At 64.6% G+C, this 50,106-nt stretch carries 54 protein-coding genes, 1 tRNA gene and 1 pseudogene; 24 read left to right on the top strand and 32 right to left on the bottom strand.

What is annotated here, in order from left to right:
- The 5 genes and pseudogenes from RT551_RS12120 to RT551_RS12100 form a co-directional block, all read left to right on the top strand.
- Positions 1 to 283, top strand: a pseudogene (locus RT551_RS12120) (DNA polymerase III subunit delta'); the annotation flags it as partial.
- Complete coding sequence (locus RT551_RS12115; RefSeq protein ID WP_311190376.1) at positions 284 to 637, top strand: PilZ domain-containing protein; 354 nt, start codon at positions 284 to 286, stop codon at positions 635 to 637.
- 67 nt (positions 638 to 704) lie between these two features.
- A tRNA-Val gene (locus tag RT551_RS12110) sits at positions 705 to 779 on the top strand.
- A gap of 757 nt (positions 780 to 1,536) precedes the next feature.
- Positions 1,537 to 2,496 carry a hypothetical protein gene (locus RT551_RS12105; protein WP_313458960.1) on the top strand — a complete coding sequence of 320 codons (960 nt, stop codon included), beginning with the start codon at positions 1,537 to 1,539 and terminating at the stop codon, positions 2,494 to 2,496.
- Positions 2,497 to 2,617: 121 nt separating this feature from the next.
- Positions 2,618 to 3,469 (top strand): serine protease, encoded by an 852-nt coding sequence (locus RT551_RS12100; protein WP_313458958.1) that lies wholly within the window; start codon positions 2,618 to 2,620, stop codon positions 3,467 to 3,469.
- Between the two features lie 180 nt (positions 3,470 to 3,649).
- Here RT551_RS12100 and RT551_RS12095 read toward each other — a convergent pair whose 3' ends face one another.
- A complete protein-coding gene (locus RT551_RS12095; RefSeq protein WP_313458955.1) occupies positions 3,650 to 3,907 on the bottom strand; it encodes a hypothetical protein in 258 nt (85 codons plus the stop codon).
- Between the two features lie 424 nt (positions 3,908 to 4,331).
- Here RT551_RS12095 and RT551_RS12090 point away from each other — a divergent pair, with 424 nt between their 5' ends.
- Together RT551_RS12090 and RT551_RS12085 are read left to right on the top strand one after the other, a co-directional pair.
- The gene (locus RT551_RS12090; RefSeq protein ID WP_313458952.1) at positions 4,332 to 4,622 is read left to right on the top strand and encodes an XVIPCD domain-containing protein; all 291 of its coding nucleotides are present in this window, start codon (positions 4,332 to 4,334) and stop codon (positions 4,620 to 4,622) included.
- A 251-nt stretch (positions 4,623 to 4,873) separates the two neighbouring features.
- A complete protein-coding gene (locus RT551_RS12085; RefSeq protein ID WP_313458949.1) occupies positions 4,874 to 5,212 on the top strand; it encodes a HigA family addiction module antitoxin in 339 nt (112 codons plus the stop codon).
- Between the two features lie 113 nt (positions 5,213 to 5,325).
- On the opposite strand, the gene RT551_RS12080 is transcribed toward RT551_RS12085, so the two are convergent.
- Together RT551_RS12080 and RT551_RS12075 are read right to left on the bottom strand one after the other, a co-directional pair.
- Positions 5,326 to 7,965, bottom strand: coding sequence for an XVIPCD domain-containing protein (locus RT551_RS12080; protein ID WP_313458946.1), 2,640 nt, complete (start codon positions 7,963 to 7,965; stop codon positions 5,326 to 5,328).
- A 43-nt stretch (positions 7,966 to 8,008) separates the two neighbouring features.
- The gene (locus RT551_RS12075) at positions 8,009 to 8,659 is read right to left on the bottom strand and encodes a DUF1629 domain-containing protein (RefSeq protein WP_313458943.1); all 651 of its coding nucleotides are present in this window, start codon (positions 8,657 to 8,659) and stop codon (positions 8,009 to 8,011) included.
- Positions 8,660 to 9,325: 666 nt separating this feature from the next.
- Between RT551_RS12075 and RT551_RS12070 the strand changes: the two genes are divergently transcribed.
- Positions 9,326 to 9,979, top strand: coding sequence for an NAD(P)H-binding protein (locus RT551_RS12070; protein ID WP_313458940.1), 654 nt, complete (start codon positions 9,326 to 9,328; stop codon positions 9,977 to 9,979).
- Positions 9,980 to 10,063: 84 nt separating this feature from the next.
- A complete protein-coding gene (locus RT551_RS12065) occupies positions 10,064 to 10,558 on the top strand; it encodes a DUF3011 domain-containing protein (RefSeq protein WP_313458937.1) in 495 nt (164 codons plus the stop codon).
- Between the two features lie 71 nt (positions 10,559 to 10,629).
- Here the strand turns inward: RT551_RS12065 and RT551_RS12060 are convergent, their stop codons facing one another.
- Positions 10,630 to 11,547, bottom strand: a complete 918-nt coding sequence (locus RT551_RS12060; protein WP_313458935.1) for a LysR family transcriptional regulator — start codon at positions 11,545 to 11,547, stop codon at positions 10,630 to 10,632.
- A 122-nt stretch (positions 11,548 to 11,669) separates the two neighbouring features.
- Between RT551_RS12060 and RT551_RS12055 the strand changes: the two genes are divergently transcribed.
- The 4 genes from RT551_RS12055 to RT551_RS12040 are packed head-to-tail and all read left to right on the top strand — an operon-like array spanning position 11,670 to position 14,674.
- Positions 11,670 to 12,704 carry an alpha/beta hydrolase gene (locus RT551_RS12055; protein ID WP_313458933.1) on the top strand — a complete coding sequence of 345 codons (1,035 nt, stop codon included), beginning with the start codon at positions 11,670 to 11,672 and terminating at the stop codon, positions 12,702 to 12,704.
- A gap of 24 nt (positions 12,705 to 12,728) precedes the next feature.
- Positions 12,729 to 13,913 carry an MFS transporter gene (locus RT551_RS12050; protein WP_313458931.1) on the top strand — a complete coding sequence of 395 codons (1,185 nt, stop codon included), beginning with the start codon at positions 12,729 to 12,731 and terminating at the stop codon, positions 13,911 to 13,913.
- Between the two features lie 28 nt (positions 13,914 to 13,941).
- Complete coding sequence (locus RT551_RS12045) at positions 13,942 to 14,322, top strand: YbjQ family protein (RefSeq protein WP_313458929.1); 381 nt, start codon at positions 13,942 to 13,944, stop codon at positions 14,320 to 14,322.
- A 1-nt stretch (position 14,323) separates the two neighbouring features.
- Positions 14,324 to 14,674 (top strand): hypothetical protein, encoded by a 351-nt coding sequence (locus RT551_RS12040; RefSeq protein WP_313458926.1) that lies wholly within the window; start codon positions 14,324 to 14,326, stop codon positions 14,672 to 14,674.
- 57 nt (positions 14,675 to 14,731) lie between these two features.
- Here the strand turns inward: RT551_RS12040 and RT551_RS12035 are convergent, their stop codons facing one another.
- The 3 genes from RT551_RS12035 to RT551_RS12025 all read right to left on the bottom strand — a co-directional run bounded on the left by RT551_RS12035 (position 14,732) and on the right by RT551_RS12025 (position 18,231).
- Positions 14,732 to 14,914 (bottom strand): hypothetical protein, encoded by a 183-nt coding sequence (locus tag RT551_RS12035; RefSeq protein ID WP_313458924.1) that lies wholly within the window; start codon positions 14,912 to 14,914, stop codon positions 14,732 to 14,734.
- Positions 14,911 to 16,047 (bottom strand): PepSY-associated TM helix domain-containing protein, encoded by a 1,137-nt coding sequence (locus RT551_RS12030; RefSeq protein WP_313458922.1) that lies wholly within the window; start codon positions 16,045 to 16,047, stop codon positions 14,911 to 14,913. Before RT551_RS12030 ends, RT551_RS12035 begins: the two co-directional genes overlap by 4 nt.
- Before the next feature lie 102 nt (positions 16,048 to 16,149).
- Positions 16,150 to 18,231: a TonB-dependent siderophore receptor gene (locus tag RT551_RS12025; protein WP_313458919.1), complete on the bottom strand. Its 2,082-nt coding sequence runs from the start codon at positions 18,229 to 18,231 to the stop codon at positions 16,150 to 16,152.
- Positions 18,232 to 18,511: 280 nt separating this feature from the next.
- Between RT551_RS12025 and RT551_RS12020 the strand changes: the two genes are divergently transcribed.
- The 3 genes from RT551_RS12020 (at position 18,512) to RT551_RS12010 (ending at position 21,759) form a co-directional block, all read left to right on the top strand.
- Positions 18,512 to 18,730: a hypothetical protein gene (locus RT551_RS12020; protein WP_313458916.1), complete on the top strand. Its 219-nt coding sequence runs from the start codon at positions 18,512 to 18,514 to the stop codon at positions 18,728 to 18,730.
- Positions 18,731 to 18,856: 126 nt separating this feature from the next.
- Positions 18,857 to 19,834, top strand: coding sequence for a DUF4105 domain-containing protein (locus tag RT551_RS12015; RefSeq protein ID WP_313458969.1), 978 nt, complete (start codon positions 18,857 to 18,859; stop codon positions 19,832 to 19,834).
- The gene (locus tag RT551_RS12010; protein ID WP_313458914.1) at positions 19,831 to 21,759 is read left to right on the top strand and encodes an alpha/beta fold hydrolase; all 1,929 of its coding nucleotides are present in this window, start codon (positions 19,831 to 19,833) and stop codon (positions 21,757 to 21,759) included. Before RT551_RS12015 ends, RT551_RS12010 begins: the two co-directional genes overlap by 4 nt.
- A gap of 2 nt (positions 21,760 to 21,761) precedes the next feature.
- Here RT551_RS12010 and RT551_RS12005 read toward each other — a convergent pair whose 3' ends face one another.
- Complete coding sequence (locus RT551_RS12005) at positions 21,762 to 23,123, bottom strand: MFS transporter (protein WP_313458911.1); 1,362 nt, start codon at positions 23,121 to 23,123, stop codon at positions 21,762 to 21,764.
- Between the two features lie 91 nt (positions 23,124 to 23,214).
- On the opposite strand from RT551_RS12005, the gene soxR reads away from it, so the two are divergent.
- Positions 23,215 to 23,646, top strand: coding sequence for a redox-sensitive transcriptional activator SoxR (gene soxR, locus RT551_RS12000; RefSeq protein ID WP_311193774.1), 432 nt, complete (start codon positions 23,215 to 23,217; stop codon positions 23,644 to 23,646).
- A gap of 4 nt (positions 23,647 to 23,650) precedes the next feature.
- On the opposite strand, the gene RT551_RS11995 is transcribed toward soxR, so the two are convergent.
- From RT551_RS11995 to RT551_RS11985, 3 genes are all read right to left on the bottom strand, one after another.
- Positions 23,651 to 24,253 carry a short chain dehydrogenase gene (locus RT551_RS11995; RefSeq protein WP_313458908.1) on the bottom strand — a complete coding sequence of 201 codons (603 nt, stop codon included), beginning with the start codon at positions 24,251 to 24,253 and terminating at the stop codon, positions 23,651 to 23,653.
- Between the two features lie 189 nt (positions 24,254 to 24,442).
- Positions 24,443 to 25,264, bottom strand: coding sequence for a pyrroline-5-carboxylate reductase (gene proC / locus RT551_RS11990; protein ID WP_313458905.1), 822 nt, complete (start codon positions 25,262 to 25,264; stop codon positions 24,443 to 24,445).
- A gap of 47 nt (positions 25,265 to 25,311) precedes the next feature.
- A complete protein-coding gene (locus tag RT551_RS11985) occupies positions 25,312 to 25,983 on the bottom strand; it encodes a YggS family pyridoxal phosphate-dependent enzyme (protein WP_313458902.1) in 672 nt (223 codons plus the stop codon).
- An 87-nt stretch (positions 25,984 to 26,070) separates the two neighbouring features.
- Between RT551_RS11985 and RT551_RS11980 the strand changes: the two genes are divergently transcribed.
- The 4 genes from RT551_RS11980 to RT551_RS11965 all read left to right on the top strand — a co-directional run bounded on the left by RT551_RS11980 (position 26,071) and on the right by RT551_RS11965 (position 29,742).
- A complete protein-coding gene (locus RT551_RS11980; RefSeq protein WP_311190403.1) occupies positions 26,071 to 27,108 on the top strand; it encodes a type IV pilus twitching motility protein PilT in 1,038 nt (345 codons plus the stop codon).
- 15 nt (positions 27,109 to 27,123) lie between these two features.
- Positions 27,124 to 28,266, top strand: a complete 1,143-nt coding sequence (locus RT551_RS11975; protein ID WP_313458899.1) for a PilT/PilU family type 4a pilus ATPase — start codon at positions 27,124 to 27,126, stop codon at positions 28,264 to 28,266.
- Positions 28,267 to 28,351: 85 nt separating this feature from the next.
- Entirely contained in the window at positions 28,352 to 28,909 is a 558-nt protein-coding gene (locus RT551_RS11970; protein ID WP_313458897.1) for a hypothetical protein, read from the top strand.
- Between the two features lie 125 nt (positions 28,910 to 29,034).
- Positions 29,035 to 29,742 carry a YitT family protein gene (locus RT551_RS11965; protein ID WP_311190406.1) on the top strand — a complete coding sequence of 236 codons (708 nt, stop codon included), beginning with the start codon at positions 29,035 to 29,037 and terminating at the stop codon, positions 29,740 to 29,742.
- Positions 29,743 to 29,780: 38 nt separating this feature from the next.
- Here the strand turns inward: RT551_RS11965 and RT551_RS11960 are convergent, their stop codons facing one another.
- Genes RT551_RS11960 through RT551_RS11950 form a run of 3 tightly spaced genes read right to left on the bottom strand, consistent with a single transcriptional unit; the run spans position 29,781 to position 33,936 of the window.
- Entirely contained in the window at positions 29,781 to 30,320 is a 540-nt protein-coding gene (locus tag RT551_RS11960) for a DNA-3-methyladenine glycosylase I (RefSeq protein WP_313458895.1), read from the bottom strand.
- Positions 30,317 to 32,116, bottom strand: a complete 1,800-nt coding sequence (locus RT551_RS11955; protein WP_313458964.1) for a DUF4153 domain-containing protein — start codon at positions 32,114 to 32,116, stop codon at positions 30,317 to 30,319. Before RT551_RS11955 ends, RT551_RS11960 begins: the two co-directional genes overlap by 4 nt.
- Before the next feature lie 8 nt (positions 32,117 to 32,124).
- Positions 32,125 to 33,936, bottom strand: a complete 1,812-nt coding sequence (locus RT551_RS11950; RefSeq protein WP_313458893.1) for a DUF4153 domain-containing protein — start codon at positions 33,934 to 33,936, stop codon at positions 32,125 to 32,127.
- A gap of 81 nt (positions 33,937 to 34,017) precedes the next feature.
- On the opposite strand from RT551_RS11950, the gene RT551_RS11945 reads away from it, so the two are divergent.
- From RT551_RS11945 to RT551_RS11935, 3 genes are read left to right on the top strand one after another with little or no spacing between them, the layout of a single operon-like run.
- A complete protein-coding gene (locus RT551_RS11945; protein WP_313458891.1) occupies positions 34,018 to 34,584 on the top strand; it encodes a YqgE/AlgH family protein in 567 nt (188 codons plus the stop codon).
- On the top strand, positions 34,577 to 35,044 hold the full coding sequence (gene ruvX, locus RT551_RS11940) for a Holliday junction resolvase RuvX (RefSeq protein ID WP_282298440.1): 468 nt from the start codon (positions 34,577 to 34,579) through the stop codon (positions 35,042 to 35,044). Before RT551_RS11945 ends, ruvX begins: the two co-directional genes overlap by 8 nt.
- 17 nt (positions 35,045 to 35,061) lie before the next feature.
- Positions 35,062 to 36,012, top strand: a complete 951-nt coding sequence (locus RT551_RS11935) for an aspartate carbamoyltransferase catalytic subunit (RefSeq protein ID WP_313458888.1) — start codon at positions 35,062 to 35,064, stop codon at positions 36,010 to 36,012.
- 206 nt (positions 36,013 to 36,218) lie between these two features.
- Here RT551_RS11935 and RT551_RS11930 read toward each other — a convergent pair whose 3' ends face one another.
- From RT551_RS11930 to RT551_RS11845, 18 genes are all read right to left on the bottom strand, one after another.
- The gene (locus RT551_RS11930; RefSeq protein WP_313458887.1) at positions 36,219 to 37,112 is read right to left on the bottom strand and encodes a hypothetical protein; all 894 of its coding nucleotides are present in this window, start codon (positions 37,110 to 37,112) and stop codon (positions 36,219 to 36,221) included.
- A 51-nt stretch (positions 37,113 to 37,163) separates the two neighbouring features.
- The gene (locus tag RT551_RS11925) at positions 37,164 to 37,697 is read right to left on the bottom strand and encodes a hypothetical protein (protein WP_313458886.1); all 534 of its coding nucleotides are present in this window, start codon (positions 37,695 to 37,697) and stop codon (positions 37,164 to 37,166) included.
- A gap of 172 nt (positions 37,698 to 37,869) precedes the next feature.
- Positions 37,870 to 38,667 (bottom strand): prolyl oligopeptidase family serine peptidase, encoded by a 798-nt coding sequence (locus RT551_RS11920; RefSeq protein WP_313458883.1) that lies wholly within the window; start codon positions 38,665 to 38,667, stop codon positions 37,870 to 37,872.
- A 67-nt stretch (positions 38,668 to 38,734) separates the two neighbouring features.
- The gene (locus RT551_RS11915) at positions 38,735 to 39,001 is read right to left on the bottom strand and encodes a hypothetical protein (RefSeq protein WP_313458881.1); all 267 of its coding nucleotides are present in this window, start codon (positions 38,999 to 39,001) and stop codon (positions 38,735 to 38,737) included.
- A gap of 13 nt (positions 39,002 to 39,014) precedes the next feature.
- Positions 39,015 to 40,376 (bottom strand): magnesium transporter, encoded by a 1,362-nt coding sequence (gene mgtE / locus RT551_RS11910; protein WP_282298577.1) that lies wholly within the window; start codon positions 40,374 to 40,376, stop codon positions 39,015 to 39,017.
- A gap of 153 nt (positions 40,377 to 40,529) precedes the next feature.
- A complete protein-coding gene (gene ptsP, locus RT551_RS11905) occupies positions 40,530 to 42,281 on the bottom strand; it encodes a phosphoenolpyruvate--protein phosphotransferase (RefSeq protein WP_313458877.1) in 1,752 nt (583 codons plus the stop codon).
- 2 nt (positions 42,282 to 42,283) lie between these two features.
- Positions 42,284 to 42,553 carry an HPr family phosphocarrier protein gene (locus RT551_RS11900; RefSeq protein WP_125361644.1) on the bottom strand — a complete coding sequence of 90 codons (270 nt, stop codon included), beginning with the start codon at positions 42,551 to 42,553 and terminating at the stop codon, positions 42,284 to 42,286.
- On the bottom strand, positions 42,546 to 42,938 hold the full coding sequence (locus tag RT551_RS11895; RefSeq protein WP_125361643.1) for a PTS fructose IIA subunit family protein: 393 nt from the start codon (positions 42,936 to 42,938) through the stop codon (positions 42,546 to 42,548). The genes RT551_RS11900 and RT551_RS11895 overlap by 8 nt, the downstream gene beginning before the upstream one ends.
- 55 nt (positions 42,939 to 42,993) lie before the next feature.
- Positions 42,994 to 43,881 (bottom strand): RNase adapter RapZ, encoded by an 888-nt coding sequence (gene rapZ / locus RT551_RS11890; protein ID WP_313458873.1) that lies wholly within the window; start codon positions 43,879 to 43,881, stop codon positions 42,994 to 42,996.
- A complete protein-coding gene (gene hprK, locus RT551_RS11885) occupies positions 43,878 to 44,828 on the bottom strand; it encodes an HPr(Ser) kinase/phosphatase (protein ID WP_125361642.1) in 951 nt (316 codons plus the stop codon). The genes rapZ and hprK overlap by 4 nt, the downstream gene beginning before the upstream one ends.
- A complete protein-coding gene (locus RT551_RS11880) occupies positions 44,825 to 45,250 on the bottom strand; it encodes a PTS sugar transporter subunit IIA (RefSeq protein WP_313458870.1) in 426 nt (141 codons plus the stop codon). Before RT551_RS11880 ends, hprK begins: the two co-directional genes overlap by 4 nt.
- A gap of 21 nt (positions 45,251 to 45,271) precedes the next feature.
- Positions 45,272 to 45,592 (bottom strand): ribosome-associated translation inhibitor RaiA, encoded by a 321-nt coding sequence (raiA, locus tag RT551_RS11875; protein ID WP_313458868.1) that lies wholly within the window; start codon positions 45,590 to 45,592, stop codon positions 45,272 to 45,274.
- A gap of 59 nt (positions 45,593 to 45,651) precedes the next feature.
- Complete coding sequence (locus RT551_RS11870; protein WP_313458865.1) at positions 45,652 to 47,094, bottom strand: RNA polymerase factor sigma-54; 1,443 nt, start codon at positions 47,092 to 47,094, stop codon at positions 45,652 to 45,654.
- 42 nt (positions 47,095 to 47,136) lie between these two features.
- Positions 47,137 to 47,856 carry an LPS export ABC transporter ATP-binding protein gene (lptB, locus tag RT551_RS11865; protein WP_313458864.1) on the bottom strand — a complete coding sequence of 240 codons (720 nt, stop codon included), beginning with the start codon at positions 47,854 to 47,856 and terminating at the stop codon, positions 47,137 to 47,139.
- A complete protein-coding gene (gene lptA, locus RT551_RS11860; RefSeq protein ID WP_313458863.1) occupies positions 47,856 to 48,410 on the bottom strand; it encodes a lipopolysaccharide transport periplasmic protein LptA in 555 nt (184 codons plus the stop codon). Before lptA ends, lptB begins: the two co-directional genes overlap by 1 nt.
- 65 nt (positions 48,411 to 48,475) lie before the next feature.
- The gene (lptC, locus tag RT551_RS11855; RefSeq protein ID WP_313458862.1) at positions 48,476 to 49,036 is read right to left on the bottom strand and encodes an LPS export ABC transporter periplasmic protein LptC; all 561 of its coding nucleotides are present in this window, start codon (positions 49,034 to 49,036) and stop codon (positions 48,476 to 48,478) included.
- Positions 49,033 to 49,581, bottom strand: coding sequence for an HAD hydrolase family protein (locus RT551_RS11850; protein WP_311190423.1), 549 nt, complete (start codon positions 49,579 to 49,581; stop codon positions 49,033 to 49,035). The genes lptC and RT551_RS11850 overlap by 4 nt, the downstream gene beginning before the upstream one ends.
- A 41-nt stretch (positions 49,582 to 49,622) precedes the next feature.
- Positions 49,623 to 50,106: CBS domain-containing protein (locus RT551_RS11845; protein WP_313458859.1), on the bottom strand; the 484-nt coding region annotated here is incomplete at its 5' end.

Below are 50,106 nucleotides of genomic sequence, written 5' to 3'. Positions count from 1 at the left end.
GCTGGTCGCCGGCCGCAGCGGCGCGGTGGAGCTGGCCCAGCGCTGGTGCGCCGACGAGCACGCCGCCCTGCGCCTGCGCTTCGCCGCAGACCTCGCATTGGCCCAAGCCAGCGGTGGTGGCTTGACCGATGCGGAGCGATTGCACAAGCTGGGGGCCTGGTTCGACGCCGCCAACCGTACCCGCGATCTGCTGCGCACTACCGTGCGTGCCGACCTGGCGGTGGTGGAATTGTTGTTGGCCTGGAACAAGGTCAACGAGCGGCACGCAAAGGGGAATAGATAAATGAGCGCCACCAACGCCCGTCAGGGCATCCTGTCGCTGGCCGTCAAGGACAAGGCGTCGCTGTACAGCGCCTACATGCCGTTCATCAAGAACGGCGGCATCTTCGTGCCCACGCCCAAGCGTTACTTCCTGGGCGACGAGGTCTTCCTGCTGCTGACGCTGCCTGACAGCAGCGAGCGCCTGCCCGTGGCCGGCAAAGTGGTGTGGGTGACCCCGGCCGGAGCCCAGGGCAACCGCGCCGCCGGCATCGGCGTGCAGCTGGCCGACGGCCAGGAAGGCGAGAACGTGCGCAACAAGATCGAGACCGCACTGGCCGGCACGCTGAACTCGGACAAGCCCACGCATACGATGTGAAGGCGATTGTAAAAAAGCGTTGACGGCCTCGAAATCCGCCCTATAATGAGCGGCTCAGCAACACACCGGGCGGTTAGCTCAGCGGTAGAGCATTGCCTTCACACGGCAAGGGTCACAGGTTCGATCCCTGTACCGCCCACCATGTTGCGGAAACTAAGAAAGCCGACCTTCTGGGTCGGCTTTTTTGTTGCCAATAAGGTTGGAAGATTCACGACTTGCTAAGTTGCGAGCGGACTGGTAACCATGTAGTTGTCCAGTAGATGGGGCTTGTCCATGGAATGGGATACGTTGGAGCAAAAGGGCTGGCAAGAGCTTCCCAATGTCAACTCCGTTTCGGATCTTCAGCGTCTGGCTACGCGGCTCAACTTAGCCCCTGTGGGCGAACCGACTGAATTGCGCCCACTTTCTGGCGATCAGGCTAAGGGCCATTCATTCAGCGCCAGGTGCGGAACTCTTAGCTTTCCCCTCCATACGGATGCGGCCTATTGGAACTTGCCCCCGCGCTATCTCCTAATGTGGAGCGTTGATAGCTCGCCGATTCCCACCTTAGTTCTAGGGGCTGTTGAGCGCGCGGACTATATTCCATTGGAGCTCTTAGCGCGCTCCATCTTCTCAATTAAGACCGTGGCAGGCAGCCTCTATGGGGGGCTCGGACTTAGCGAACATCATTGTGGCTACCTTCGATACGACCCGTTTAGGATGAAGCCGGAAAATCGGTACGCGGTCCAGCTCCAGTCCATTCTTCATAAGCCTCCGATGGACTTGCTCTGCGAAGTGCGCTGGACAGGGGGTATGGCTGTTGTGATAGATAATTGGCGCTGTTTGCATGGGCGAAGCGCAGTTTCCTTCGGTCATGAGAACCGCCTAATCCATCGAATATACGTTGGAGGTCGGAAACAATGAGCTGGAGCAAGCAGGCGCTTTGGACAAAGGCTGTGCTTTTTATGGGGAGGGCAGCGGCAGAAGACAGGGAGGGGCAGGTCTATCCGCTTTGGGCCGCTATGGGATTAGAAATCCTTGCGCGCGCCGCTGTATCCAATGTCAGTCCTCTTCTTCTTGCGGACCCAGAGAGAGATCATCGAAATACTCTATACGCGCTTGGCTTTGGGGGTGTTGCACCCAAGTCCATAGGTACCGTCCAAGTGCTCTCCCTCTGCAAAACGCTTATCGCAGGATTCACGGAGGAAGAGTATAAGGTGGCCTCGTCACTGGCTGGGCGACGAAATGAAGAACTCCACAGTGGGGAGGCTGCGTTCGCAACATTCCCGGTGCAATCATGGTTGCCAGGATTCTTTCGATGCTGTCTGGTGTTGTCTGAATCTATGGGTGAGAGCCTCGATTCACTGTTGGGCGTCGATGAGGCCAAGGAAGCTAGAGAAGTTCTTGGGGACTCAGAGCAAAATATAATGGCTGCGGTTAAGGCTAGCATCGCCGCGCACGCAAAAGTATTCACGGAGAAGGACGCTGATGAACGTGCGAAACTCAGCGCGCAAGCGCAAAAGTTAGGGGATGATTTGTCCCATCAAGGGCACCACAGGGTGAAGTGCCCTGCATGTGATTCAGTGGCTGTGGTTCAAGGCGAGGATGTGGGGAGGCAGCGAGTCGAGCACGGCGAAAATGGAATAACAGTCCGACAGGCAGTTCTTCCGACCAGATTTTCCTGTGTGGCCTGCGGGCTAAAGCTGAACGGCTATCAAGCGCTGAGAGCTGCGGGTGTGGCGGACCATTTTACGAGGAAGACTTCTTTTAGCCCGCAAGATTATTATGAGTTGATAGATCCTGAGGATGAAGACGCTATGCATGAGTACGTTAAAAACTATGCTGATCGTCACGATTACTACGAGTTCAATAACGATTGATTCTTTTCATTGCGTGGTGGAGCTAGGGCAGATCGGTGTAGTGGTTTTCGAGAAGCCTCGCGTCACTGCTCACGCAATTCTTGCACGTTGAGGGAGTGGGGTGATTATGAGTCTCGGAATAATGGAGCAGCTGACTCACAGCACTGTGAGGATTGAAACGGAACTGCGTGGCGGAGGAGTGTCAACGGGGACCGGGTTCTTTATGAATTTTATGCGGAATGGCAATAACTGTGTGCCGGTTATCGTCACTAATAAGCATGTTATTCGGAACTCGGAAGTCGGGCGATTTCACGTTACATTGGCGACGGATGCTGGGTTGCCAAGTAGGGGGCAGCATCAGCAGTTCCAATTCCCTGGGTTTGAGGGAATGTGCATCAATCACCCCGATCCCGCCGTTGATCTTGCAGCATTTCCAATCGGTCCCATACTGAATGATGCGCAACAGCGCGGAGTTCCGCTTTTCTATGTGCCACTAGATGTCAGTTTGATTCCTGGCGAAGAGGAACGTGAAGGATATTCGTCGATGGAGGATGTCGTCATGATCGGTTACCCCAACGGAATATGGGACGAAGTCAATAATCTGCCTATCATCCGCAAGGGGATTACGGCGTCGCATCCTGGTGTTGCATGGAACGGAAAGCGTGAGTTCCTAACTGATATAGCGAGTTTCCCCGGTTCCAGTGGGTCTCCGGTGTTTCTTGCTAATTTGGGTGGGTACATGGATAAGGCGGGGAACACATTCATGGGTTCCCACAGAATTCGTTTGCTGGGTGTGCACTATGCGGGGGCATTGCATACTGCCTCTGGTCAAATCAGGATCGTTACCGCGCCAACTTCGAACGTCCCAGTTCCAATTACACAGATTCCGAACAACATAGGGGTTGCAATTAACTCGCTGGAGGTTTTGGGCCTTGAGAGGGAAGTCGAGAGGATGGTGGGGGGGCACAAACAAACTGATGGTGCAAGCGTCTAGCCTCTACATGCAAATCTGAACTGTTTGGCGGAAGCCATCGCATCTCCCTCCTGGAATTACATCGCCCCCGCCGCAGGGTGGGGGCTTCTTGTTGGTTGACTGATCTGACAAGGATAGACCCGGCTGGCGGATCCGGCATTGTTCGCAATACCGGTACCGCCAACCGGGGCGGCTACTACTTCAATCTGACGGATTCATGTGCCGCAGCATGATGCAGTCCTTCTTCCACTCGATAGCCAGTCGACTGCCAACCTCCCATCCGACTCGAGTCATCCACATGCCACGCAGCCAGAGGCTCGGAATGCGATTGCTGGCGAGATTGCGCTTGCCAGTGGGGTCTTGGATCGCGACGACCCGAAGCGTCTCTGGCTTGGTGAAGTAGAGCCGGCCGCCCTTGGGCTTCTTGTCGGAATTGTCGTTGTTCGATGAATCTGTCATGTGCAACCTCTTAGAGTGAAGTCTCCATCGCCGAAATGGCGATGGAGTCGGGAGGTTGATATCCGCACGGATGACGGCATGACGTATTCCCCGGGGGTGTTCTATTTCGCCACCCTCCCGACGTTTAACGCCTCACTCTTGATCATCCGCGGAGATATCAGCTCCTTGGGGCACACTCTGCACAACAGATCGTGCGATCTGAAAACCGCACTTTTTCAACGATACTCGACGCCGGAAGTCTGACGCCAGCGAGGCGACGCAATCGAACCGGAATTCGTCTCGTTCTCTGTGATTTCGCGATGTACGTCACGCCCGTTCGCTTCCGCGTCATAGACTTGTCGCGAAGAAGTTGCCATCCACGACAACGGGCCTAGTTGACGCGATTGGCAACAGGTGCGGGTGTGGCTTATTCCCAGTACCGAGCATGGCAGATGCGGTTGGGTCTTCTGACCGAGAAATCGATCGGAGTGCGGGAAGAGGTGACACTGCGAGCGCTGCGTATGATCCAAATCCGTTCTTAGCCGATCCACTGTTCAAGCAGGCGTTGGCTGGGTTGGACAAGCTTCGGCCCGGCACCGGCATGTATGTGGATGACGCGGGCAAGGAGAATCTGGCTGCGGCGCTGGCCGCGAAGGCGCGTTCGCAGACGCCGCCGCTTCCGGAGATCCATGATGTGCTCCGTGGGGCCAATGGCGACAACCTGTTCGCTGTATGAAAGAACCCGGGCAATGAGCAGCACATGCTGCGGGTTCACGTGGCTGTGGATGAGGTCGTGAAACAGCCCGCAGAGCAGAGCCTGCGGGCGTTGGCGTCTCGTGCAGACCAGCAGGAGACGGTGCGGCTGGATGAGGTTGAATTGGAGCGTGGCGCTGTGCGGATGGGGTAGGGGAAGAGCAGCCGGGCATGGCCCGGCTCTACACTTGATTCTCTGAATCTGGAGGCATCGCCGGTGAGCGGTGAATTGTTATGAATAACGTCACGTCATTGGTGCCCGTGCATCCGGGCAAGTATCTGGTCGAGAAGTACATGGACCCGTTAGGCATCTCTGTCGATGAGTTGGCAACGGATCTCAGAATTTCGCCTGCGCTTGTTTCGGACATCATGGCGGGGCGTAAGGGTATTACCGTTGACACTGCAATGCGTCTTGGGCGGTACTTCAGAACTACATCTATGTTCTGGATGAAAATGCAAGGCGATTACGACATACACGCTGCGCGCATCAAGTATGCGGAATCGATTGCGCGGATTCGTCCGATGAAAGGGCGGGAGAGGGCTTCTGCAGACGTTCTTAAGTTTCGTTCTTAGATGGGCTTAGGGTTGCCGCGCCGGATGGTGATTGCGCCGAGAGCAGCCGGGCAAGCCCGGCTCTACGGGATTTCTGGTGGACCGGATTGTGCGAATGATCCGGTGACGCCGGTTCACCCCATCCTTGGACCCTGGCGGGTCTGCTCGTCCCTCTGCTGCTGTTCTTGCGTCTGCGTCTGCGCCTGTGCCAGTTGCTGCGTGCGGTCCTGCGCCTGCGCATCCCGGTTCTGGTTGGCCGCTGCGTACTGTTGCTCTGGCACTGCTGCCAGTGCTTCCTGGGTCGGCATATGTGCCCGGTTCGCGGCCGGGTCCGGCGAGGCTCCCGGTCCGGAGCGCATCACGAACAGCGTGGTGCCGGCGGCGCGGGTTTCGGTGGCTTCATTCAAGGCCATGTCCACCTTGTCGCCGGGCTTGAATCCGGCTTCGGTCGCTAATCGGTAGGCACTGGCCAGCAGGCGGTCGCTGCTCTGGTCCCACGCCTTGTTGTGCCTCTCATCCAGCTTGGCGACAGAAGAGCGCAACTGCTCCACCAGCCCGGCGTCTTCCGGGCGTGGGGCCATGCTGTGGCGGCGGTCCACTTCGGGGCGGTCGGGCGGGGCGGGCTGCGCGGCACCGCTCTGCGCACGTGCCTGCGCAATCTCCGCTGGCGTCGTGACCGACACCGTCTCCATCCGCTCGTCATCCTTGCCGGCCAGGGTGGCCAGTGAGCCATCCTTCTGCACCTGCAGCATGAAGGTGCTGGAACCGGGCAGGTCGCGTGCGTGGTCCTGGGTAACAGCGGCCACGGCCGCATCAATCTCCTCTGCATTGCGCGCAATGCCGGCGCGTCGGTAGGCGTCCACCACCTGGCCGCGCAGGCCGTACTCGGTGGGTGTGGGGTTGGCGCGGGCAATGTCGGCCATGGAGGTCAGCTCCTGCACACCCGCCTGCTGGCTCTGGCGCGTGCGGTTGAGCTCCTCGATGATGTTGCCTTCGGCCGGGTTGGTGCCGTACACCCAACCCGGGGTCTGCCACTGTCCGTTGGCGTCCTGGGTGTACTTCTCACCGTTGGACGCCATCAGGGGTTGCACCCGGGTCTGCGCGTTGGTGATCACCTCAGGCACAGGCTCGATACTGGAAAAATCGTGCCAACCGTATTGGTTGAACGCCACCTGGTAGCGGCCTGCCAGTGCCTCGGGCGTATTGGCGGCGTTCTGGGCAATGATGCGTTGCGATTCCAGCTCCAGCTGGCCAGCCTTTTCGGGGCTGACCGCTACGGCGCGATCGATGGGGATGCGCCCGTCAATCGTCTCGTGGATGGAGAGGTTCCATTCGCCATTCTGCGGATTTCGCACATAGTGGCGGCTGGTTTCAAACGGCTCACGTGGCGGTGTGTTGTCGCCGCTTGCATCCAGCTTGAACGGGTTCTGCGGCTTGGGCAGGTTGGCCATGCCGAGCGAATACGAGTCGTTGGCGGCCTTGTAGTTCAGCTCATCCACCAATCGGCCGCCGGCCACCACGGTCGTGTCGCGGTAGCTGCCGTCAGGCTGCGGCGTGCGCACGCTGCGGCTCCAGTTACCGTTGGCATCTTCCGGGTCGCGGCTCCATTCATTGCCGCTGCGGTCCACCTGGGTGTAAACGGCTTTCTTGTCCTGGTACTGGGCCCAGTACTCACCAGCAAAGCCGCCGGCCACGCCGCCCACCAGGCCGGTGACCACTGCGCCGGGGCCGGTCCATGATCCGGTGAGGGCCCCATAGCCCGCGCCCAGCAGGAAGCCGCCGCCAAATCCGCCCACGGTGCGACCAACGAAGTGGGTGCCGGCAGACATCGCGCCTGCATCGTTGCCTTCGCTACGCAGTTCGGCCACGCGGTGACCGGTGATGGCGAAGTCCACGGCCAGGGCTGCCACGCCCGCGACGCCGAGTACCCGTGCGCCGGTGATCTGCCCGCGCGTAGCGACGGCTTCGGCGGCACCTTCAGCAGCACCGGTTCGGCCTGCGGTGCCGGCGAGTTCTGGAGCCGTAGGCGTGGGAGCCGGACGCGCAATGGTGAGCGGCATTTCCGGGTTGAGCGCGGTGCGCACGCGTAAGGCGGTTGGCTCGGTCAGTGGCAGACGGCCGCCCTGATTGGCCTCTTCGATTGCGGTGGCTAAGGATGCGCGGCCGCCCCAACGCTCGCTCAGGGTGGAGTTGCCGGGCTGGTCGATGGCATCCAGCGCCAGTTTTACGTTGGCCTCGGATTGGGTAACACCGCGCCAGCGTAGCTCGGCTGGGTTGAGGGTTTTCTGCTCGGCAATCTGCGCCGCATGGGTGCGCTCGTAGCCGTCGAGGTCGGCGAAGAAAGTGCGGACCTTGGCGTTGGCCTCGGCCGGGGTCATGCCCTCGGGTGTGTTGGTGACCAGGTCGCCGTTGATGATGCCGGCGCGCATCGTTTCAGTAAGCGTTTCGACCTTGGTTGCCAAGCGCTGCAAGGCCAAGGCTTGCTGTTCAGGCGTCGCGGTCTGCTTACCCATGGCGACCCTGCCTTCAGGCGTGTTTTCTATTTCCTGCAGTGCCTGCCTGAGCTGAGCCGAATAGTCACCTAATGGGCCGCCGGGATGAGGAGAAATGCCCATCTTCGCGGCCAGCGCCTGGTCGGCCGGCAGATTGATGATGTTGCCGGCACCATGGAGTTCAAAATGTCCGGCCTTGGCGAGCGTGCGCAGCATGAGATTCCTCTCATACAACGCCTGCTCGATCAGATGGTGTCCTTGGAAAACCGGTGTGTCAGGCATCGGCGAAACTCCCGCTCAGAAGTCCGTTTCAAGGGTGGTTTGGCTACAGTGCTGAGGCGTCCTGAAGTTCGACGCCGGTGAGGTTTGCACGGGTAAGAGCATCAAACATCACCCGGTCACAGATCGGATCAATACCGCTGTGGGACTGACGGAAGATATGCGCGCCGGCAACAACATCTTTCTTGAAGACCAGTGAGGCACCGCCGAGGATGCTGTAAAACGGCTCTTCCTCGCCGGTAATGAAATTGTGCTCCGTCTTCACTTTCACCCGGGAAGCGGGCACATCCAGCGCATCCAGCGTACGGATTACATTACAGAAATAGTACTGCGGGCCTGGGGTGCCATCGGCCAGAGTGAACTCGCAAGCGGCGAATGCAAATGCCTCCGGGTCAACAACGTCGAACACATCCTTGAGCGCCTGCGAGACGACCCAGATGCCGCCGAGTTCTTCAAAGTCACGCGGCATGCCGCCCTTCTCCGGCACGTGCACCAGGTGTGGCCGCTCCGCATACTGCTTCGCATCCCCCGTCGGCGGGGCAGCGACATACATGCCCGCGGTGATGAGCTTATCTTCGTTGGCGATTTCCAGGCCAGGAAACTGGCCGTTACCCCAGAAGCTCGATCTGAGTACGAAGAACTCGCCTTGATGAGATCCGGTTTCAACCGAAACGGGTATGGCAGTCTGCTCGTTCATGGGCTTCCATCATGGATGCGGGGGTAGAGCGCTGTGCTCGGGCTGGACGCCTAGGCAGGCTGATCGTATCTGGGGTCAGGGGGCTGGGACAAGTTTCATCAAAGCTCGCGGGGAGATGTGACCGGGTCCTGCAACCGTAGTTTGACGCGGCGTCTGGGCCAGTCTGAAACTCAGCCCCGGGACGCTAACGTCAAGTGTGTAGTCTGTAATGAAATGCTCCATGTATCTTCCCAGCCTCGATGAAGGGAATTCGAAAGGGGCGAAGGTGAATTCGTACCACCCACAACGTGCACCAACGCCTCCGGCCGTCGAGCAGGCCGGCATCCGTGTGGCTCACGCAGGCAGTGTGCTGTCCTCGCGCGTCGTTTCGTTTGATGTGGACAGCGGTACAGTTCCGCTGATCCTGCTCCGTAACTGGCGGCTCAACCGAATGGAACTTCGTCCCGGGGCCAGAATTCGCATTGACGCCAGCGTTGGTCGGATTGTGATCACGCTGGTTGGTGCGACGGCACCATCATCTGAGTCGATGCCAACCAACTTCCGCAGGTACCAGCACGAGCGGCCACGCCGTTGTAGAGACGCGCCATGCGCGTCTGCTGCACGCAAGTTCACCCAACCACATCACCACATGGGTCAAGGTGGGGGCCTGGAACAAGAGGAACCCCCATGACCCAGGTATTCATCGTAGGCGGCGCAGGCAAGATCGGTCGCCGCCTCGCCCAACAGCTCCACGCACGCGGCCACCGCGCACCGTCTCTGCACCGCACGCCCGATCAGGCCGCCGAGCTGCAACAGCTCGGCGCATTCCCAGTGCTGGGCAATCTGCTCGAACTCGACGAAGCGACGCTGGCAGAGCTCATGGCAAGCTCCGATGTAGTGGTCTTCACCGCCGGCGCAGGCGGCAAAGGCGGCCCGGAAATGACCAACGCCATTGATGGGCGGGGCCTGGAGCTGGCCGTCGCAGCCGCCCGTCGCGCCAACGTCCGCCGCTTCCTGCTGGTCTCGGCCTTCCCCGAAGCCGGACGCGGCCGTCAGGTCTCCGAAACGTTCGAGAACTACATGGCGGTCAAGAAGCACGCCGACGTGCATCTGGCCGAGAGTGACCTGGACTGGGTGATCCTGCGCCCCGGTACGCTGGTCGACACCGCCGGAACGGGCAGGGTGCGCGCGGGACTGGCCATTCCCTATGGCAATGTGCCGCGCGACGACGTAGCCGCTACCCTGGTGGCGCTGATCGAAACGCCAGCGGTCAGCCGCGTGATAATCGAGCTGACCGAAGGAGATACGCCGGCAATCGAGGCGCTGGTACCGTTCGTGTAATACGTTGTGCCGTCACACCCCGGGCTGGATCCAGCAGGCATACTCGGTTTACACGCCCGGCCTGGGTCCAGTGAGGGTTCCACGATGCGATCCCCGTTGCTGCTGTCCTGTACGTATCTGCTGTTGTTCGCGGCGGCCGTATCGCCCGCATCTGCGTCCCATCATGACCGCGGCGACGGCGGACCATTGCCCACCGAGGTCACCTGCGAGTCCAACGACCAGCGTCAGGTCTCCTGTGACATGGATACGCGCGGCGCTGTGGAGATTTCCCGTCAGCTCAGCCGTACCCGCTGCGTGGAGGGGCAGAACTGGGGGCTGGCGAAACACTCGGTGTGGGTCAGTGAGGGATGCCGCGCCACGTTCCGCAACGTCTCCAAGGTGGCGTCCTTTGCGCCGGCGGGCGACACCGCGCTGGGCTCCTGCAACGTCCGCAAGGGCGCACAGGGCACCTTGGTCACCCAGGTGCCGGTGGGCACTGACTACCAGGAACTGATTGTGGATTACCCGGACGGCCGCTTCATGTGCATGTTGCGCAACAACGGACAGGTGCAGAGCCTCACCCCGTTGAAGCGTCGCTAGCCGACCTCCATCAGGCCGCATCGGAGCAGGGTCGGCTAATCCCACGTAGTGCCACGCCCTGCGTGGCAACCTCACACAGTTTGATCACCCTTCAGCCGGACAGGCCAGCGCAATGCCTCGATCACCAACGCAAACGCTGGCGAATGCTGCTTCCTGCTCGGGTAATAGAGGTGGTATCCCGGGAACGGCGGGCACCAATCCTGCAGCACACGCACCAGTTGGCCGTTCTCCAGGTATGGCGAGAACTCCTCTTCCGGCAGGAAAGTGATGCCCAGTCCGTCCAGCGCGGCCAGCACCATGTGCGGTGAACTGTTGAACACGGCCTGGCCTTCCACCCGGACATTCACCAGCCGGCCTTTGCGCTCGAATTCCCACACATACAGTCCGCCGGTGGTGGGGAAGCGGATGTTGATGCAATTGTGCTGGGTCAGGTCGGCCGGCACCTTGGGCATGGGGTGCTGGCTGAAGTAGGCGGGTGAGGCCACCGCCGCCATTCGCAGCTTCGGCCCGATGGGCAGCGCCACCATGTCCTTGTCGATGCTCTCACCCAGCCGTACACCTGCGTCGAAGCGGTCGGCCACGATGTCGCGCAGCCCATAGTTGATGTCGAACTCGATGTTCACATCCGGGTACTGATGCATCAGCGGCAGCAGACGGGGCAGCAGCACGGTGCGTAGTACATGGTCGCCGCAGGTGATGCGCACCGAGCCAGCCGGCTTGTCACGCAGTTCGGTCAGTGCGTCCAGTTCGGCTTCAATGTCGTCAAAGCGGGTACCAATGGCCAGAAGCAACCGCTCGCCGGCCGGAGTGGCGCTGACGCTGCGGGTGGTGCGGGTCAGCAGTCGGATCTGCAGGCGTTCTTCCAATGCCTTGATCGCTTGGCTCAGGGCGGACTGGGAAACGCCCAGCATCGCGCCGGCGCGAGTGAAGCTGCCCTCCCGGGCCACGGTGACAAACGCCAGCAGGTCATTGAGGTTGCGTCGGGCCATGCGCGCAGTGTCGCACCATCCATTGATTAGTGAAACTAATAAGCCCTAGAACAACTGATTGGCTAATCATGGCAATCCGGCGCCGGCACACTGGCACCATCTCCCCCATACCGGATACCCCGATGAAGAAGGCAGTGCTTGCCGCCGCGTTGATGGCGGCCTCAACACTGGCCATGGGCCAGGACCTCTCCCACGGGGCAGACAACTTCTACCGCAGCGAGCGGGTCAGTCTGGAAAGGGTCAGCTTCCCCAACCAGTACCAGATGAAGGTGGTGGGCAATCTTTACCTGCCGAAGAACCGCAAGCCGGGCGTGAAGTACCCGGCCATCGTGGTCGGCCACCCGATGGGCGCGGTGAAGGAGCAGAGCTCCAATCTGTACGCGCAGAAGCTGGCTGAGCAGGGCTTCGTCACCGTGGCGATTGACCTGTCCTATTGGGGCGAAAGCCAGGGCGCACCGCGCCACCTGGTTGCACCGGAGATCTACACCGACGACTTCAGCGCTGCGGTGGATTACCTCAGCGCCCAGTCATTCGTTGATGCGGACCGCATCGGCGGACTGGGCATCTGTGGCAGCGGCAGCTTCGTCATCAGCGCGGCCAAGATCGACCCGCGCATCCAGGCGGTGGCTACGGTCAGCATGTACGACATGGGTGCGGCCGCACGCAACGGCCTGAACCGCTCGCAGTCGCTGGCGCAGCGCAAGGCGATGATCGCCGCCGCCACGCAGCAGCGTTTTGCGGAGTTCACCGGTGCCGACGCGCAGTACGTACCAGGGACGGTCAATGAGCTGACTGCTGACACCCCACAGATCCAGCGCGAGTTCTTTGACTTCTATCGCACCCCCCGTGGTGCCTATGCCGCGGCGGGCGAGCAGCCGGAACACACCACCCAGCCGTTGTTCAGCAGTCTGGTGAAGTTCCTCAACTTCTACCCGTTCAACGATATCGAGACCATCTCGCCGCGTCCGATGCTGTTCATCAGCGGCGACCAGGCGCACTCGCGAGAGTTCAGCGAAGACGCGTACCAGCGCGCAGGCGAGCCGAAGGAACTGTATTGGGTGAAAGACGCCGGCCACGTCGACCTTTACGACCGGGCCGGCTTGATTCCGTTCAACAAGCTCACCGGATTCTTCCAGAAGAACCTGGCAGCGAAGTGAGCGAACGTGTCTGAGTCCAATCCCATGCCCGCCCATTGGGGCGGCGTGTTCGCGATGACGCTGTGCGTGTTCGCGCTGATTGCATCGGAGTTCATGCCGGTCAGCCTGCTCACGCCGATGGCAGCAGATCTGCGGGTCAGTGAGGGCTGGACCGGATATGGCATTGCCATTTCCGGTGCGTTCGCGGTGCTCACCAGTCTGTCCATCGCCCGGCTGGTGGGCACGCTTGATCGCAAAGTCGTGTTGTTACTGCTCACCGCATTGATGGCAATGTCTGGCCTGGTGGTGGCGTTGGCTCCCAGCTATGTGGTGTACATGCTGGGGCGCGCGCTCATCGGGGTGGTCATTGGCGGCTTCTGGTCGTTGTCGGCGGCGACCGCGATGCGACTGGTGCCTCCGGCACAGGTGCCGCGCGCGCTTGCAGTTTTCAATGGTGGCAATGCGCTGGCCACGGTGATTGCCGCACCGTTGGGCAGCTATCTGGGCGCGGTAATCGGCTGGCGCGGAGCTTTCCTGTGTCTCTTGCCCTTGGTTGGCATTGCGCTGGTGTGGCAGGGGCTCAGCTTGCCCCGCATGGTCGCGCAGGCGGTTGGCCCTCGCCCCAGCGTGCTGGGCTTGCTGCGCCGGAGGCTTGTGCTGCTGGGCATGACCGCCTGTGCTGCGTTCTTCATGGGTCAATTCGCACTGTTCACCTATGTGCGTCCGTTCCTGGAAACGGTGACGCATGCTGGTGCCAGTATGCTGCCGTGGATGCTGCTGGGCATCGGCGTGGGCGGCTTCCTGGGCACGGTGGTCATCGGTGTATTCATCCGCCGCGGTCTCTACCGCACGCTGGTGGTGCTGCCGCTGTTGATGGCGGTCATCGCGGTGGCGCTGATCCCCCTTGGCGCGAAGCCCTGGCCGGTGGCGATGCTGCTGGCCGCCTGGGGGTTCTTCGCCACCGCCGCCCCGGTAGGCTGGTGGAGTTGGCTGGCACGCACGCTCACTGAAGATGCGGAAGCCGGTGGCGGGCTGATGGTGGCGGTGGTGCAGTGTGCCATCGCGCTGGGTTCCACCATGGGCGGGCTGTTGTTTGACCGCTTCGGCTTTGCCATCACCTTTATGGCCAGTGCGGCAGTGCTGCTGTGCGCCGCGGCGCTGGCCGGATTGACGGCTGTTGAAGCCAGTCCCCCGCCGCAGCAGATCGTCCAGACCGGCGAAATGGTGTAATGGGGGCCCAGACAGGAGCGTGATCTTCATGGCAGACCCCTACAACAGCGGCATTCCCAGTACGGCCGCCCCGCAGTTGAACGATTCCATGGTGACCACGGCCTTCGAGCTGCCGGGCTACCGCATCGCCCGCAACCTGGGCGTGGTGCGTGGCATCACCGTGCGCTCCCGCTCCATCGTGGGCAACTTCCTCGGCGGCATCCAGACCATCTTCGGCGGCAACATCACCATCTACACCGAGCTGTGCGAACAGGCTCGCGAGGAAACCTACCGCGACATGGCCCGCCATGCGCGCCAGCTGGGGGCGAACGCCATCATCGGCATGCGCTACGACGCTACGGATGTGATGACCGGGCTGACCGAAGTGCTGTGCTACGGCACGGCGGTGGTGGTGGAGCCGGTGCGCTGAGATGGCCGATGTGGCCGCCTACGTACTGGGCGTGGAAGAGAGCAGAGCGGTCGCGCTGCTCTCTTCGGAACTGGGTGCGCTGATCTGCGAGGACGGGAATCCAGATAGCTTCCGCATCTATGCCGCCGGTGCGGTCACGGTGGTGGTCATTCCCAGCGAAGGCGTGCTGGAAATCTGGGTGCACCACAGCAAGGCGTGGTCATCCTCGCCCGCATTCGCGCGGTTCCTTGCTGCTGGGCTGGGCTGTACGGTCCGCTGTGACCCCGGTGCGGAGGCACCGGGTATCGACCCATATTCCGACGCGCTTCTTGAAATTGACCGCGAGGGCGAGCGCATCGTCACCCTGACGTGATCGGACACGCATGGCGTGTCCCTACGTAATGACGCACCATGCCCGTACGGGAGTATTTCAGCGCGTCCGCTTCACCCAGGCCCGCACCACCAGCCCGATCAGGCCGGCAAAGACCACCCAGGACACGACGTCATAGACGCCGTTACCCAGCAGGGCGCTCACCAGCCCCACCACGCTGATCAACGCAATCCAGGCCGGTGCGGTGAACGGGCTGCCGGTCGGCGGCGTAGGGCGGCTCATGCGGCACCTCCGGTCTTTTCGGCGCGCTCGATCTCGGTCACCCGTGCCTCGGTGCTGCCGCGCTTGAACCACAGGTACAGGCCGCTGATCAGCACCAGAATGGTCAGCAGGTCCAGAATCGCCCACAGGATCTTCAGCGGCAGGCCGCCGTAGTTGCCGAAGTGCAGCGGCTGGCTGAGCAGCAGCACGGTCATGTAGACCGGCAATTGCGGTTGAGCGGTCAGCTCGCCGGTGACGGCGTCGATCAGCACCGGGCGGTACATGCGTTCGGTCAGCGGGGTGTTGCCCTGCATGAACACGCCGTAGTGATGATCACCGCTGTAGCCGGTGCCCGGGAAGCTGACAAAGGCCGGCCGCATGTCCGGCTCGGCGGCGCGCGCGGTGGCCACGGCGGCGTCCAGCGAGGCCAGGGTGGTGGGACGCGGCTGGCCCGCGTAGCGGGCGGCGAACTCACCCAGCTGCTGGCTCTGCCACGCGGTTTCGAGCGGTTTTGCGATGGTGTTGATGGCCCCGGTGATACCCACCACCAGGGCCCAGCCCAGGGTGACCACGCCAATCACGTTGTGCAGGTCCAGCCAGGCCAGGCGGCGGCTGCGCCCGGTGCGCAGGGTGCCGAAACGCTGCCGGCGCATGAAGGGGCCGTACAGCACCAGGCCGGAGATGATCGCCACCGCGAACAACAGGCCCATCGCGCCCATGAACAGCAGGCCGGGCAGGCCGACGAACAGATCCGTATGCAGGCGCAGCAGGAAATACATCACGCCTTCGTTGAACTGCGGTGCCGGCACCACGTCACCGCTGCTGGCGTGCAGTAGCGCGGTTTTCATCTGCGGCGGCGGGGTGTCCACGCGCTCACCGGTGTTGACGTAGACGGTGTGGCCTTCCCAGTCCCAGCCGATGAACAGCGGCACGTTGCCGGGGTACTGCGCGAGCGCGGTGTTGACCTGGTCATCCAGGTTGCGCGGCGGCGCGGTGTCCTGCGGGTGTTCGACGTGCGGTTCGCTGAGGTGGTCGATTTCCTCGGCGAAGATCAGCGGCAGGCCAGTGAGGCACAACAGCAGCAGGAAGGCGGTGCAGATCAGGCTGGTCCATTTGTGGATCAGGAACCAGGCTTTGATGGTGGTGCGTTGCATTTGGGTCTCTGGCGAAGGCTGGAGAGGGATTGCGGTGGTGCGGGGTGAATCGCGAACGGCAGCCGGGCAAGCCCGGCTCTACGGGTGTGATCGCTGCAACGATCAGAACCGATAACTGATCGTCCCGGTCACCGTACGCGGGTTGCCGGTGAAGCAGTCACCGAAATTCCGGCACGGCGCGTAGTACTTCTTGTCGGAAAGGTTGGTGATGTTCAACGCCATGGTCCAATCCACCACCTGGATCTCAAACAGCGCATCCACCAGCGTGTAGCTGGGGGTACGGATGAAACCGCCGTAGCCCAGCGACTGGCTGTTGCCCACATAGCGGCCACCGAGGCCGACGCGCAGGCGTGACACGTCGTCAATCTGGAAGCCCTTGGCCAGCCACAGCGACGCCAGCTCCTGCGGGGTGTCGTTGAGGCGCTGGTTCACTTCCATCTCGAAGTTGCTCTTGGTCACCTTGGCGCGGTTGCGCGCATACGCGGCGGTCAGGGTGATGTCCTGGGCAAACGCGAACTGGCCTTCCAGCTCCACGCCCTTGGACTCGATCTCACCGGTCTGGATCACGTTGAGCACGTTGTCCGGGTCGTTGGTCTGGCGGTTGGTCTCGGTGATGCGGTACGCCGACGCGGTCACCAGCACGTTTTCCACCGGCTGCCACTTGATGCCGCCTTCCCACTGGTCGCCTTCCATCGGCTTGAACGCGCGGCCGTACAGGTCCTGGCCGGTCACCGGCAGGAACGACTCGCTGTAGCTGATGTAGGGCGAAACGCCCGCGCCGATCTCGCCGATCAGACCGGCGCGGAAGGTGGTGGCGTTGTCGGTCTGGCTGGGCAGGCCCTCGGTCTTGCTGCGCGCATGGTCGCGGCGTGCGCCGAGCACCAGCGACACGCGGTCGGCCCAGCGGATCTGGTCCTGCACGTACACGCCCAACTGGGTGGTGCGCTGGTCGGGCAGGCGGTTCCAGCCGTTGATGACAATGCCAGTGGAGACGGGATTGTAGATGTCGATCGGCGTGGGGGTGGCATCCAGCTGCAGCGATTCCTCGCGGTAATCGCTGTAGTCCACGCCGGCCAGCAGCAGGTGCTGGAGTGGGCCGGTGGCGAAGTCGAACTGCAGGGCATTGTCGCTGGTCAGCGAACGCACGTCCGGGCGCACGCCATAGGCGTTGCGGTTCACCAGGCGCTTGTCGGCGTCAATGAACGGGTCCAGCGGGTTGGTATAGGTGTCCGGGTACAGCTCGCGGAACTCGGTCTTGCCGTCCAGGTAACGCACGGCCGAGCGCAGGCTCACGGTGTCGTTGAAACGGTGGTCGAACAGCGCGGTGACGCTGTACACGCGCGAATCCAGCTTGTCGAAGTCCTTGTCGCCCAGGAAGGTGCCGGGGTCCAGGCGCGGCATGCCGGGGGCTGCGTTCAAGGTGGCCACCACCGGCAGGAACTGCTGGCTGGAGGCGGTCTTGTCGTGCTGGTAACTGGTGAGCAGGGTGAAGGTGGTGCTCTCGCCACGCCAGCTCAGCGAGGGGGCGATGTAGATGCGGTCATCGTCGATCTCATCGGTCTGCATGCCGGCATTGCGGACCAGGCCGACCACGCGGCCAGCCACGGTGCCGGCGTCATTCAAGCTGCCGCCCACGTCGGCCTGGAACTGCTTGCGGTCGAAGTTGCCCAGCTGCACCCCGACCGCACCGCCGATGTCGGTGAAGGTGGGGCGCTTGGTCATGGCATTGATGATGCCGCCGGTGGCACCGGCTCCATACAGCACCGAAGAAGGACCCCGCAGCACTTCCACGCGTTCCAGCCCGTACACCTCGGTGCGGGCCAGCGGGCTGAAGCCGTAGCTGCGGCGCAGGCCGTCCACGTACTGCACCGGGTCCAGGCCGCGCACGGTGCTGCCGTCGCTGCGGGTGTCCAGGCCGTAGGCATCGGCGGTCACGCCGGCGCTGTAGCGCAGGGTTTCCTGCAGGTTGCGGGCACCGCGGTCGGTGAACAGCTCGCTGCTGACCACGCTGATCGCCTGCGGGGTCTGGGTCAGCGGGGTGTCGGTCTTGGTCGCGGTGCTGGCCCGGTTGGCCACCACGGTGACTTCGTCCAGCGTCCGGGCGTCCTGGGCCTGGGCCAGGGCGCTGGCCAGCAGGGTGGGAACCACTAACAGCAGGGCACGGCGACGCGGCAGGGCGGTCATGGCGGCATTCCAAGGGTGAGGGCCGGAATTATCGGGACCCGACCACGGCAACGCAAATGAGTCTCAGGTGCTGGCTGCGACGCACTCTTGAATCGAACGAAGGGCGACCCGCTGTTTTTGTAGAGCCGGGCTTGCCCGGCTCATGGCAAACGGGATCCCGCCAGCCGGGCAAGCCCGGCTCTACGTTCGCGTTTCATCCAGCTGCCACATCCCCTGCACGGGGCTTTCCCGCCGCCCTGCGTAGGGTAGGACGTCCCCGAACCCCACCGGAGACGCCGCCATGAATGTCCTGCAGACCGCCGCCCGCACCATGCGCAACGGCCTTGAGGAGATGGCGGCCCTGCTGGTCGGCGAGCGCGCCGACGATCTGCGCGCTGACGACACCGCTGCCCCGGGCGTGGGCATTCCCATGCCGCGCCGCCTGCCGCTGCGCCGCCCCCGGGTGAACGCGCGCAAGGGCATGGCCCCCTGGCAGAAGGTGGGCACCGCCCGCAGGTAACGCCTCTGCCGCCCGCGCCGGCATCGCCACCCATGTCACGTACACGTCCGTTATGGCTAACTAGCGCCTATTCAACTGACGGATCGATGCGTGAAGACAGCAGGACGGTGGGGACTGGCAGGGATCATGCTGGTGGCGGCGTTATGGGTGGCAGGCATGTTGGCGTATCAGCTGCCGGGACCGGGTTGGGTCCGGGGCGTGGCGCTGGTGGCATGGGGCGTGTTCGCCTTGATCACCATCCTGGCCGTGGCACGGGCGCGCGCTGGCCGCTGGCCGGGTGCGCTGTTCGCCGCCGTACTGGTCGCGACCGGCCTGTGGTGGCTGCTGCTCAGCCCCCGCCAGGATCGGGAATGGGCCGATGATGTTGCCCAACGCCTGAAAGTGGTGTCGTTCGATGGCCAGCACGTGGTGCTGGACAACGTGCGCAACTTCACCTGGCGCACCGACGACGACCATGACGTGCGCTGGGAACGGCGCGAGTACGATCTGGACCAGCTGCGTTCGGCCGACCTCGTCCTGTCCTACTGGATGGGGCCGATGATTGCCCACACGCTGGTCAGCTTCGGTTTCGAGGACGGTCGGCAGCTGGTGTTCTCGCTGGAGATCCGCAAGGAGCGCGGCGAGAGCTTCTCCGCACTGGGCGGGTTTTTCCGCAAGTTCGAAATGACCCTGGTGGCGGCGGAAGAAACCGATATCGTCAAGGTGCGCAGCAACGTGCGCGGCGAGGATGTCTATCTGTATCGCCTGAAAGGCATGACCCGCGAGCAGCTCAAGGGTCTGTTCGTGTCCTACCTGGGCGAGGCCCGCAAACTGGACGCCACGCCGGCGTTCTACAACACGCTGACCAGCAACTGCACCACCATCGTGTATGAGCTGGCCAAGCAGATCGCCCCGGGTCTGCCACTCGATTACCGCCTGCTGGTGTCGGGCTATTTCGCCGAATACGCGCGTGACCTGGGCGTGCTCACGCCCGGGGTGGACTTTGCCACCTTGAAAGCGCGTGGCCGCATCACTGACCGTGCGCGCGCGGCCGGCGACGACCCGGCATTCTCACGGTTGATCCGGGTGGGCATGCCGGGCGTTGAGCCGGAGACCGGCCGATGAGCGTCGCCTTCCGTCGCCTCGGGCCGCTGTTTGCGGCCATGGCCCTGCTGCTGACCAGCGGCTGCGCCATGGTCACCATGAAGCAGGTCGCGCCCACCGAGTACCTGGCCAACAAGCGGGGTGACGTGCTGACCAGCGGTGACTTCAGCGCCGCTTCGCGGGAAACCCTCAGCGTGATCGGGTTGAACGAGGACCAGTGCGAAAAGGACATCGTCACCTGCGAGAAAACACTCAAAAGCACGATTGACGTGCCCGAGGAACAGCGCCTGTCTGCGTTGTCCGAACTATGGGTGAAGAACGCACTCGCACTCAGCCCCAAACCCAAGGACCGGGATAAGCATCCCATGTCCGACGCGGCGCTGGATGCCTGGCTGGAGGCGGCGCGTTACGCGTATGCCTATCTGTTCTTCAGCGGGCGCACGCCGTCGCAACGGGCCTTCGAGGATCGCCAGACCCAGGTGCGCGATTACTACAACTACGCTGCCGAGCAGACCGCCGCTGTGGTGTTCAAGCGCAGCCGCGAAAGCGCGCTGGAAGGCGAGGATTACAACGCCGCCGTGGAAGGGGAGCGCTGGACGCTCACCTCCGACTTCGACCAGCTGCGCCTGACCAGCATTCCCACGAGCATGGCCCCGGCCTCGTCGCTGAGCTTTGCCGGCCTGCGCAGCACCTATCGCCGGGACGGTTTCGGGGCCGAGCTGGTGGTGCTGATGGACCCGCCCAAGCTGGTGGCCCCGCCGCCGGGCGAGAAGGCCGAGATTCCGCAGTACAGCGAAATGTCGGCGATCAACGCGACCGCGCTGCTGAAGTTCAAGGGCAACAGCCTGCAGGAGGTGCTGGACACCACCCAGGTGCTGTTCGATGTGTACTCGCCGGAGTCCACGGAAAGCGTGGAGCTGCACGGCGAAAAGGTGCCGCTGGCTGGCAATTTCACCGCCGCGTACGGCATGTGGCTGGCGCAGAGCGGCTTTGCCACGCAGTCGCTGCGCACCCTGTTCGGCATGAGCGAAGGCATCGCCGAACCGCACATGTACCTGATGCAGCCGTGGGATCCCAATCGACGCATCATCTTCATGCTGCATGGGCTGGGCAGCAGCCCGGAGGCGTGGGTCAACGTGGCCAATGAGATCCTGGGCGACCCGGAGCTGCGCCAGCACTTCCAGGTGTGGCAGGTCTATTACCCGACCAACGCGCCGATCGCGCTGAACCGCTACGAGATCGACCAGGCGTTCAACAACACGCTGCGCCATTTCGACCCGGATGGCACGTCGCGCGCATCGAAGGACATGGTGTTCATCGGCCACAGCATGGGCGGTGTGCTGGCGCGGCTGCTGTTGAGCGATTCCGGCGAGGTGCTGTGGAACGACCTGCTGGCCAACTACAACCTGAAGGGTGAGCGGTTGAAGCGCGTGCAGGCCAAGCTCGGGCCGCTGCTGCACTTCGATGCCGAACCCAACGTGGAGCGCGCGATCTTCATCGCCGCCCCGCACAAGGGCACGGATATCGCCGGCAACCGGTTCGGGCGGCTGATCGGGCGGCTGGTGCGTCTGCCGATCACCCTGCTGGGCAAGTTCGAGGACGTGTTCCAGACCCTGCAGCAGGCCGAAGCGCAGTCAGCGCAGCCGAAGAAGCTGGTCATTCCCAACAGCATCGACAACCTCAAGGCCGACGACCCGTTCGTGAAGGCATCGAGCGCGTTGCCGATCCGTCCGGGGCTGAAGTATCACTCCATCATCGCCCAGCGCAAACCCGAGGTGCCGCTGGAACAATCGGATGACGGGCTGGTGCCTTACTGGAGCGCGCATCTTCCTGGCGCGTTGTCGGAGAAGGTGATCATTTCCGGGCACAGCGTGCAGGAAACCCCGCAGGCGGTGCTGGAAATCCGCCGCATCCTGCGCGAGGACCTGGAAGAGGTGGGGGACTGACCTTACACCCGCCGCGCCACCACCACACTCAGCGCGGCCAACCCCAGCATCACGCCAAAGATCAGCAGATACCCCAGCACCACATCAACCCCCAGCATCATCGCAAACACCGATCCCGACACCGCCAGCGTCGTCGCCACCGCCAACGCCTCACTCAGCTGCAATGCCGAGCTGTTTGCCCCTTGCTGCGCCGGCGGCGACAACGACAAGGTCAGCACCGACAGGCTGGGGTAGATCAACCCCATCCCAAGGCCTGTCAGCGTCCAGCCGCCCAGCGCCAGCCACAGCGGCACGCCCGGCTGCAACGCCAGCGCGGTGGCAATGATCCCGGCGCACATCAGCAGCGCGCCGGCATGCAGCAACTGCCGCCGCGACCAGCCCTGGCCCTGATGGCCCTGGAACCAGCTGCCGCTGAACCAGCCGAGGGCCCCCAGGCTGAGCGCCACACCGGCCAGCAGCGGGCTCAATCCGCGCTCCCGTTGCAGCAGCAGTGGCAGGAACGCCTCGCAGCCGAAGAACGCCGACGCCGCGATGCCACGCAGCGCAATCACACTGGGCAGGCCACGCTGCAACTGCAGGGTACCAACCGGCAGCAGTTTCCAGCTGCACAGCAGCAGCGCCAGGGTGGCCGGCAGCATCAACGCTGCGGCGACAAACCCCGTCTGCTGGCCACCGACGTACAACAGCAACGCGGCCAGTGCCGCACCTGCGGCCCAGCGCACCACGGGATTCCCGGAAGTTGCCGCCTGCGCGCGCGTCTGCACCTGCCGCAGGGCCGGGCGCAGCAACCATGCCGCCGGTAACGCCAGCAGCGGCACACCCAGGAATACCCAACGCCAGCCCAGGTGCTGCACGATCAGGCCGCTGATCGCCGGCCCGACCAGCGAAGGCACCACCCAGCCAGCCGAGAACGCCGCAAACACGCGAGGGCGCAGCGCTTCGGGGTAGCAGCGTCCGACCAGCACATACAGCGACACCGAAATGGCACCCGCACCCAGCCCCTGCAGCAGCCGACCCAGCACCAGCACCGGCATGTGCTGGGCCAGCCCCGCCACCAGCAGGCCGGCAATGAAGCAGGCCAGACCGAGCCACAGCGGACGTGCAGGACCCTGCTGGTCGCTCCAGCGCCCGGCCAGGGTCATGCCGATCACACTGGTGGCGAGCGTGCCGCCAAAGGCCAGGGCATACAGGCGCAGGCCGTCCAGGGCATTGGCCACGGTCGGCATGGCCGCAGCGACGGCAAGCGCCTCGAACGCATGCAGCGAGACCAGTGCCACCATGCCCAGCGTGGTGGCGCGGTAACGCGGCGAAAGAATGGAGTCCCCGGCAGGGGCGGTGACAGCGGACAAGGGTTCAGACGACATGGCAATCCAGAAAATCAGAGGCAGCGGCGCTTGCGATGTGCGCCGAGGTCACGCAGGATCACACCTTAACCATGGTTGAGGTCAAGGCGTGATCGCCCAGGAACTGAGTGTAGGTGAGGTGGCGCGCCGCAGCGGGGTCGCAGTGTCGGCGTTGCACTTCTACGAGCGCAAGGGCCTGATTCACAGCCTGCGTACCGCGGGCAACCAGCGCCGCTACAGCCGCGAGGTGCTGCGGCGGCTGGCGGTGATCCGGGTGGCCCAGCGGGTGGGGCTGCCGCTGGAGGCGGTGGCCAATGCGTTTGCGGCGTTGCCGGAAAACAAGACGCCGACAAAGGCCGAATGGGCGCGGATGTCGGCGCTGTGGAAGGACGAGCTGGACCAGCGCATCGAGCAGTTGCGGTTGCTGCGCGATCAGTTGACCGACTGTATTGGCTGCGGGTGTCTTTCGTTGAAGAAGTGCCGCCTGGCCAATCCGGGGGATGCGCTGGGCGAGCAGGGTGAGGGGGCCCAGCGCTGGGGGTGAGTGATCACCACACGGTGATCACCTGCCCACTCTGCACGCCCTCCACACTGCGCTGGTACGCCAACGCCGCGCGCTGCGCACTCACCGGTTCAAACCCCGGGAAATACGCACCGTAGTCGTCCATCGACTCCACCAGTACGTTCGGGCTCACCACATTGATGCGCAGCCCGCGCGGCAGCAGGTCGAACGCGGCCGCACGCACAAATCCCTCCAGCGCGGCATTCACCGCCGCGGCGTTCACCCCGTCGCGGATCGGCTGCGCACTGACGATGCCACTGGTGAGCGTGATGGAGCCGCCGCTACGCAGATGATGCTGCGCCGTCAGGGCCAGCCGCACCTGCCCCAGCAGCTTGTCCTGCAGGCCCAGATTGAACTGCGCCGGGGTCATGTCGGTAATCGGCCCGAAGTGCAGCCGGCCGGTCGCAGCCACCACCGCGTCCAGCGGCCCGGTCTGCGCGAACAGGGCCTGCACGCTGGCATCGTCGGTCAGATCCACCTGCACGTCACCGCTGTGGCGGCCGGCGCGGATCAGTTCGTGGTGCACGCCCAGCGTGCTGGCGACGGCCTGGCCCAGGGTGCCACTGGCACCGACTACAAGAATCTTCATCTGCGCTGCTCCAATCAGGGACTGCCTGCAGTCTGCAGCATCCGCTGTGTGGATCTGGTTGCAGCGGGCTCATCCACCGGACCGTAGCGCCACGCCCTGCGTGGCTTCGACCCGGTTGGGCATGGCGCAGCCACGCAGGGCGTGGCTCTACGCACGGGATCAGGCCATCATCATGGAATCAGGCCATCATTATGACGCCTTTTCGGACAACGCCTTGCCACGCGCCGTGGCCGCGTCAATCGCCCGCGCCACGATCGCTTCAAACCCGTCCCCCTGGAACGACTCGATCGCCGCCTGGGTGGTGCCGTTCGGCGAGGTCACCCGGCGGCGCAGCTCCGCGGGTGCTTCACCGGACTCGTCCAGCATGCGGCTGGCCCCCAGCAGGGTCTGCACCACCAGCGTGTGCGCGGCCTCCGCCGACAAGCCCTGAGCCTGGGCCGCCGCTTCCATCGCCTCAGCCAGCAGGAACACATAGGCCGGGCCACTGCCGGATACGCCGGTCACCGCATCCATTTTCGCTTCATCCTCGATCCACACCGTGCGACCGGCGGTGGCCAGCACCTGGTCGGCCTGCGCACGTTGCGCTTCGCTGACCTCCGGGGTGGCAAACAGGCCGGTGACACCGGCACCCAGCAGGGCGGGCGTGTTCGGCATCGCGCGGACCACTGCGCCATGCTCGCCCAGCCAGCGCTGCAACTGGGCGCTGGTGATGCCGGCGGCGATGGAGACCACCAGCGGCGAATGCCGGGCGGCGAGGTCGGCCAGGTCGCCGCACACCTGCGACATCACCTGCGGTTTCACCGCCAACACCCACACACCGCCCTGTGCGGCCGCCTCAGCAGCGCTGGCGTAGGTCTTCACCCCGAAATCGGTGCTCAGTGCATCGCGCAGTTCGGCCACCGGCTCGGCAACATGGATGTGTGCCGGCGCGGTGCCCTGGCGGACCAGCCCGGCGATCAGGCTGCGGGCCATGTTGCCGCCGCCGATGAAGGTAATGGAATGAGTGTTCATGAAGTCGTCCAATGTAGAGCCGGGCTTGCCCGGCTGCGTTTCAACAATCAATGCCGCGCACCAAACAAGGCCGACCCCACCCGCACCATCGTCGCCCCATGGGCAATGGCCTCCGCGTAATCAGCGCTCATGCCCATGGACAGGGTATCGACCTGCGGGTACTGCACGGCCAGCGCGTCAAACAGCCCGCGCATGCGTTCAAACGCCTGCGCACGACGTTCGGCCTCCGGCCAGGGCGCGGGAATGGCCATCAACCCGCGCAGGCGCAGGCGCGGCTGTTCGGCGATCAGCGCCGCCAGCTGCGGCACCTGGTCCGGCGTACAGCCGTGCTTGCTGCCTTCGTCGTCGATGTTGACCTGGATCAGCACGTTCAGCGCGTCGCGATCAGCCGCCCGGTGCGCGGCCAGCGCCGCTACCAGCTTGGCCCGGTCCACGCTCTGCACCCAGTCGAAGTGGCGCGCGGCCAGTTCGGCCTTGTTCGACTGCAGGTGGCCGATCAGGTGCCACTCCAGCCCGATTGTGACCAGTTGCTCAATCTTGGCCACGGCCTCCTGGACGTAGTTTTCGCCGAACGCGCGCTGCCCCTGCGCGGCCAGGGCCGCCACCGCAGAGGCCGGCTGGGTCTTGGAAACCGCCAGCAGCAAGGGATCTGGCCGCCCGGCGGCCGATGCCGCGTTGTGCAGGTTCAGCAGAAGGGTCGAGAGGGGCAGGGCGGACACGATGGCTTTCCGGTAGTTCAGGAAGGCTATACTGCCGACCGGGGAAAGATCCTTCCAGTCGCAGCAGTCTATGGGGAGTAGCAGCGTATGGATATCGCCGAACTGTTGGCGTTTTCCGTGAAGAACAAGGCGTCGGACCTGCACCTGTCTGCAGGCCTGCCGCCGATGATCCGTGTGGACGGTGACGTCCGCCGCATCAACATTCCGGCCCTGGACCACAAGCAGGTCCATGCGCTGGTGTACGACATCATGTCGGACAAGCAGCGTCGCGATTACGAGGAATTCCTCGAAGTCGACTTCTCGTTCGAAATTCCCAGCCTGGCGCGCTTCCGCGTCAATGCGTTCAACCAGAACCGGGGTGCGGGTGCGGTGTTCCGTACCATTCCCTCGGAAGTGTTGACCCTGGAAGACCTGAACACGCCGCCGATCTTCCGTGAGCTGATCGACCAGCCACAGGGCCTGATCCTGGTGACCGGTCCGACCGGTTCGGGCAAGTCGACCACGCTGGCGGCGATGATCGACCACATCAACAAGAACGAATACGGTCACATCCTCACCGTCGAGGACCCGATCGAATTCGTCCACACCTCGCAGAAGTGCCTGATCAACCAGCGCGAAGTGCACCGTGACACGCACGGCTTCAATGAAGCGCTGCGTTCGGCGCTGCGTGAAGACCCGGACATCATCCTGGTCGGCGAACTTCGCGACCTGGAAACCATCCGACTGGCACTGACTGCGGCGGAAACCGGCCACCTGGTGTTCGGCACCCTGCACACCAGCTCGGCGGCCAAAACCATCGACCGTATCATCGACGTGTTCCCCGCCGGCGAAAAGCCGATGGTGCGTTCGATGCTGTCCGAGTCGCTGCGCGCGGTGATCTCGCAGGCGCTGCTGAAGAAGGTCGGCGGCGGGCGTACGGCGGCGTGGGAAATCATGGTGGGCACCCCGGCCATCCGCAACCTGATCCGTGAGGACAAGGTCGCGCAGATGTACTCGGCGATCCAGACGGGCCAGCAGATGGGCATGATGACGCTCGATCAGCACCTGCAGGACCTGGTCAAGCGCAGCCTGATCACGCGCAACCAGGCCAAGGAATACGCCAAAGACAAGCGCATTTTCGAATAACCGGGGCACACAGCGATGAACACCACTGGCACTACCATCGACTTCACCTCGTTCCTCAAACTGATGGCGCATCAGAAGGCGTCGGATCTGTTCATCACCGCCGGCATGCCGCCGGCGATCAAGGTGAACGGCAAGATCTCGCCGATCACCCAGACGCCGCTCACGCCGCAGCAGAGCCGCGACCTGGTGCTGAACGTGATGACGCCCGCGCAGCGCGAAGAGTTCGAAAAAACCCACGAGTGCAACTTCGCCATCGGCTTGTCCGGCGTGGGGCGCTTCCGCGTCAGCTGCTTCTACCAGCGCAACCAGGTCGGCATGGTGCTGCGTCGCATTGAGACGCGCATTCCCACCGTGGAAGAACTGAGCCTGCCGCCGATCATCAAGACGCTGGCGATGACCAAGCGCGGCATCATCCTGTTCGTGGGTGCCACGGGTACCGGTAAGTCGACCTCGCTGGCGGCGATGATCGGCTACCGCAACCTCAATTCGACCGGGCACATCATCACCATCGAAGATCCGATCGAATTCGTGCACAAGCACGAAGGCTGCATCATCACCCAGCGCGAAGTAGGCATCGACACCGACAGCTGGGAAGCGGCGCTGAAGAACACCCTGCGCCAGGCCCCGGACGTGATCATGATCGGCGAAGTGCGTACCCGCGAGGGCATGGACCACGCCATCGCGTTCGCCGAAACCGGTCACCTGGTGCTGTGCACCCTGCACGCCAACAACGCCAACCAGGCAATGGACCGCATCATCAACTTCTTCCCGGAAGATCGTCGCGGGCAGCTGTTGATGGACCTTTCGCTGAACCTGAAGGGCGTGGTCGCGCAGCAGCTGATTCCGTCGCCGGACGGCAAGTCGCGTCGCGTGGCGATGGAGATCCTGCTCGGCACGCCGCTGGTGCAGGACTACATCCGCGACGGCGAGATCCACAAGCTGAAGGAAGTGATGAAGGAATCGGTCCAGCTGGGCATGAAGACCTTCGACCAGAGCCTGTTCGAGCTGTACCAGGCCGGCGAGATCAGCTACGAAGACGCGCTGCGCTACGCCGACTCGCAGAACGAAGTGCGCCTGCGCATCAAGCTCTCTCAGGGCGGCGACGCCCGCACCCTGTCGCAGGGTCTGGACGGCGTGGAGATTTCCGAAGTCCGTTGAGGCCAACACCGTTGGCCGTTTCCGGGCGCGTGCGGTGCCATACCGCCGCGCCCGTGTTGTATCTGCCACGCCAAGGGGGCCGTGAATGACGCAGGAAGCCGCACTGAAAACCCGCTACGCGGGCATGAACACCGACGCATTGCTGGCGCTGTGGCAGGGCCAGGAACGCATGGACTGGGCCGAAGCCCTGTTGGCCGAGGAACTGCAGGCGCGTGGCGTGGAGCTGCAGCGGCTGCAGGAACTGGCCGCCGCGCGTGATCCGCATGGCGCGTCCAGCGTCAGCGCAGCGGTCGGGGCACCGACCGGGTTGGCGTACTTCTTCCTTATCCGCATGGGCGCGGTCGCCTTGGCCTTCGCCGCGGAGCGCACAGTGGGCTCCCTGTATGGCGAGACCTGGGCCAAGCTGGCGCTGCTTGCGGTCCTGCTGGGCTATGTGGTGCTGGGCAGCTGGCAGGTGTGGCGTCGCACCCGACAGCCGATGGGCGGTGCGTCTGCCTTCGGCACGGCCTACCAGACGATTGAACTGGGTGTGCTGGCGCTGGCGCTGATGGCCGGGCTGGGCTGGGCGTTCAGCCAGATACCGGAGTCGGAGCCCGAGAGGCCTGCCCAGCCCGTGGGGGCACCCTCCTTGATGGACCCCTGAACCTGAATGCTGGGCGCGCCGCTGCCCGGCGCAGGCGGAATTTCATTGCCAGGTGAATCAATTTCACCTGCAACTGTAACGCCGATCGTGTCTAATACGTCTCCCCACGAGCGGTACCCCCACCCATGTCTCTCCAATCCCATGGCCCCGCGCCGTGCGAAGACGCTGACGGCCACCTGGTCACTGCCGGGCCGTTGACCCCGCCGCCCGACAGCGCCGGGACCGTTGCCGACGAAAAAGCACTGCGCCATTCCACGGCGGAGGACGTGCAGGGCATGGTGCTGGCCACGCTGGTGGCCTCGCTGGGGCTGGCGATCTTCGCCAAGGGCGGCCTGATGATTGGCGGGATGGCCGGTCTGGCCTTCCTGCTGCACTACGCGGCCGGTTGGAACTTCGGCCTGGTGTTCGTGCTGGTGAACCTGCCGTTCTATTGGGTGGCGGTGCGGCGCATGGGCTGGGAGTTCACCCTGAAGACCTTTGCCGCGGTCACCGCCTGTGGCGTGTTGACCGACGTGCTGCCGCGCTTTGCCGACTTCTCGCACATGGCTCCGTTGTACTCGGCGCTGGTGGGCGGAGCATTATCCGGTCTCGGCATTCTGTTCTTCATCCGCCACCGTGCCAGCCTGGGTGGCATCGGCATCCTGGCGGTGTACCTGCAGCGCACGCGCGGCTGGAGTGCCGGCAAGGTGCAGATGTCGTTCGACACGCTGCTGATGTGCGCGGCGTTCTTCGTGCTGTCGCCGATGCAGGTGATGTACTCGGCCATCGGCGCGGTGGTGCTCAGCCTGGTGCTGATGTTCAATCATCGCCCCGGCCGGTACATGGGCGTTTGACGGACCGGTAGCGCCGGCCGTTGGCCGGCCCTCAAGGCCTATCCGGCGCTCATCCACGGTGGGGCAATCTTCTCCAACCGCTTGTACACCGGGCACGTCTTCGCATGCGCCCCGGGCAGATAGCCCAGGCTCATCAGAAACTCACCGGTGATCTCGCCGCCGGTGAACCGGAACGTCTTCTTGAACAGCTTCACCCAGTCGGCCTTGCTGCGCGGGTGATGGGCGTCCAGCCACTGCGCGAAGCTGCCATGGCTGGCCCGCAACTGCTGGATCACCTGCGCGTTGTGAATGGCCGCGTGCACTTTCAGCCGGTTGCGGATGATGCCGGCGTCGTTCAACAGCCGCTCGACATCACGTTCCCCATACGCCGCCACGGCGTCCACGTTGAACTGGCTGTACGCCTTCCGGAATCCTTCGCGCTTCTTCAGGATGGTTTCCCAGCTCAGCCCGGCCTGGTTGATCTCCAGGATCAGGCGTTCGAACAGCTCACGCTCGTCGCGCTGCGGAAAGCCGTACTCGTGGTCGTGGTAGTGGCCGTGGACCGGATGGCCCGGGGCAATGCTGCAGTAGCCGCTCATCGTGTTTCCTTTTTGCGCTCAGGTTCATCCACGCTTTGTGGAATGCTGCCGGCCAGGGAAACCTGCGGCCAGCGCGGGCGCTGCAGGTTCAGTTCGCCTGCCATCAGTGCGGCGTTGGCCGCGTCGGCCGCTGCCCGGTTCGCATGCCCGTAGAAGGTGAGCGTACCCGCGTTCTGCCACTTCCCGTCCGCGCGCACATGGAGTTGGCAGAACGGCCCAACCTGCTTCTCCAGGCGGCACAGCAGCATCTCGTCGCTGCCGTCGCCGTCAAGGTCGCGACGCAGCGCCACGCAATGTTCATCCACGTCCCGGCATTGGCTGTCAGCGAGTGAACGATCGAGCACCGCTGCCCACCAGTCCGCGTCCGGAGCCGGGGCACCCTTAGTCAACGCCACATGCCGCTGCAGCGCGGCGAGGTCACGCAGGCCGTCATCCAGCAGGGCTCCGTCGCTCCAGCGCGTCTCGCGTGCCAGGGCATCCTTGATTACGCTGACCGCACGCGCGTCCTTGCCCAGCACCGGGTCCTGCTGCAGCGCGCGCAGCGCATCCACGCCGCGCCGGCCCAGCTCGAAGCGCAGGGTAAGGGCATCGTTGGCATTGATCACAGCGGGGTCGTCCTTCAGCCTCGCCACCTGGCTGGCAATGCTGATCCGCACGCCATCCAGCAGCGGCGAGTTGGCCAGCAGCGCCACGCCCAGCACCACCCAGCACATCCAACGGTTCACCCGTTCAATCGGCTGCAGCCAGCGGCCGCGACGACGCAGCACCGCAAGCGCGTAGCCCATCGCATAGCCACACACGGTCAGTACCACCAGCGCACCCCAGAAGCGTTCCAGCGTCCAGCCGTATTGGGCAATGCGCAGCCCCATCGCATACAGCGCCAACCCGGCATACACCGGCAGTGCCAGCAGGCTGGCATCCACCAGCCGGCGCAGCCACATTGGATACGCCGCGCGCTCGCTGTCGTGCTGATACACCGCATTGGTGAATGCCACCAGCAGCAGCGACACGATCACCAGCAGCCAGGTGGCCGAACGGGTCTTCCACAGCGCCTCCAGCCCGGCAAACGGCAGGCTCAGCACGAACAGCACGGCAATGAACGACAGCAGCGGCAGCAGGCCGCGGCAGATCGCGAACAACACCTGCCGGGTCACCTGGATGGCGCGGTGCTGGGTGCGGCCAATCAGCACGCCGAAGCCGAACAGGCAGCCGGTGGCCAGGGCGATGAAGGCCTCCTCCCGGAACAGGTCGCGGAAGAAGTTGATATCCACCAGCTGGAACAGCTCTGACCACAGCCACAACAGCATCCAGGTCAGGCCGGTAAAGGCGAGCGCCAGCGCCAGGGTCAGACCGTTCTGCCAGGCACGTTCGAACAAGGCATCGTAGGTGGCACGCCAGTGGCCGTGCTGCAGGCGGAACTGCCACCACGGCAGGGTCACGAACACGGCGATGGCCATGCTGATCGAGAACGGCCAGTGCAGCGGGCCATCGTTCAATCCGGTTGCGCCGCCGCCCAGGTTCCAGCCGATCCAGCTGGCCAGCGCCAGCACCACCGCCGAGCCTATCCCCGCGTGCAGCCACAGCCGGCGGTCGCGCAGGTCCACCAGGGTCAGCGCAACGGCGGTGGGAATGGTCAGTACCCAGGTGTACCAGCGGTAGCGGCTGGCGATGTCCTGGAAGGGCCAGCCTTCACCGGCCTGCTGCACCGCGTACAGCGCCAGCCCCTGCAGCAGCGCGATCAGCACGATGGTGCTGCGCGAGGACAGCGGCAGGGCAGGAAGCGAGGTGTCGTTCATAGCGTGGGTCATGGCGCGGTCTCCTCGGGAACGATCACATCCACGCTCACCGGTTTGCCATGCGGCAAGGCCAGGCGCGGCCAGCGTTGATCGTGTATTTCCAGCTGGCCCGCGCGCAGGGCGTCATTGCCCTCGTCGGCCGAATGACCGCGTCCATACTGGCCCAGGAAATTCACCGCCGCCTCGTTGCGCCACTGGCCGTTCTCGCGGACGTGCAGCACGCAGTGCGCGCCGACATAGCCGGTCAGCTCGCACAGCAGCAGATCGTCGTTGCCGTCACCGTCCAGGTCGCGCATCAGCACCACGCATTCCTGTCCCACCCGCAGGCAGTCGGCAGAGCGGAGCTTGCCCTCGACCACGGCAGTCCACCAGTCGGGGGACGGTGTCGGCAGCCCCTTGGCCACGCTCAGCTGGCGCTGCAATGTGGCCACATCACGCAGCGTGTTATCCGCGGGTTTCCCCGGCTGATCGTCACTCCAGCGCGTTTCGCGTGCCAACACCTTGTTGATGGCGTCGACCGCACGGGCATCCCGCGACACCTGCGGGTCCTGCCGGAGCTCGCGAAGTGCCTCGACACCGCGCCGCCCCATCTTGAAACGCAGGGGTATCAGCTCCTTGCTGTCCAGCATGGCCGGGTCGGCCTTGAGCCGTGCCACCTGGCTGGCCACGCTGATCCGGGTGCCGTCCAGCACCGGCGAACTGGCCAGCAATGCGGTGGCCAGTACGGTCCAGCACATCCAGCGGTTGGCGGTTTCGATGCCCTGCAGCCAGCGGCCCCGGCGGCGCAGCACGGCCAGCGCGTAGCCCACCGCATAGCCGCACACCAGCACGACCACCACCGCGCCCCAGAAGCGCTCCAGCGTCCAGCCGTACTGCGCGATGCGCAGGTACATCGCATACAGCGCCAGCCCGGCATAGACGGGCAGCGCCAGCAGGCTGGCATCCACCAGATGCCGCAGCCAGCGCGGGTAGGTCGACTGCCCGTCGTGGTGCTGATAAACCGCGTTGGTGAACACCACCAGCAGCAGCGACACCGAGATCAGCAGGCTGGCCGCCGAGGGCGTGGTCCAGAGCGAGGCCAGGCCGGTGAAGGGCAGGATGAGCAGGAACACGACCGCCATCAGCGACAACAGCGGCAGCAGGCCACGGCAGAGCGCGAACAGCACCAGTCGGATCACCTGGATGGCGCGGTGCTGGGTGCGACCGATCAGCACGCCGAAGCCCATCAGCGTGCCGGTGACCACGGCCATGCCCGCCGGCGCAGTCAGGATCCGCTGGAACAGGTCGATGTTCACTACCGCAAACAGCCCAGCGCCCATCCCCAGCAGCATCCAGGTCAGCCCGGTGAAGAGCCCCGCCAGGGCCAGGGTGAGGGCGTTCTGCCAGGCGAGTTCAAACAGGGCCGGGTAAGGCGCGCGCCAATGACCGTGCTGCAGCCGGTATTGCCAGTAAGGCAGGATGATGAAGGTGGCGGCCGCCATGCAGATGGAGAAAGGCCCCAGCAGCGCACTGGGCTCCATCCCGGTGGCGTCGCCACCGACGCTCCAGCCGATCCAGCTGGCCAGCAGCAGCACCACGATCGAGCCCACCGCCACATGCAGCCACATGCGACGGTCGCGCAGGTTCACCAGGGTCAGTGCCAGCGCAGTGGGTACGGTCAGCACCCACGCAATCCAGCGGCAGCGGTGGGCGATGTCGTTGAACGGGGCGCTTTCGTCCAGTGCGAACGCCGCATACAGGGCCAGCCCCTGCAGCAGCGCGATCAGCACGATGGCGGCACGTGAGGCGAGGGGCAGGGCAGGGGGCGTGGCGTCGTTCACGATCAGCGTCCATGCGGGTGTGGGAGCATCCTAGCCGAGGACTCACGCCCCTGTCTGGAGCCCTGCGGTTAGAATGGAGCCATGTCACAGCTGCCTACGTCCCTTGCCGATCATCTGCTGGTAGCGCTGCCGTCGCTGACCGACCCTACGTTTGCGCGCAGCGTGGCGTTGATCTGCCAGCACGACGAAGCCGGGGCCATGGGCGTGCTGGTCAACCAGCCGTCTGAATACACCCTGGGCGAAGTGCTGGCACAGATGGAAATCAGCACCGACAACGCGGCATTGCGCGACCAGCCGGTGCTCAATGGTGGCCCGGTGCACCCGGAGCGCGGGTTTGTGATCCACGACGACCCGCGCGAGTGGGATGCCTGCCTGGCGGTCGGCGAGGGCCTGTTCCTGACCACCTCGCGCGACATTCTGGAAGCCATGGCCCGTGGCGAGGGCCCGCGCAACGCGCTGGTCACCCTGGGCTGCGCTGGCTGGAGCTCGGGTCAGCTGGAAAGCGAGCTGGCTGAAAACAGCTGGCTGGCGGTGCCCGCCGATGCCGACCTGCTGTTCAGCACGCCGCTGGATGAGCGCTGGCAGGGGGCGGCGGCGCGTCTGGGCGTGGACCTGTTCCACCACACCGGGTACAGCGGCCATGTCTGAGCCGGCCAGCATCCGCCGTGACGGTACGGTGCTGGGCTTTGACGTCGGCTCGCGCCGCATCGGTGTCGCCATCGGCAGTTCATTCGGTACCCACGCCCGCGCCATCGCCGTGGTCGACGTGCATGGCAACGGTCCGGACTGGGGCGCGGTGGAGCGCCTGATCAAAGAATGGCGTCCTGACGGCCTGGTGGTGGGCGACCCGCTCACCCTGGATGGCCAGGACCAGCCCAACCGCAAGCGTGCGCAGGGCTTTGCCCGCCAGCTGCGGGAACGTTTCAAACTGCCGGTGGTGCTGGTCGACGAGCGATCCAGCTCGGTCGAGGCCGCCCGTCGGTTTGCGGTGGAGCGTGCCGAGGGGCGCAAGCGTCGTCGTGACGCGGCGACCCTGGACGCGGTTGCCGCCGCCGTCATCATCGAGCGCTGGTTGTCCGCGCCGGATGACGCCACCCCCGTTTCCTGACCCCTCAGATCCCTGCCATGACCGCCACGCAACTCGATTCCGATGGACGCCTGCGCCACCTGCTGACCCTGGAAGGTCTTCCCCGCGAAACCCTGTTGCAGCTGTTGGACCGTGCCGGTCAGATCCGCGATGCCGCGGTCGGCCGCGTTGGCAACAAGCGCCAGGTGCTGGCCGGTTCGGCGGTGTGCACGCTGTTCTTCGAGCCTTCCACCCGCACCCGCAGCTCGTTCCAGCTGGCTGCACAGCGGCTGGGCGCGGACGTGCTGAACTTCGACGCGTCCACCTCGTCCACCCGCAAGGGCGAAACCGCCTGCGACACCTTGAAGAATCTGGAAGCGATGGGCGTGCGCGGCTTCATCGTCCGTCATCCCGATGACGGTGCCGTGGCCGCGCTGTCGCAGGCGGCGGGCGAGGGCACTGCGCTGATCAACGCCGGCGACGGCCGCAGCTCGCACCCCACCCAGGGCCTGCTCGACATGCTGACCCTGCGCCAGGCCAAGGGCGCGGATTTTTCGAAGATGAAGGTGCTGATTGTCGGCGACGTGAAGCACTCGCGCGTGGCCCGCACCGACCTGCACGCGCTGCGTACGCTGGGCGCGGGTGAGATCCGCGTGTGTGGCCCGCAGTCGCTGCTGCCGGATGATGAAACCTTGAAGGGCTGCATCGTCGGCCAGGACTTCGACGCCATGCTCGAAGGCGTGGACGCGCTGATGATGCTGCGCCTGCAGCGTGAGCGCATGGAAGAGGGCCTGGTGCCGTCGATCGAGCAGTACCACGCAGAATATGGCCTGACCGCAGAGCGCTTGAAGCGCGCCGGCCAGGACGCCGCCGTGCTGCACCCGGGTCCGATCAACCGCGGCGTGGAAGTCACCGACGAAGTCGCCGACGGCCCGCAGTCGTGGGTGCTCCGCCAGGTTGCCAACGGCGTCGCCGTGCGCATGGCGGTGCTGGAGACGCTGTTGGGTTGATGCGGTGGTGCTGATATCCCATGGGGCTGAACCGCACGGGTGGTGCCGGCCGCTGGCCGGCAACCTCATGAACCCTTCCACGTAAACGTGTTTGCCGGCCAGCGGCCGGCACTACCGGTCGTGCGGTCATTTCGTCCACGCGAACGGATACTCCCCAATTCGTTCTGTCAGTCCAGCCTTTCAACAGCTTGTCGCTGCCCACGATCTCAGCGCGCCCTGAGGTCTTGTAGCGCTTCAATCAGCGCCGCCGGCATACTGCCATCCCGTGACCAACCACGATGCGAAGCCACGACCTTGCCGTTCTGGAGCAGATGGAAGGTCGGCAGTGCGGTCAGGTCCATGCCCCGCCACTGCGAATTCTTGAACGCTACGTGCATGGGGGCCTCGGGGAAATCCTGGTTCCATTTCGCGATGTCCTCCAGGTTGAGTGAGCGGTCTACGGGCTGCATCCAGACGACGCGTAGATCCGACAACAACAGCTTTGCCTCTGGATCCTGAAGCAGTTGCCCGGTAGCGCGGCGCGCCATGTGGCAGCCCGCGACTACGACCATATCGACTTTCGAAATATCGAGCCGGTGCGCTTTCAAGCGCCCGTTATCCAGTGTCAACACGACCACGTCAGTCGGCGTCGTCCTCTTTCGCTCGAGCTGGCGAATGCCCCGCTCCAGTTTCATTTCTCTCAGCCAGCTGACGGATCGATTCTCCTCCTTGATTGAGCGCAGCGATTCTGCCGATGCTGCGTCCATGGTGTCCGAGGGAAATCGGGCGGCGATCTTTGCCGCGAGGTCTTCGAGTGGAAAGTGAGGCGTCTGTGATGTGGCGTTGAAGTAGAAGGAGATGATGTCCAGCGCACGAAGCTGATCCTGGTGTGTGGAGAGTGGAGCGCCCTCCTCGGCGTTGGCGATTTCCGCAGCGCAATCGGTCGCGAGTGGCGAGATCAACATCTGGGTGTCTCGTGCCTCTGTTGCCAGGGCCTCTGCTTGTCGGGCCTTTGACCATAGGTCCATGCAGGCAGTTGTGTGATTGTTGAGGTTGTAAGCAGGCGCAGGCGAGATTGCCGCCAGCACTACGGATACTGTTCCGACAATTCGGTAGATCATTCCCTTTCCTTTCGACCAATGCCCCCGCTCTGGAGCGGGGGGCACGAAGGCTTACTCGCCAGCAACGGCGAAGGGTTCACAGCTGGTGGGGCAGACACTGCCCTGGGTCACCCGGCAGTACGTACCCTTGTCGCCCATGTAGCACTGAGAGTTTGGCCGCCCTGGGCGACTCATAGGACGCAGCATGAGGTGCTCCGCGGCGGTTCTGGCGCGCAGGCCTGGGATAGCTTCCAGGGAGGTCTGTACACCGAAAAGGGACAGAATCTGGTGAATCTCAGTAACGCTGAGGGTCTGGAGCGGAATGTAGCTGTACGACCCCAGCCCGCGTGGGGTGAAGACCAGGCTGTCGACGAACATTTGTCGCGCACTTGACGGAAGCCGGTGGAGCGATGAGTCCAGGGTGGTCTGAAGGTAGCGTTGAAGGTCGCCCTGCGAACGGATGATCGCTGCAGCAAGATCTATCGTCTGCTGCTCCTGCTCCATGGCCAGCGTTACTGCTGGGAGCTCGTCGATTGAAGCTGCGATGGCCGTAGTGCTGGTGAACGACATGGCCATCATGAGGATGGTGGCTATGGGTGCTTTCATCGGTGGTCTCCTGGGTGAGTTGACAGTGATCGGTGGCGATCAGTGCAACGTTATTTCCCCTGGAGGTGGGTGCCCATCAGGGCAACATCGATGTAATTGTCAATCAAACCTTGATGACAACGTAGGGAATGCCTTCGATGAGGGAATCGAGGTTGCCGGCCAGCGGCCGGCACTACCGGCTTTGCGCGAACATCCACGCCCACATATCGGCATCGGCATACGTGGCATCCCACGCATTGTGGTTGCCCTGCGGATACTCGGTATACCGCACATCCTTCGCGCCCACTGCATCGAACGCCGCCTTCAAACGACCATCATCATCCGGCTTCACCACATCATCCAGTGCGCCATGGAACATCCAGATCGGCGTTGCCTTCAGCCGCTGCGCCATCACGGCATACGGATCGGCCTCACGCGCGACGGCTTCCACGAACAAAGTAGGGCGCACCGCGCGTGGCACCAGCACCGCGCCGCATACCGGCACGATCGCGGCAAAGCGCTGCGGGTCATCCAGTGCGATGTTCCAGCTGCCATAGCCGCCCATCGACATGCCGGTCAGGTACTGACGCGCCGGATCGGCACCGAATTCGGTGATCACCGCATCCAGGGCGGCAATCGCCGCACGGTTGTTGTCGCCGGACCATTCCTCCTCGGCCGGCACCTGCGGCAGTACCACCAGCGCGGGGAAGGTATCGGCATGGCGGCGCAGATAGGGCCCGATGCCGGCCTCGGTCTGGGCCTGGTTGTTGCTGCCGCGCTCGCCCGAGCCATGCAGGAACAGCACCACCGGCAACTTTCCGGCCTGCGCACGTGTTCCGCGCGGAATGAACACCTGGTAGTGCACGCTGCGCCCGTCCAGCATCACCGTGCGGGCTTCAAACCTCCCGGTGGCATCGCCTCGCGTCGGTGCGCAACCCGCCAGCATCAGCAGCGCCACTGCACACAGCAGCCAGCCCATCGAACGTGCCATGCCCCATCCTCGACTGAAATCGTTTTCAGTCTAGTCCGCCGTGCAGAGCAGAGCATCTTGCAGCGCATCAGTCCGGGCGTGGCGCGGCGGCCAGGATGTCCAGTTGCTCGATGGCCTCAGGGTGTCCTTCGGCGGCGGCGGCCTGCATCTGGGCAAGGGTAGGGTGCACCACCAGCAGGATCGGGTTCTCGCAGATGGGGCAGTCGAACTGAGCCTCGTCTTCGTGCAGTTCCATCGCCATGTCCCGCGGAGTGCCCCGCCATTCGCATGCGGCGCAGGTGTGGACCTGGTCGCGCCAGCCGGGGGTGTAGTAGTTGTCCAGGGTGACGGCCATGCGGGCTCCGGAATCAGTGCAGCAGAATGAGGGTGGCCAGGCCGAGGAAGCTGAAGAAGCCCATCACGTCGGTCACTGCGGTGACCACTACGGTGCCGGCCACCGCTGGATCGACATTCATGCGCTTGAGCAGCAGCGGCAGCAGCACGCCGGCCAGCGCCGCCGCACAGAAATTGATGATCAGCGCGAGCGTGATCACTACGGACAGCAGAATGCTCTGGAACCAGACGAAGGCGATCAGGCCGACCACGGTACCTATCAGGGTGCCGTTGATCAGTGCCACCCGCATCTCCTTCCACAACAGGATGCGTGCGTTGCTCTGGCCGACCTGGCCCAGCGCGATGCCGCGCACCATCAGGGTCAGTACCTGCACGGCGGCATTGCCGCCGACGCCGGCCACGATCGGCATCAGCACCGCGAGTGCCACCACCTTCTGCAGGGTGAGTTCGAACTGGCCGATCACGCTGGCGGCCAGGAACGCGGTGCACAGGTTGATGCCCAGCCAGACCACGCGGCCACGCACCGCGCGCTTGATCGGCGAGAACAGATCTTCTTCCTCGTCCAGACCGGCCGCGCCCAGCGCCTGGTGCTCGGCCTGTGCGCGGATGATGTCCACCACGTCATCGATGGTGATGCGGCCGAGCAGGATGTTGTTGTCGTCCACCACCGGGGCGGACACCCAGTCATGGTCGGAGAACTGCCGGGCCACTTCCTCGGCGCTTTCGCCCACGTCGATGGCCGGCTGCTCGTCGTCGATCAGCCGGTTGATCGGGGTGTTGTCTTCGTGGGTGACCAGCGCGGCCAGCGACAGGCGGCCCAGGTACTGGTGGCGGCGGCTGACCACGAACAGGTGGTCGGTGTGGTCGGGCAGTTCGCCGCGCAGGCGCAGGTAGCGCAGCACCACGTCCACGTTGACGTCGGCGCGCACGGTCACCACATCCGGGTTCATCAGGCGGCCGGCAGTGTCCTCGGGGTAGGACAGCACCTGCTCGAGCCGCTCGCGGTTCTCCCGGTCCATCGACTTGAGCACTTCGTCGATGACCGTGTCCGGCAGGTCCTCGACCAGGTCGGCCAGATCGTCGATGTCCAGGTCTTCGACCGCGGCGATGATTTCGTCCGGGTCCATGTCGGCCAGCAGGCTTTCGCGTACTTCCTCGCCGACGTGGACCAGCACCTCGCCGTCATCTTCCGGATCGACCAGCCCCCACACCACTTCGCGCTTGCCCGGCGGCAGCGATTCCAGCAGGTTGCCGATCTCGGCCGGTGCCAGGGTATTGACCAGCCGGCGCACAGGCCCAAGCCGCCCGCTGTCCAGTGCATCGGACAACAGCCGCAGCTGGCGTGCCGTCTTGTCGTGGCGTACGGCTTCGGCCATGCGCAGCTCCCGCGGAAAAAGAAAAGGCCGCTATCCCGTACAGGATGCGGCAACAGGGGTGGTCACCGCGTCATTATCGCTTGGATTTGTGTCAGGGCGCGACGGGATGTGGTCGGTTCGCGGTATCGACCAACGGTCGATACCTACCGGGATCTACGCGTGCCCGGCACTTTCAATCCAACGCTCGATGCCGCGTCGGTCACGCGCGGCCAGCAGCTTCGGCGCGGCCGCCTGCAGCTGCGCCCAGTCGCTGTCGCGGATCACCCGGCGCACTTCCAGCAACGTGCCAGGGTGCAGGCTGAATTCCTTCAAACCCAGCGCCAGCAGCAGGCGGGTCATGCGCGGGTCGCCGGCAATTTCGCCGCACACCGCCACAGGGGTGTCGTGTTCGCGCCCGGTGCGCAGGATCTGCGCGATCAGCCGCAGTACGGCCGGATGCAGTGGGGAATACAGTTCACCCACCGCCTCGTTGTTGCGGTCGGCGGCCAGCAGGTACTGCACCAGGTCGTTGGTGCCGACCGACAGGAAATCGACCAGGTCGATGAAGCTCTCCAGCGCGATCGCCGCTGCCGGCACTTCGATCATCGCGCCGAACGGAATGTGTTCGGCCACTTCATGGCCTTCGGCCTGCAGCAGCTGGGTCTGCTTCTGCAAGCGCCGGCGTACCGCCAGCACTTCCTCGCGGGTGCTGACCATCGGCAGCAGGATGCGCAGCTTGCCGTAGGCCGACGCACGCAGGATCGCGCGCAGCTGGGTATCGGCGACCTTGGGCCGGGCCAGTGACAGGCGCACGCCACGCAGGCCGAGTGCCGGGTTGTCTTCGTTGCTCAGGGTCAGGCCGGTGCGGTCGGCCTTGTCCGCGCCCAGGTCCAGGGTGCGGATGGTGACCGGGCGGCCGTTCATGCCCAGCGCGGCGTCGCGGTAGGTTTCGAACTGTTCCTGCTCATCCGGCAACTCGTCGCGCTGCAGGAACAGGAACTCGGTGCGGTACAACCCCAGGCCGTGCGCGCCCAGCGCATGCGCTTCGGTCACGTCCTCCAGTGACTCGGCATTGGCCAGCAGGGCGATGTCGACCTTGTCCAGGGTGCGGCTGGGCTTGGCCCGCAGCCGGCCCAGCTCGCGCTGTTCGCGGGCCTGCTCACGCAGGCGTGCGCGGTAGTCGCGCAGGTCGCCGGCCAGCGGGTTGATGGTGATGCCACCGGTGCTGCCGTCGATGATCAGCACGTCGCCGTCGTTGATCTTCTGCAACGCGCCCGGCACGTTGACGATCAACGGCAGGTGCAGGCTGCGCGCCAGGATCGCGCTGTGCGACAACGCACTGCCGCCGACGCTGACAATGCCGACCACGCCGTGTGCCTGCAGCTGGGCCAGCTCTGAAGGGGCGATGTTGTCGCAGACCAGAATCTCCCCGGCCAGGCCTTTCACGTCCGGCGGGCGCTGGTGCAGGAAAGCATGGATGCGCCCGATCACATGATCCAGGTCGTCCATGCGGCTCTTCAGGTAGGCATCGTCCATGCCATCGAAGACCTTGGCCAGGCGGTCGCGCTGCACGCGCAGGGCATAGCCGGCGCTGTACGGACCACTGCGGATCAGTTCGTCCAGCCCGTACAGCAGTTCGGGATCATCCAGCAGCAGGGCGTGCAGATCGAGGATCTCGCCCATTTCCTTGTCCAGCGCTCCTTTCAGGCGCTGGCGCAGCTCGTGCATTTCCACCCGCGCCGCATCCACGGCCTCATGCAGGCGGACCAGCTCGGCATCGACGCGGTCGGCCGCAATGCGTTGCTCGGCCACCTCCAGCACATGTGGCAGGCGCACCCGGGCACGACCGAGGGCATGGCCGCGGGCGGCCCCATGACCGGTCAGCAGCAGCGCGCCGGAAGCGGTCCGCGACGGCTGCCCGGGCATGCTCAGTTGTCCTCGTCGAAGCGCCGCTCGAACAGGGACACCACGGCGTCCATCGCGGCGGCTTCGTCCTCGCCGTCGATGCGCACGGTGACCGGGGTGCCCTGGCCGGCGGCCAGCAGCATCACACCCATGATGCTCTTGGCGTTGATCTCACGGCCACGCGCGATCATGGTCACGTTGCAGCGGAACGGCGCCAGCTCCTGCACCAGCTTGGCAGTAGCGCGGGCATGCAGTCCCAGGCGGTTGGATACAGTGAGTTCACGTTCAAGCATCGTCGACAATCGCTCCATTGCGAGTGCCCGCCGCCGCAGTGGCGGGCAGTTGATCCAGTCCCTGTTCCGGATAATTCATCACTCGCAACAACATCGGCAGGCTCAGCGCTGAGACCCGGCGAGCCGGGGTGCCCAGGCGGGCCAGCTGCGCTGCCAGATTGCTCGGGCTGGCGCCATACAGGTCGGTCAGGATCAGAACACCCTCGCCACTGTCGACCCGGCGCAAAGCGGCCGAGGCGAGCGGGAGCAGGGCGTCCATGTCTGCGTCGAACGGTACTTCAAATGCTTCCGTCTTCAGCGGCAGATGCCGCAGCAGCCGGGTTGCCACTTCCAGCAGGGAAGCGCCAACACCGGGGTGCGTTACAAGGAGAATGCCACAGGTCATTACCGAACGTTAACAGGTCAAGATGAATTGGGACTAGGGGGCAATGCGGGATTGTCTAATCCAGTTCACGATGGAACGTGGCCACTTCCGGCCAACCCTGTTCACGCGCGTGCCGCGCCATGCGTTCAGCGAGGTAAACCGAGCGGTGCTTGCCGCCGGTGCAGCCAAAGGCCACGGTGACGTAACTGCGGGTGTCATTGCCGAGCCGGGGCAGCCAGGTGTCCAGGAAGTCGGTCAGCTGGGCGGTGTAGCGCTGCACGTCGGCCTGGGCGTCCAGGTAGTCGCGGACCGGGGCCTCGCGGCCGGACATCGGGCGCAGCTCCGGGTCCCAATGCGGGTTGGGCAGTACCCGGGCATCGAACACGAAGTCGGCTTCGGCCGGTACGCCGCGCTTGTAGGCGAACGACTCGAACAGCAGCGACAGCTTGTTGCCGTGGTTGAGCGCGAACCCGGTCACCACCTTGCGGCGCAGCTGATGCACGTTCATGCCGGTGGTATCGATCACTGCGTCAGCGGCCCGGCGGAGTGGCGCGGTCAGTTCGCGCTCGCGGGCGATAGCCTCGGGCAGTGACAGGCCCAGCTGGCTCAGCGGATGCCGGCGGCGGGTGTCGGCGTAGCGCTTGAGCAGGGTTTCATCGGTGGCGTCGAAGAACAGCAGCTGCGCGTCCAGGCCGGCGGCCAGGGCGTCTTCACGCCAGTGCGAGAGCTGGCTGAGGTCGGTCTGGCCGCGCACATCGATGCCCACCGCCATGCGCCGGGGTGCTGAACCGTCGTGGCTGCCCATCAGGCTGCGCACGAAATCGGGCAGCAGCAGAATCGGCAGGTTGTCCGAGCAGTAGTAATCGAGGTCCTCGAAGGTCTTCAGGGCGACCGACTTGCCGGAGCCGGACAGCCCGCTGACGATGATCAGGGTGGCAGCAGGGGCGGGGGCGGCGGTGCTCATGGCGTGCGGCGTTCCAGCAGGTTGCTGTGCCGGGCGATGAACATCGCCGCGGGATCAATACCCTTGGTACGCAGAATGTGCAGCCGGGTGGCCGCTTCGGTCAGCACCGACAGGTTGCGGCCGGGCATCACCGGCAGGGTGATCAGCGGCACGTCCAGGTCCAGCACGTGACGGGTGCCGGAATCGCCGGTCAGGCGCTCGTAGCCGTGGGGGGTGGGTTCGGTCATGGGCTTGGTCAGGTGCACGATGAGCCGAAGGTACTTGTTCTTCTTTACCGCCGTGTCACCGAACATCTCGCGCACGTTCAGCACGCCCAGCCCGCGGACCTCCAGCAGGTCCTGCAGCAGCTCCGGGCAGGTGCCGTCCAGCACATCCGGGGCGATCTGGGTGAATTCCGGGGCATCGTCGGCCACCAGACGATGGCCGCGGCTGAGCAGCTCCAGCGCCAGTTCGCTCTTGCCCGAGCCGGCTTCGCCGGTGATCAGCACGCCAATGGAGTAGATCTCCATGAATACGCCATGCAGGATCACCCGCGGGGCCAGGGTGCGGGCCAGGTGGTAGGACAGGTGGTTGAGCAGTTCGTGGCCGCGCTTGGGCGAGATCCACAGCGGGGTGTGCGATTCGTCGGCGGCCGCGCGCAGGTCTTCCGGGCAGGGCTGGTTGCGGGTGATCACCAGCGCCAGCGGGTGCGACTGCATGATCCGCTCGATGGTCTCCCAGCGCTGGCGCGAATCCAGCGAATCCAGCCAGGACAGCTCCTCGGTGCCCAGTATCTGCACCTTGTTCGGGTAGATGGCGTTCAGGTAACCGGCCAGCGACGGACGTCGCGACACGGTGTTGCCGGCTTCCAGCTCCCGGCGCTCGCCGGCCTGGCCGGCTACCCAGCGCAGGGCAAGACGGTCGCGCTGTTGTTCAAACAGCTCACGTGCGGTGATGCTGGTATTCATGCGGCGCTCGCCGGAGGGGATAACTCGAGTACCTGACGCAGGGCCTGGCGGACCGAGGGCTCGGAGAACAGCTCGGCCAGTTCGGACAGCAGCATCAGGTGTTGATGGGTGTAGTGGGCCGGCACGGCCATGGCGAACACCAGGTCGACGGGTTCGTCACCGCCGAAATCCACCGGTGTTTCCAGCCGCAGCAGGGCCCCACGGGGGCGTTCCAGCAGCGGCGCGCGGCCATGCGGAATGGCGATGCCATGGCCGATGGCGGTACTGCCCAGCTGTTCGCGCTGGCACAGGTTCTGGTAGATCAGTTCGGCATTGGCTTCGCGGCAGGCCAGCAGGCGGGCCGCGGCCTGCAGCACGCTGTCGCGATCGGCGGCCGGCAGCACCTGGGTGCGCACGGCCGCCAGTAGGTCAGTCAGGGGCATGTTGGGGAGAACATGGGGGCGTCAGCCGCCATTGTCGCTCACCGGCAAGGGCGCGTGCTGCTGTTTCTTTTCCTTGTGCTTGATCACCAGGCGGTCGAGCTTGTCGGCGAGTACGTCGATCGCTGCATACATGGTCTGGCCGTTGGCTTCGGCATGCAGGGTCTGGCCGGGGATGTTGACGCTGGCATCGACGTGATGGTCGGGCTTCTGCAGCTTCAGCGTGACCCGTGCGTCGCAATGCTCATGGACGAAGTGCTTACTGATTCTCGCCAGCTTTTCCTCGACATAGGATTGCAGGGCGGGGGTGACTTCGACATCTTTGCCAAACGTTTCGATGCGCATCGGGTGTCTCCTTTTTATTCGGATTTGCCAATGAACCTTCCCGCCGGGCGCGTGGAGCGTCAGGCGATACGTACTCTTTCGTGCGAGGCGGAAATGTTCATGGCCTCACGATACTTCGCCACGGTGCGCCGCGCCACCGGTATTCCCGAGGTTTTGAGCAGGTCAGCCAGCTTGGCGTCAGAAAGCGGCTTGCGCGGGTTCTCGTCGTCGATCAGGCGGCGGATCATGGCCTGGATGGCCGTGCTGGACGCCTCCCCGCCGCTGTCGGTATCGATCCCGGATGCGAAGAAGCTGCGCAGCGGCAGGGTGCCGCGCGGGGTCCGCACGTACTTGCGGGCGATGGCCCGGGAGATGGTGGATTCGTGCAGGCCCAGCTCGCCGGCGACCTCGCGCAGGGTCAGCGGGCGCAGGGCCTGCTCGCCGAACTCCAGGAAGGCCGACTGCTGCTGCAGCAGGCAGCGCATCACCCGCAGCAGGGTCTCGCCGCGGGCCTCCAGGCCCTTCAGCAGCCAGCGGGCCTCCTGCAGGTGCGCGCGCAGGTAGCCGGCGTCGCTTTCACCGCATCGGCGGATCATCTGTTCATAGCCCCGGTGGATCACCACCCGCGGGCCGGCGTGACCGGCCAGAGCCGCGCGCCACACGCCGCCCTGCCGCCAGACCACGCAGTCCGGCACCACGTAGCTGTCGTGGGCCAGTTCGCCGATCTGGGTGCCGGGGCGCGGGTCCAGCGAGCGCAGCAGCTGCACGGCGGTGTCTACCTCGGCAGTGGGCACCTTCAATTCATGGGCCAGGCCGTCCACGCCGCTGCGCGGCAGGCGCTCCAGCGGGCCGTCGGCAATGCGCCGGGCCAGGGCCAGGCCGGGGGTCTGCGGGTCCAGCACGTCCAGCTGCAGCTGCAGGCATTCGCCCAGGCTGCGCGCGCCGACCCCGATCGGGTCGAAGCGCTGGATCTGGTGCAGCACGGTCAGAATCTCGGCCTCATCGGCGTGAATGGATGGCAGCAGGGTTTCGGCAATGGCCGACAGCGGCTCACGCAGGTAGCCGTCTTCTTCCAGTGCGTCGATCAGCGCCGCACCGATGCTGCGATCACGTGCGGACAGGTGCGACAGGTGCAGCTGCCACAGCAGGTGGTCGGCCAGGGTTTCGGTTTCGGCCACGCGCTCGGCGGCGCTGCCGTTGTCGTCGTCATCGAACGAGCCGCTGCCGCCACTGCTGCTCCAGTCGGTTTCGCCCGGGGCCCAGTCATCTTCGCTGGCGGCGCTGCGCTCGCCCGGTTCGTCCGGGCCGTCGCTGCTCTCATTCGGTCTTTCGTCGGCTCCGGGCGCGGCATCGAGTCCGGGCTGGTCATTCTCAGCCCATTCCAGCAGCGGGTTGGTCTCCACCGCCTCGGCGATTTCCAGCTCCAGCTCGGTGGTGGACATCTGCAGCAGCTTGATGGCCTGACGCAGCTGCGGCGTCATGACCAGTTGCTGTCCCAGCGATGTCTGCAGCCGTGCCTTCATGCCTGTGCCCAACGGGGGGAGGGTGCCGCAGCGGCCGGCCGGTCAGAGCTTGAAGGTGTCTCCAAGGTAGACGCGACGGACGTCGGCGTTGTCCAGGATTGCGTCCGGTGCACCCTGCGCCAGTACGCTGCCTTCGTTGAGGATATACGCGCGGTCGCAGATTCCCAAGGTTTCACGGACATTGTGGTCGGTGATCAGCACGCCGATGCCGCGCTGCTTGAGGTGGGTGACGATGCGCTGGATCTCGCCGACCGAGATCGGGTCGACGCCGGCAAAGGGTTCGTCGAGCAGGATCAGGCGCGGCTGCGCGGCCAGCGCGCGGGCGATTTCACAGCGGCGGCGCTCACCGCCGGACAGGCTGGCCCCGAGCTGTTCGGACACATGGCCGATCTGCAGCTCGTCCAACAGCGAATTCAGCTCTTTCTCGCGGCCGGCAGCGTCCAGGTCGTCACGCAGCTCCAGCACCAGGCGGATGTTGTCGGCTACGGTCAGCTTGCGGAACACCGACGGTTCCTGCGGCAGGTAGCCCACGCCCTGCTTGGCGCGGGTATACATGGGGTCGGCGGTGATGTCCTTGCCGTCCAGCACGATGCTGCCGGCATCGGCTTCCACCAGACCGACGATCATGTAGAAACAGGTGGTCTTGCCCGCGCCGTTGGGGCCGAGCAGGCCGACCACTTCGCCGGCATCGAGGGTCAGCCCGAATTCCTTGACGACTTCGCGCTGCTTGTATTTTTTGCGCAGACCTTTGGCGACCAGCATTACTTCTTGCTCCCGGCAGTGGGCACGGTGGTCTTGGTGGGGGCCGGTTTGGCCGCCGGTGCAGGGGTTTTGTTCTTGGGCGGAATCACCGTGCGCACGCGACCACCGTCGCCGCCGCTGTTCATTTCGCCGGTACGGGTGTTGTAGGTCATCTTCTGGCCGCTGTTGATGCCCTGCGAGCTCTTCACCTCGTAGTTCCCGGTCAGCACGATGATTTCGCCCTTGATGTCGTAGTCGATGTTGTCAGCACGGGCATTCATCATGCTGCCGTCGTCCATCTGCTGTTCCATCGTGGCCTGCTTGCCGGAGAACACCGCGCGTACCGCTTCGCCGTCCTTCATGTGGATGTCGGCCTTGGCGGCGTTGATCTTCAGCGTGCCTTGGGTGATGACGACCTTGTCGGACAGCGTAATGACGCCATCACCGAGGAACGAGCCGGACTGCTTGCCGGACTCGATGTTCATTTCCTTGTTGCGGTCATCGGTGCGGGCCTGGGCGGAGAAGCCAGGGGCCAACAGGCTCAGGGCAAATGCAGCGGCGTAGAGGAGCTTCATGACGGGGGGCTTTCCTGCCTGATTCGTGGAAGCGGCCGAAGCCGTCCGTGGATTGTCGGGGCGCATCACTGACGGGGCGTGTAACGGCTCTTGACCTGACTCAGGAAGTGGTAGGTCTTGTCGCTGGAATTCAGTTCAAACCCGACACCAGACTGGGTCATGCCCGGCCGGGTGAGGGTGACCAACGCGTCGGTGCTGGCTTTGTTTTCGTTGGGGAACACGTCCAGATGGTCGGTCCGGAAGGTGGTCGGCGGCACGCTGGGCACCTTGGGGCTGTCGCCGCTGACGCTGCCGGTCAGCTTCAACTGGTCGCCCTTGGCGCTGACCCAGCCCTTGTCGCTGCGCAGTTCCCAGTGGTTGCCCTCGCTGTCAGGCAGCAGGAACAGCGGTGTGGCGATGGCCATGGTTTCATCGGCGCGGCTGCGTTCCAGCAGCGGCGCGCGCAGGGTGGTGGATTCCTTGCCCTGTTCGTCCAGCGCGATGATCTGGAAGTCGTGCAGCACGTAGTCCTTGCTGGCGTCGTCGCCGGCTTCCGGCGCGGGCTTGTTGCGGTCGCGCAGCAACGACCAGCCGCTCAGCACGGCGGCCGCCAGCAGCAGGCCTCCAATCGTGGTTCGCCAGTTCATGCGCCGAACCTCGCCAGTACCGCGTCCACATGGCCCTGTGCCGCCAGCAGCACGTCGCACAGCTCACGCGCTGCGCCGCGGCCGCCGTCGGCGCGGGTCTGCCAGTGCACGCGTTCGGCGATCCACGGGTGGGCGTTGGCCGGGGCCACCGCCAGGCCGACCGCGCACAGCGGAGCCAGGTCGGGCAGGTCATCGCCCATGAAGGCGACCTGGTCCAGGCCGATGCCGTGCTGTTCGCACAGCAGGCGCACGCTGGCCAGTTTGTCGCCCACGGCGATCTGGGTGTCGATGCCGAGGTCAGCCCCGCGCTTGAGCGCGGACAGGCTGTTGCGCGCGGTGATGAGCACGGGGTGGATACCGTGCTGCTGCAGCAGTTTCAGGCCCAGTCCGTCCTGCACGTAGTACGCCTTGCTCTCGTTGCCTTCCCGGTCGTAGTAGAGCCGACCGTCGGTGAGCGTACCGTCCACGTCAAAGCAGGCCAGCCGGATGCGGCCGGCAGCGGCGTGCAGGTGGGACGGGAAACCGGGCAGCGGGGAATAGGGCATCAGGGCAACAGGTCAGCTGAATGGAGGACGGTCACTGTGGTTTAAACCACCCGCGCCCGCAACAGGTCATGAATGTTGAGCGCACCGACCGCCTTGCCTTCCGCGTCGACCACGATCAGGCCGTTGATCTGGTGGGTTTCCATCAGCCGGGCCGCTTCCACGGCCAGCTGATCGGCCCCGATGGTACGGGGTTTGCGGGTCATGACATCGACAATGCGCGCGCTGCGCACGTCCAGGTCGCTGTCCAGGGCGCGGCGCAGGTCGCCGTCGGTGAACAGGCCGACCAGACGCTGGTTGGCGTCGACCACGGCGGTCATGCCCAGTCGCTTGCGGCTCATTTCCACCAGCGCCTGGCTCAGGCTGGCGTCCTCGCCCACGCAGGGCAGCTCGTCGCCGCTGTGCATGACATCGGTGATGTGCAGCAGCAGGCGGCGGCCCAGGCTGCCGGCCGGGTGGGAGCGGGCGAAGTCGTCGGCGGTGAAGCCGCGCGCGTCCAGCAGGGCCACGGCCAGGGCGTCGCCCATG

The sequence above is a fragment of the Stenotrophomonas sp. genome, from assembly GCF_032103445.1.
GTDB lineage: Bacteria > Pseudomonadota > Gammaproteobacteria > Xanthomonadales > Xanthomonadaceae > Stenotrophomonas.
This window is presented reverse-complemented; position numbering and strand designations above follow the sequence as displayed.

What these genes read in the sequence shown, in the direction of transcription:
- ruvX (WP_282298440.1), top strand. Translation starts at nt 34,577, where the DNA reads ATGTCTGAGCCGGCCAGCATCCGCCGTGACGGTACGGTGCTGGGCTTT.
- RT551_RS12010 (WP_313458914.1), top strand. Translation starts at nt 19,831, where the DNA reads ATGAGCGTCGCCTTCCGTCGCCTCGGGCCGCTGTTTGCGGCCATGGCC.
- RT551_RS12020 (WP_313458916.1), top strand. Translation starts at nt 18,512, where the DNA reads ATGAATGTCCTGCAGACCGCCGCCCGCACCATGCGCAACGGCCTTGAG.
- RT551_RS11870 (WP_313458865.1), bottom strand. Translation starts at nt 47,094, where the DNA reads ATGAAGGCACGGCTGCAGACATCGCTGGGACAGCAACTGGTCATGACG.
- proC (WP_313458905.1), bottom strand. Translation starts at nt 25,264, where the DNA reads ATGAACACTCATTCCATTACCTTCATCGGCGGCGGCAACATGGCCCGC.
- RT551_RS12005 (WP_313458911.1), bottom strand. Translation starts at nt 23,123, where the DNA reads ATGTCGTCTGAACCCTTGTCCGCTGTCACCGCCCCTGCCGGGGACTCC.
- RT551_RS12085 (WP_313458949.1), top strand. Translation starts at nt 4,874, where the DNA reads ATGAATAACGTCACGTCATTGGTGCCCGTGCATCCGGGCAAGTATCTG.
- RT551_RS12095 (WP_313458955.1), bottom strand. Translation starts at nt 3,907, where the DNA reads ATGACAGATTCATCGAACAACGACAATTCCGACAAGAAGCCCAAGGGC.
- raiA (WP_313458868.1), bottom strand. Translation starts at nt 45,592, where the DNA reads ATGCGCATCGAAACGTTTGGCAAAGATGTCGAAGTCACCCCCGCCCTG.
- RT551_RS12030 (WP_313458922.1), bottom strand. Translation starts at nt 16,047, where the DNA reads ATGCAACGCACCACCATCAAAGCCTGGTTCCTGATCCACAAATGGACC.
- hprK (WP_125361642.1), bottom strand. Translation starts at nt 44,828, where the DNA reads ATGAATACCAGCATCACCGCACGTGAGCTGTTTGAACAACAGCGCGAC.
- RT551_RS12015 (WP_313458969.1), top strand. Translation starts at nt 18,857, where the DNA reads ATGCTGGTGGCGGCGTTATGGGTGGCAGGCATGTTGGCGTATCAGCTG.
- RT551_RS12070 (WP_313458940.1), top strand. Translation starts at nt 9,326, where the DNA reads ATGACCCAGGTATTCATCGTAGGCGGCGCAGGCAAGATCGGTCGCCGC.
- RT551_RS12080 (WP_313458946.1), bottom strand. Translation starts at nt 7,965, where the DNA reads ATGCCTGACACACCGGTTTTCCAAGGACACCATCTGATCGAGCAGGCG.
- RT551_RS12090 (WP_313458952.1), top strand. Translation starts at nt 4,332, where the DNA reads ATGGCAGATGCGGTTGGGTCTTCTGACCGAGAAATCGATCGGAGTGCG.
- lptC (WP_313458862.1), bottom strand. Translation starts at nt 49,036, where the DNA reads ATGAACTGGCGAACCACGATTGGAGGCCTGCTGCTGGCGGCCGCCGTG.
- rapZ (WP_313458873.1), bottom strand. Translation starts at nt 43,881, where the DNA reads ATGAGCACCGCCGCCCCCGCCCCTGCTGCCACCCTGATCATCGTCAGC.
- RT551_RS11955 (WP_313458964.1), bottom strand. Translation starts at nt 32,116, where the DNA reads ATGAACGACACCTCGCTTCCTGCCCTGCCGCTGTCCTCGCGCAGCACC.
- RT551_RS12065 (WP_313458937.1), top strand. Translation starts at nt 10,064, where the DNA reads ATGCGATCCCCGTTGCTGCTGTCCTGTACGTATCTGCTGTTGTTCGCG.
- RT551_RS12040 (WP_313458926.1), top strand. Translation starts at nt 14,324, where the DNA reads ATGGCCGATGTGGCCGCCTACGTACTGGGCGTGGAAGAGAGCAGAGCG.
- RT551_RS12045 (WP_313458929.1), top strand. Translation starts at nt 13,942, where the DNA reads ATGGCAGACCCCTACAACAGCGGCATTCCCAGTACGGCCGCCCCGCAG.
- RT551_RS12115 (WP_311190376.1), top strand. Translation starts at nt 284, where the DNA reads ATGAGCGCCACCAACGCCCGTCAGGGCATCCTGTCGCTGGCCGTCAAG.
- ptsP (WP_313458877.1), bottom strand. Translation starts at nt 42,281, where the DNA reads ATGCCCGGGCAGCCGTCGCGGACCGCTTCCGGCGCGCTGCTGCTGACC.
- RT551_RS12035 (WP_313458924.1), bottom strand. Translation starts at nt 14,914, where the DNA reads ATGAGCCGCCCTACGCCGCCGACCGGCAGCCCGTTCACCGCACCGGCC.
- RT551_RS11915 (WP_313458881.1), bottom strand. Translation starts at nt 39,001, where the DNA reads ATGGCCGTCACCCTGGACAACTACTACACCCCCGGCTGGCGCGACCAG.
- RT551_RS11960 (WP_313458895.1), bottom strand. Translation starts at nt 30,320, where the DNA reads ATGAGCGGCTACTGCAGCATTGCCCCGGGCCATCCGGTCCACGGCCAC.
- RT551_RS11895 (WP_125361643.1), bottom strand. Translation starts at nt 42,938, where the DNA reads ATGACCTGTGGCATTCTCCTTGTAACGCACCCCGGTGTTGGCGCTTCC.
- lptA (WP_313458863.1), bottom strand. Translation starts at nt 48,410, where the DNA reads ATGAAGCTCCTCTACGCCGCTGCATTTGCCCTGAGCCTGTTGGCCCCT.
- RT551_RS11975 (WP_313458899.1), top strand. Translation starts at nt 27,124, where the DNA reads ATGAACACCACTGGCACTACCATCGACTTCACCTCGTTCCTCAAACTG.
- RT551_RS11995 (WP_313458908.1), bottom strand. Translation starts at nt 24,253, where the DNA reads ATGAAGATTCTTGTAGTCGGTGCCAGTGGCACCCTGGGCCAGGCCGTC.
- mgtE (WP_282298577.1), bottom strand. Translation starts at nt 40,376, where the DNA reads ATGGCCGAAGCCGTACGCCACGACAAGACGGCACGCCAGCTGCGGCTG.
- RT551_RS11920 (WP_313458883.1), bottom strand. Translation starts at nt 38,667, where the DNA reads ATGGCACGTTCGATGGGCTGGCTGCTGTGTGCAGTGGCGCTGCTGATG.
- RT551_RS11850 (WP_311190423.1), bottom strand. Translation starts at nt 49,581, where the DNA reads ATGCCCTATTCCCCGCTGCCCGGTTTCCCGTCCCACCTGCACGCCGCT.
- RT551_RS11925 (WP_313458886.1), bottom strand. Translation starts at nt 37,697, where the DNA reads ATGAAAGCACCCATAGCCACCATCCTCATGATGGCCATGTCGTTCACC.
- RT551_RS12050 (WP_313458931.1), top strand. Translation starts at nt 12,729, where the DNA reads ATGCCCGCCCATTGGGGCGGCGTGTTCGCGATGACGCTGTGCGTGTTC.
- RT551_RS11970 (WP_313458897.1), top strand. Translation starts at nt 28,352, where the DNA reads ATGACGCAGGAAGCCGCACTGAAAACCCGCTACGCGGGCATGAACACC.
- RT551_RS11935 (WP_313458888.1), top strand. Translation starts at nt 35,062, where the DNA reads ATGACCGCCACGCAACTCGATTCCGATGGACGCCTGCGCCACCTGCTG.
- RT551_RS11880 (WP_313458870.1), bottom strand. Translation starts at nt 45,250, where the DNA reads ATGCCCCTGACTGACCTACTGGCGGCCGTGCGCACCCAGGTGCTGCCG.
- RT551_RS11980 (WP_311190403.1), top strand. Translation starts at nt 26,071, where the DNA reads ATGGATATCGCCGAACTGTTGGCGTTTTCCGTGAAGAACAAGGCGTCG.
- RT551_RS12055 (WP_313458933.1), top strand. Translation starts at nt 11,670, where the DNA reads ATGAAGAAGGCAGTGCTTGCCGCCGCGTTGATGGCGGCCTCAACACTG.
- RT551_RS11900 (WP_125361644.1), bottom strand. Translation starts at nt 42,553, where the DNA reads ATGCTTGAACGTGAACTCACTGTATCCAACCGCCTGGGACTGCATGCC.
- RT551_RS12105 (WP_313458960.1), top strand. Translation starts at nt 1,537, where the DNA reads ATGAGCTGGAGCAAGCAGGCGCTTTGGACAAAGGCTGTGCTTTTTATG.
- lptB (WP_313458864.1), bottom strand. Translation starts at nt 47,856, where the DNA reads ATGCTGGTCGCCAAAGGTCTGCGCAAAAAATACAAGCAGCGCGAAGTC.
- RT551_RS11965 (WP_311190406.1), top strand. Translation starts at nt 29,035, where the DNA reads ATGTCTCTCCAATCCCATGGCCCCGCGCCGTGCGAAGACGCTGACGGC.
- RT551_RS12060 (WP_313458935.1), bottom strand. Translation starts at nt 11,547, where the DNA reads ATGGCCCGACGCAACCTCAATGACCTGCTGGCGTTTGTCACCGTGGCC.
- RT551_RS12075 (WP_313458943.1), bottom strand. Translation starts at nt 8,659, where the DNA reads ATGAACGAGCAGACTGCCATACCCGTTTCGGTTGAAACCGGATCTCAT.
- RT551_RS11930 (WP_313458887.1), bottom strand. Translation starts at nt 37,112, where the DNA reads ATGATCTACCGAATTGTCGGAACAGTATCCGTAGTGCTGGCGGCAATC.
- RT551_RS11945 (WP_313458891.1), top strand. Translation starts at nt 34,018, where the DNA reads ATGTCACAGCTGCCTACGTCCCTTGCCGATCATCTGCTGGTAGCGCTG.
- RT551_RS12100 (WP_313458958.1), top strand. Translation starts at nt 2,618, where the DNA reads ATGGAGCAGCTGACTCACAGCACTGTGAGGATTGAAACGGAACTGCGT.
- RT551_RS12025 (WP_313458919.1), bottom strand. Translation starts at nt 18,231, where the DNA reads ATGACCGCCCTGCCGCGTCGCCGTGCCCTGCTGTTAGTGGTTCCCACC.